This window comes from Deferrisoma palaeochoriense (assembly GCF_054656955.1).
The window spans coordinates 1-54647 of the sequence record NZ_BAAHXI010000019.1; the positions used below are offsets into that span (position 1 = coordinate 1).

Sequence of the window (54647 nt, forward strand, 5' to 3'; positions counted from 1 at the left end):
CCGAGATTTTGGCGGAGGTGGCGGAAGAGTTTGGGGTGGAACAGGCGGCGATCACTGGGCCGAGTCGGGAGCGGAAGGTGACGCGGGCCCGGCGCGAGTTTTACCTGCGGGCCCGTCGGGAGGCAGGGGCGACGTTCGACGAATTGGCCCGGCGGACGGGCCGGACACAGGCGTCGGTGTGGCAGGCCGTAAAGTCGGGGGAGCGAGCCCAGTAGAGGGGGGCGGGGAACTTTATACCCTGTCAACGTCCCCTAGGTTTTGAGGTATGCGTTCACCCGTCGTCTCCCCGCGTGAGGGCGAGGATTTCGTCGGTGGTCATCCTACTGGTGGCCTTGTCCCGCAGGGTCTCCACGATGCGCTGCCCACGGTTCGCCCCCTTCACGCTTTTGACCACCCGCAGGGTGTTCCCCTCCACCACGAACTCGACCTCGGTGCCCGGCAAGAACCCCAGTTTTTCGCGAATCGGTTGGGGGATCGTCACCTGTCCCTTGCTCGTGATCCTCATCGTAGCCCTCCAGTAAGATTCTTACATCTCCCATCTTGCCGGGGCCGACCGAGGAGTCAAGAAGGGCAGGGGGACTCCCTTAACCGGTCGCGGAGCGAGGGGCGTTTACAGGTTGTTTGGTTTCGGTGGGCTGGCCTGCGAGTTTGGGACGCCAAAGGGAGAGGGGCGGCGATGCCGCGGACGGGTGGATAACGCTGGAAAGTGAATAAGCTAAGGGAAACTTGCTCCCCCCAATTTGCGGTTCCGGTTCGGGGAGGCCCCTTTTAACCGTTCGCCCCGGCCGACCCGCCCGCCCCGAGTTCCTCGTCTACCACCCGGGCGATGCCGGCGGCCACCCAGCCCACCGCGGCGCCCGAGGCCACGGCGAGGGTCCCGGCGAGGGGGAGGAGGGCCCAGACGGCCGGCGTTCCTAAAAGCAGGGAGGCGAGGGCGAGTTGGACGGCCATGTGGGCCTCGGCCCCCAGGGCGCTCACCCCCACGAGCCCGAAGCCGGGAACCCGGAGCGCCAAGGCCATGACGGCCACGGCGGCGAGGGTGCCCCCCGCCGACAGGAAAAACCCCGGGGTGAGGAGCCGGCCGGCGAAGAGGGCGCCCACGAGCACCTTGCCCACCCCCACCCACAGGCCTGGGCCCGGGCCCCAGAGGGCCAGCGCCGCGAGCACCGGGGCGTTGGCGAGGCCGAGGCGGGCCCAGGGCACGGGGGAGGGCAGGAGGAACTCCAGGGTCTGGAGCGCCCCGGCCAGGGCCACGAGGAGCCCGAGCAGGGCCGAGCGGGCCTCGGGCTCAACGTCCCACCGCATCCACGTCGCCTCCGGGGCCCACGGCCTCCACGGCCACCCGGTTGGGCAGACACGCGGCCACCCGGCCCGGCCGGTCCACGGCCCCGGCCCGGATGCAGAGTTTGAGCGGGCAGGGGCTCTCCACCACCCGGGCGGCGCGTGCTCCCACGTCGATCACCGTGACCCCCAGGGGCCCCTCCACCTCGATCCGCCCGGCCCCGGGGTCGACCACCCGGGCCCCGGCCGGCGACGTGATCCGGAACCGGGCGGGCCGGCCCCCGGCCCGGGGCAGCCAGGCCACGAGGTTCAGCGACAGGAGCCCCGCGAGCACCAGGGCGTCGAGCGGGGCGAAGGTACGGCGCCTCACGGCTCCACCGCGGGCGCCACGCGGCCGAACCCCGGGGTCTCCCGCACCGACCCGTCGGCCGCCACCACGAGCCCCTCGACCCCGGGTTCCCGCTCCAGGAGGGCGAGCCCCTCCTCGGGCCCCAGCACGAACACCGCGGTGCTCAGGGCGTCGGCGTCGGTGGCCGTGGGCGCCCACACCGTGACGCTCTGGCAGCCCGGGGCCGGGTAGCCCGTGCGGGGGTCGAGGATGTGGTGGATCCGCCGGCCCTCCCACTCGTAGAACCGCTCGTAGTCCCCGGAGGTCACGAGCGCCCCCTCGGCCGGGGCCACCACCCGCAGGAACCGCCCCGGGTCCCGGGGGTGCTGGATGCCCACCCGCCAGGGCCGGTCGCCCCGGGTGCCGGCCACGTAGAGGTCGCCCCCGGCGTTCACGATGAAGCCCTTGGCCCCGGCCGCCCGGAGGGCCTCGGCGGCCCGGTCGATGGCCCAGCCCTTGGCGATGCCCCCGAAGTCCACTTCGGTGCGCCCCAGGTCCACGGTGCGGGCCTCGGAGTCGAGGGCGATCCGCTCCCACCCCACCCGGGACCGGGCGGCCTCGACGGCCAGGGGTTCCGGGGGCGGGTGGGGCCCCTGGAGCACGTCCCAGAGGTCGAGGAGCGGCGCCACCGTGGGGTCGAAGGCGCCGGCCGTGCGCCGGGCCCAGCGGAGGGACTCGGCGAGCACCGCGGCCAGGGCCGGCGACACCTCGCCCCCCCCGGCCCGGTTGAGCTCCCACAGGGGGGTGCCCTCGACCCGGGCCATCTCGTGGTCCACGGCCTCGAGCCGGTCGAATGCCGCCCCCACAGCCTCCCGGGCCTCGGGTTCGGGCAGCCCGGCCACCGTGATGGTGACCAGGGTGTCCATGAGGAACCGGGTCTCGGCCGTGGGTTGGGCGGCGGGCTTGCGGCCGTAGGCGTAGGCCATCACGAGGCCCACGGCCAAGACCGGCAGGCACCAGGCGAGGATCCGCCTCACGCTTCCACCACCCGGGCCGCGAGGTCGTAGTCCCCGGCCGAGGTGATCCGGGCCCGCACGAACCCCCCGATCTCCACGACCTCGTCGGGGTAGCCCTCGAGCACCGTGAACCCGTCCACCTCCGGGGCCTGGCCGTAGGTTCGGCCCACCACCCGGCCCTCCTCGTCGAACCCCTCCACGAGCACCTCGAGCTCCCGGCCCAGGAACTCCCGGTTCCGGGCCCGGCTCACGCCCGCCTGGACCTCGAGGAGCCGCTCCAGCCGGGCCTCCACCACGGCCCGTTTCACCCGGGGCCGGAACCGCTCGGCCGGGGTGCCCTCCTCCGGGGAGTAGGCGAAGGCCCCCAGGTGGTGGAACCCCACGTCCTCGACGAACCGCACCAGGGAATCGAACTCCTCGTCGGTCTCCCCCGGGAACCCCACGATCGCGGTGGTGCGCAGCACGAGCCCCGGCACCCGGGCCCGCAGATCGTCGATCACGGCCCGCACCTCGTCGGCCGTGGCCCGGCGGCCCATGGCCCGGAGGATCCGGGGGTGGATGTGCTGGATCGGCATGTCGAGGTACGGGACCACCTTGCCGCCGGCCCCGAGCCGCTCCACCACCCCGGGGGGGAACGGCCGGGGGTAGGCGTAGAGGAGCCGGATCCACCGCAGGCCCTCGAGGTCGGAGAGCCGGTCCAGGAGCCGGGCCAGGGCCCCCGGGTCGTCCCGGTCGAGACCGTAGGAGGTCACGTCCTGGGCCACCAGGTTGAGCTCCCGCACCCCGGCGGCGACGAGCCGGCGGGCCTCGTCCAGGAGCTCCTCCTCGGGCAGGCTCCGGAACGGGCCCCGGATCGAGGGGATGGTGCAGTAGGTGCACCGGTTCGAGCAGCCCTCGGCGATCTTGAGGTAGGTGGAGTGGGGCAGTTGGGTGAGCATCCGGGGCAGGGGGCCGCCCAGGGGTTCGGCCGGGTCGGCGCCGGCCAGGAGGGCCGGGATCCGGGGGATGTCCTCCGGGGTGAAGAACCGGTCCACCTCGGGGAGCTCCTCGGGCAGCTCTGGGTAGCGCTTCACGAGGCACCCGGCCACCACGAGCTCCCGGCAGTTCCCGGTTTCCTTGAGCCGGGCGGCCTCCAGGATCTCCTCGATGCTCTCCTCCACGGCCTCCCGGATGAACCCGCAGGTGTTCACGATGACGATCTCGGCCTGGGCCGGATCCTCGACGATCGTAAACCCCCGGGCCGCCAGCCCCCCCAGGAGGTGCTCGGCGTCCACCCGGTTCTTGGCGCAGCCCAGGCTCACGAGCCCCACGGTCCTCACCGGCCGGCCCCCCCGGCCCCCACCACCTGGACCCCCTCGGGCACCTGGAACCGGAAGAGGTCCGCCGGCGGGTCGGCCACCTCCCGGAGCCCCGAGAACTCCACCACGGTGCGGTTTCCCAGGGGATCGTAGGTGGTCACCGACGCCGGAAGGCCCCGGTCCGGCAGGAGCCGGATCTCGACCCGGTCGAGGTCGGGCTGGGGCTCCTTGGGCCGCAACACGAGGCACCGGTCGCCGCAGGTCTCGATGTGGAAGTGGTCCCGGGCCCGGCCGAGCCCGTTCAGGAGGTCGAGGGCGAGTCGCCCGGTGGGCGGCAGATCCGCCAGGCGCTGGCGGAGCACGGTGCGGTCGCGGACCTGGTGGATCCACAGGGTCTCGCCGTCGCTCACGAGCACCTGGGGGTCGTCGCCCTCGTACTCCCAGCGCATGCGGCCGCCCTTGGCGAACCACACCCGGCCCTCGGCCACCTGGTCGAACCCGGTGGCCGCCATGCGGGCCGTCTGCACGAACCGGCCCTCCAGGGCCCGGGTGGCCTCGACGGTGCGGAGCACCTCCCCGACGAGGGCGTCCACGTCGGCGGCGCCGGCCGCCGCGGCCCACGGGGCCGAGAGGAGGGCGAGAAACAGGAATCGGATCAAGCGCATATGGGGTCTCCGAAAGGCTGGGCGGCTAGGCAGCTGGGCGGCCAGGCCGCCTCGCCGTCCAGCCGTCTACAGCTTGTTGATCAACACCTCGCGGGGTTTCGCGCCGCGGGACGGACCCACCACCCCCTCCTGCTCCATGCGCTCGATCATCCGGGCGGCCCGGTTGTACCCGATCTGGAGCCGCCGCTGGATCATCGAGATCGAGGCCTGCCGGGTCTCGGCCACCAGGGCCACGGCCTTGTCGTAGAGCTCGTCGAACTCGGGGTCGTCCAGCCCGGGCAGGGGCTCGGGCTCGTGGAGGATCTCCTCCTGGTACTCGGGCTCGCCCTGCTCGCGCAAGAACGCCGTGAGCCGGGCGATCTCGTCCTCCGACACGAACGACCCGTGCACCCGCTCGAGCCGGGCGGTGCCCGGGGGCAGGAACAGCATGTCGCCGCCCCCGAGCAGGGTCTCGGCGCCCTGGGTGTCGAGGATGGTGCGCGAGTCCACCCGGGAGGCCACCTGGAACGCGATCCGGGCCGGGAAGTTCGCCTTGATCATGCCGGTGAGCACGTCCACCGACGGGCGCTGGGTGGCCACGATCAGGTGGATCCCGGCGGCCCGGGCCATCTGGGCGAGCCGGGCGATCGACTCCTCCACGTCCTTCGAGGCCACCATCATGAGGTCCGCGAGCTCGTCGATCACCACCACGATGTAGGGGAGGATCTCGGTGTTGAGATCCTCTTCCGGCCGGCGGGTCCCGAGGTCCTTCAGGCGCTTTTCGATCTTCTTGTTGTAGGTGACGATGTTTCGCACCTGCTCCTCGGCCATGAGCCGGTAGCGCCGCTCCATCTCCTGCACGGCCCACCGCAGGGCCAGGGCCGCCTTCTTGGCCTCGGTGACCACGGGCAACAGGAGATGGGGGATGTCGTTGTAGACCGAGAGCTCCAGCATCTTGGGGTCCACGATGAGGAGCCGCACGTCCTTGGGGGTGGCCCGGAACAGGAGGCTCGCCAGCATGGCGTGCACGGCCACGCTCTTCCCCGACCCGGTGGCCCCGGCCACCAGCAGGTGGGGCATCTTCGCCAGGTCGGCCACGTAGGGGTTCCCGGCCGTGTCCTTGCCGAGCGCCAGGGTGAGCTTCGATTTCGACTCCTGGTAGGCGGACGAGGCCAGGATGTCCCTGAGGTACACGATCTCCCGCTGGTGGTTGGGGATCTCGATCCCCACGGCGGCCTTTCCCGGGATCGGCGCGATGATCCGGACCGAGAGCGCCTGCATGGCCAGGGCCAGGTCGTCCGAGAGGTTCACGATGCGGTTGATCTTGACCCCGGGGGCCGGCTTGAACTCGTAGAGCGTGATGACCGGGCCGGGCCGCACCCGTTCCACCTCGCCCTCGACCCCGAAGTCCTGGAGCTTCTTCTCCAGCACCTTGGAGGCCATGCGGAGGGCCTCCTCGTCCGGGCCCGAGCCGGGCGGGGCGCCGGGGTCGAGGAGGTCGAGGGACGGGAGCCGGTACCCGTCGATCTCCCGGGCGAAGGGGAACGCCTCCTGCACCGGGGTCCGGGCCGGGGCCGGGATCTCGAGCTTGGGGCCCTTCTCCTCGGCGGGGCGTTCGGGTTTGCGGGCCTGGGCCGGCCCGGGCCGCGGGGCCTCCCGGGGCTTGGCCGCCTGCTTGCGCTCCTTGCGGCGGGCCCGCTGCTCCCGCCGCAGGATCCACCCCTCCCTCACCCGCTGGGCCGCCGCCACGAGCCGCAGCCGCAGCCCCTCCCAGAACCCGTAGAGGCTCAGGTTCACGGTGAACATGAGGGACGAGATCCAGCCCACCCCCAGCACGAGCGCCGTTCCCGGGCCGTTCAGGTAGTGGACGAGCCCCCGGGAGAGAAGCTGGCCCAGGGCCCCGCCGGCGGAGAGGTCGAGCTGGTCAAACCGCACCGTGCCGAGCCCCAGGCTCAGGAGCCCGGCGGTCGTCACGGTGAGGGCCGTGTACCCCACGGCCACCCAGCCGGGGTGGGCGAAAGGCCGCAGGAGGATGTACCGGGCGGCGCAGACGCCCAGGGCTAGGGGCACGAGCCAGGCGGCGTAGCCCAAGGTCTGGATGAGGAGGTCGGCCACGTGGGAGCCCACGAGCCCCCCCAGGTTCTGGGGCGGGCCGCCGCCGGCCGTGTTGAACGAGGGGTCGGCCGTGCGGTACGAGCCGAGGGCGAGCGCGAGGAACACGCACACGAGCCCCACACCGAGGCCGACGAGCTCGGCGCGCACCCGGGGCCCCAGGTGGTCGCGCCACCCGTTGAGCGCCTCGCCGAGCCGGGGGGGATCGGGGTCCTTGCGGGAACGCGCCATGGGATCTCGCTCAGGGCCCGAGAAGGAGGTAGCCGGCCCCCACGAGCCAGCAGTACACGGCGAACCACCGGAACCGGCCCCGCCGGATCACCCCGAGGAGCCAGTGGATCGCGGCGAGCCCCGAGGCGAAGGCGGCCACGACCCCGGCGAGATACGGGCCCCACGCGATGTCCGGGTGGGCCAGGTGCCGGACCTCGAGCACCACGGCCCCGACGATGGCCGGGATCGACAGCAGGAAGCTAAACCGCGCCGCATCGGCCGGCCGGATGCCCAGGAGGGAGCCGGCCGCGATGGTGGAGCCCGACCGGCTGATCCCCGGCACGATGGCGAGCCCCTGCACGGTGCCCACCGCCAGGGCCCGACCCACACCGATCCGATCCATGGGGTCGCGGCCCCGGGCCAGGACCTCGGAAACCCAGAGGAGCGCCCCCGTCACCAGGAGCATCGCGGCCGCGGCCCGGGGGGCGTGGAACAGGGCCTCGAGCGGGTCCTTGAACGCGACCCCGATGATCCCCGTGGGCACCGTGCCGGCCACGATCCAGCCTACGAGCCGGCGGTGGACCGGGTCGCCCCCGGGGAGGAGCGAGGCCGCCATGCCGGCCACGTCCCTCCAGAAATAGAGGAGCACCGCGCCCAGGGTCGCGGCGTGCAGGAGCACGTCGAACAGGATGCCCGGCTGGGCGAACCCGGGCACGAGGCTTTGCACGACCACCAGGTGGCCCGAGGAGCTCACGGGCAGAAACTCGGTCAGTCCCTGCACGAGCCCCAGGACCAGGCCGTCCCAAACCGTCATCTGGCCTCCCACCGGGGCCTCCCGCCCCGGAGCGCAAACGGAAACACCTAACTCTAGGGGAGGGCCCTCTGTCGGGTCAATGCGGGGGAGAGGGGAGGGCAGGGCGCCGTCGTTCTTTTGAAACGCAAGCGGGGCGCGGGCTGGTCGAAAGGCCTGGCGCCGAAACCTTCCCTGTGGCATACTCCCGAAGCATGCCCGAGCCCACACCGATCGTCCATCGGGGCGTCACCCTGACCCTACGCCGGTGCCGGCGAATTCAGCGTTGGATCGACGCCCACCCCTCCATCTCCCGCGTGGCCCTGGCTCGCCAGGTCTGCCAGTGGTTCGGCTGGACCCTCCCCAACGGGGAGCTCGCCGAACGCTCCGCCCGCAGGCTCCTCCAGCGCCTCCATGACCAAGAACTCATCCGCCTGCCCCTTTCCCGCAGAGCCTCCCCCACCCGCTCCAAAACCTCCCCCTCCCCCCCTGCCTGCCCGCCAGCTCCTGTGCCCTGGCCCGACGAGGGGCCCCGCCGCCGCAGGGATTCGCCCCTGCTCGTTCGCCCCATCCTCCCCAGCGAACGCCCCGCCTGGCAGGCCCTGTTCGCTCAGCACCACTACCTGGGGTTTTCTCCCCCCGTGGGCGAGTGGCTCGGATACGCCGCCTTCTTTGACGGCGAGCTGGTGGCCGTGGCCGCATGGGGCGCGGCCAGCCTCAAAAACCGCCCCCGCGACGCCTGGATCGGCTGGGACGAGCCCACCAAGACCCGCCGCCTTTCTTTCGTGGTCAACAACACCCGCTTCCTCGTGTTGCCCGCCGGCCAGAACATCCCCCATTTGGCCTCCCGCGTCCTGGGCGCCATGCTGCGCCGCTTGAGCCGGGACTGGCAGGCCACGTACCGCCACCCCCTCTACCTGGCCGAGACGTTCGTCGACGAGCGCCGCTTCCAGGGCACGTGTTACCGGGCCGCCAACTGGCTGCGCCTGGGCACTACCCAGGGCTTTTCCCGCCGCGGCCGCTCGTACCAGCCCCACGGCCACCCCAAGGCCGTCTGGGTCTATCCCTTGCGCCCCAATGCCATCGAGCGCCTCCGGGCCTCTGGACCCCCAACCCCTTCTTCCTCGCCAAAGGAGACGCCCTTGGTTCCCCCTGGGTTCGATCCGGAACGCCTTCCCCTGGTCGGTCAGGACGGCCTGCTCGATCTGCTCCACACCATCCCCGATGTCCGATCCCGCCAGGGCTTGCGCCATCCCCTCGTCACCGTGCTCGCCCTGGCCGTGTTGGCCATGCTGTGCGGCCATTCCTCGTTTGAGGCCATCGCCCAGTTCGCCGCCAGCCTCCCGGTCGAGCTTCGAAAACGCCTCGGCGCCCGTCGCCCCGAACCCCCCAGTGAGCCCACGTTCCGCCGGGTCCTCTCCCGCCTGCCCGCCGATCAGGTCGACGCCGTGATCACCCAGTGGATCGCCCGGAATGCTCTACACTTCGGCTCTGTCATCGCCGTGGACGGCAAAACCCTGCGCGGCTCCCACGACGCCGGCTCGCCCCCCGTCCATCTCCTCAGCGCCCTGCTCAACCCCCAGGGCGTGGTCGTCGCTCAAACCCGTGTGCCCGCCAAGACCAACGAGATCCCCTGCCTCCAGCCCCTGCTCGAACCCCTCCCCCTCGATGGGGCCGTGGTCACCGCCGATGCCCTCCATACCCAGCGCGAGACCGCCCGGTTCCTTGTCCAGAACAAAGACGCCGACTACCTCTTTTTCGCCAAGGACAACCAGCCCCAGCTGCGCCAGGACATCGAGCAGCTCGACCTCTCCAGCGCTTTTCCCCCCTCAGCACGAAACCGTTGATAAAGCCCACGGCCGCCTGGAGATCCGCCGCATCTGGACCAGCACCGAGCTCAACGACTACCTCGACTTCCCCCACGTCGCCCAGGTCTTCCTGATCGAGCGCATCACCCAACGCTGCTCCACCGGAGAGGTCCGCCGGGAAACAGTCTGCGGCCTCACCTCCCGCCCCCCTCATCGAGCTTCCCCCAAACAGCTCCTCGCCCTTGCCCGGGGGCACTGGGCCATCGAAAACGGCCTCCACTGGGTCCGAGACGTCACCTTCGACGAGGACCGCTGTCGGGTGCGCACCGGTCACGCCCCCCAGATGCTCGCCTGCCTGCGAAACCTCGTCATCAGCCTGCTGCGCTTGGCCGGCGCCCGAAACATCGCCGCTGCTCGCCGCACGCTCGCCGCCTACCCCTGCCTGGCGCTTCGCCTGCTCGGGTTGTAGCGCCCCGCAGCCCTCCCGGCCCGCTCTTTCGCTCCCCTCGCTTCGGATCGCTTCTCCCCCCCGATCCGCCGCCCCTAGCTGTGCCTTCGACAGGCCACTACAGGCCAAATCCCCCTGCCTACGGCTCTGCCTCACGGTCTCTGCCGCTTCTCGCCCCCATCCCTCCCATCCCCCCCTCCATCAGTTTCTCTTCACGCCCCCTGACTTTGACGGGGCCCTGGAGGGGAGGGACCCGGGCCCGGGTTTGCGGCGGGCGCCGTTTGCCCCTAGACTCGACGTGTAGAGGAGCACTCCCGGCCCGTCCCCACGAACGGATCGCCCTCAGGCCCGCCCCGGGCGCACCCCAGTCGTCGAATGCTCGCCCGCTCGTCTTCAGCCCGAGTTCGGCGCCGGGGTCCCGGCGCCAGCCTCGGGCCCCTCCGCGATGGGGGGAGGGGACTAGGGGGAGCCTGCCCCCGGCTTCCCCGGGGCGCCGCCGAACCGCCAGGAGATGGAGAACCTGAATGGGACACACGAAGCACAAACTGGAAATCCGAAACCTCCGCCCCGACGACTACGACGACGTGCGGCGGATCATGGACCGCGTGTACGCCGGCATGGGAGGGGCCTGGAGGCCGGAGCAGTTCGAGCGACTCCTCGGGCTCTTTCCCGAGGGGCAGATCTGCGTGGAGGACAAGGGGAGGGTGGTGGCCGCCGCCCTGACCTTGATCGTCGATTTCCGGAGCCTGGGGGAGCAGCATTCGTACGACGACGTGGTGGGCGGCGGGAAGTTCCCCGCCCACGATCCCGAGGGGGACTACCTCTACGGGATCGATCTCTTCGTCGACCCGGACTACCGGGGCCTTCGGCTGGGCCGCCGGCTCTACGACGCCCGAAAGGAGCTGTGCGAGACGCTCAATCTGAAGGGGATTCTCGTCGGCGGTAGGATCCCCGGGTACGCGAAGTACGCCCACGAGCTCACCCCGAAGCAGTACATCGAGAAGGTGAAGGGGAAGGAGATCGCGGACCCGGTGCTCACGTTCCAGCTCGCCAACGACTTCTACCCGAAGCGGGCGATGTCCAACTACATCCCGGAGGACAGCGCGTCCCGCAGCTACGCGGTGCTCCTGGAGTGGAGCAACATCTACTACCAGCCCCGGAGGAAGATCGACTGGGGCCGCAAATCCTATGTGCGGCTCGGGGTGGTGCAGTGGCAGATGCGGGTCTTTGGGTCGTTCGAGGACTTCATGCAGCAGGCCGAGTTTTTCGTGGACACGGTGTCGGGCTACAACGCCGACCTCGTCCTGTTCCCGGAGTTTTTCAACGCGCCCCTCATGGCCCGGTTCAACCAGGAGGACACCGCGGCCGCCATGAGATCGCTCGCGGGCTACACGGAGCGGATCCGAAACGAGCTCCTCTCGATGGCGGTCTCCTACAACATCAACATCGTGACGGGGAGCCTCCCCGAGTACGACGGCAGCAACCTTTACAATGTGTCGTTTCTTTGCCGGCGGGACGGCACCTGGGACGCCCAGTACAAGCTCCATATCACCCCGGACGAATCCCACTACTGGGGCCTCAAGGGGGGGAACCGGCTCAAGGTGTTCGACACGGACGTGGGCAAGGTGGGGATCCTGATCTGCTACGACGTCGAGTTCCCGGAACTCTCCCGGCACCTGGTGGACCAAGGGATGCAGATCCTCCTCGTGCCGTTCTGGACGGACACCAAGAACGCCTACCTCAGGGTGCGCCGGTGCGCCCAGGCCCGGGCGATCGAGAACGAGTGCTACGTGGCCATCTCGGGCAGCGTGGGCAACATCCCGAAGGTGGAGAACATGGACATCCAGTACTCCCAGGCCGCGATCTTCACGCCTTCGGATTTCGCCTTTCCCCACGACGCCGTGGCGGCCGAGGCCACGCCGAACACCGAGATGACCCTGGTGGCCGACCTGGACCTCGACCTCCTCAAGGAACTGCGGCGCATGGGGAGCGTGCGAAACCTCGAGAGCCGGCGAAAAGACCTGTACCGGGTGCTGTGGCAGGGCCGGCAGGACGGGGGGCCCTAACGGAACGGGGGCGGCGAGGCCTCAGACCTCGGCCACGGTGGCCACGACCACGGGGCGGCGGTTGCCCCGGCGGCGGAAGTGGCGCCGGAGGGCCAGGGTGAAGAGGGCCTCCCAGTCGGAGGCCGAGGGGGCGTTGGGGGCTTCCTTGCGCACCAGGGCCTCGAGGGCGGCCTCGGCCTCCCGGGCCTCCTCGCCGGAGCGTTCCTGGGGCACGACGCCCCGGAGTTCCACCCGGGGGCCCCACACGACCGCCCCGGCCGGGTCCACCGCGGCCACCACGAGGGCGAGGCCGGCGCGGCCCAGGCGCCGGCGGTCGGCGAGGGCCGCGTCGCCCTCCCCGGCCTCGGCCCCGGCCTCCACGTAGCACCGGCCCGTGGGCACGGTGCCCTCGGGCCGGATCCCCCCGTCGTCCAGCACGATCACCTGCCCGTTCTCGGCGCGGAAGGCCCGGTCGGGGCCGTAGCCCATCTCGCGCATCACGTCGGTCAGCGCCTGGAGGTGTCGCAGTTCGCCGTGGACCGGCAGCACGCACCGGGGCCGGGTGAGCTCCACCATGCGCCGGGCGTCGGCCGCCGAGGCGTGGCCCGACACGTGGATCTCGGAGACCTCCTCGTAGTGCACCCGGGCCCCGAGCCGGATGCACCGGTCGATCAGGCGGTAGATCTCGCGCTCGTTCCCCGGGATGAGCCGAGACGAGAGGAACACGTGGTCCCCGGGCACGATCCGGTGGTGGGGTTCGAGCCCGCGGGTCACCCGCCACAGGGCGCTTCCGGGCTCGGCCTGGCTTCCGGTGAGGATCACGGTCAGGGCGTCCCGGGGGAACCCCCGGGCCCGGGGTTCGGGCACCAGGTCCCCCGGGGCGGGCTTGAGGTGGCCGAGGCTCCGGGCGATGCGGGCCGTGCGGACCATGGCCCGGCCGAGGAGGGTGACCCGCCGGCCGGCGGCCCGGCTCGCCTCGATCACCTGCTGCACCCGGTGGACGTTGCTGGCGAACGTGGCCACCCAGGCCCTTCCCTCGACCCGCGGAAGGAGGTCCCGGAACGCCTGGCCCACGAGCCGCTCGGAGGGCGTCGGGCCGGGACGGTGGGCGTTGGTGCTGTCGCAGCACAGAAGGTCCACCCCGGCGTCGCCCCAGCGGGCGAGGGCGGCCTCGTCGGTGGGCAGGCCGTCCACCGGGGTGGGGTCGAACTTGAAATCCCCGGTGTGCACGATGCGCCGGCCCGCCACCTCGATGCCCAGGGCGCAGGCCCCGGCCGTGGAGTGGGTGATCCGGATGAACTCCACCCGAAACGGCCCGGCCTCCACCACGGCGCCGGGGGCCACCGACTGTAGAAGGCTCGTGGCGGTGGGGGTGCGCTCGGCCAGGCGCTCCCGCAGGAGCCCCAGGGTCATGGCCGTGCCGTACACCGGCACCCGGTGCCGGGCCAGGAGGTGGGGGATCCCGCCGATGTGGTCCTCGTGACCGTGGGTCACCACCACGGCCCGGAGCCTTCCCGGGGTGTCGAGGTAGGTGAGGTCCGGAACCAGGTAGTCCACCCCGGGATGGTGGTCCTGGGCGAACAGGAGGCCGCAGTCCACGAGGAGCCGTTCCCCCCCCGCCTCCACCACCAGGCAGTTGAGCCCGATCTCCCCGAGCCCCCCGAGGGGCACGAGCCGCACGGCGGTCACGCGGCCTCCAGCCGGGCGGCCATGGCCTCCCGCAGCCGGCCGGCCTCGGCCCGGCGCGCCTCGGGGGTGTCGATCCGCCCGATCCGGTAGGGTTCCAGGACCTCGATCTCCACGGTGCCCGGCCGGACCGTCCACGAACCCTTCGGGCACAGATCGGCCGTGTTCCGAAGCACCAGGGGCACCACCGGGGCTCCGCTCGCGGCCGCCAGGTGCACGAACCCCAGCTTGAAGGGCAGGAGTCGCCCATCGCGGCTCCGGGTGCCCTCGGGGAACAGGATCACGGGCTCCCCTTCCCGGACGCGGCGGGCCGCCTCGTCCACGCTGGCCCGGGCCTTCTCGGAATCGCCCCGGTCCACCGGGATGTACCCCAGGGCCGCCATGGCCCGGCCGAACACCGGGATCCGGAACAGCTCCCGCTTGGCGAGCCAGAGCACGTTGTGGGGAAGCACGTGCCCCAGGGCCAGGATATCGAGGTTCGACTGGTGGTTGGCGACGAACACCGCCCCGGCCGGGGGAAGCCGCTCGGGGTGGATCACCCGGACCTCCACACCGGCGAAGCGCAAGAGGAGCCGGCACCACAGGGGGGCGAGGTGGCGGCACCACCGCCGCCTCCGGTCGGTGTACCCCGCCACCACGGCCGCCGACCCGAGGACCAGGGTCAGCACGGCGATGACAAGGGGGAACAGGATCGGGCGAAGTCGGTCGGTCATGGTGGCTCCGGCCGGGCAACGGGGCGGCCTCGGATCGGGCGCCGCGGGCCCGGGTGGGGGGTCGTGGCCTCCGGCGTTGGGGGGCGAGCGCCGCCCCCTATACGCTTTTCCCTTGCGTCGGGTCAACGCCTCGGGTATAAGTCCGGGCCCCGCTCGCACCGGACCCTAGGCCCCGGGGCGGGGAAGGCTCTTGACACAAGACCCTCGTTCGCATAGTCTTCCGGCTTTCGTCCGGAGCAGGAATCGTTTTCGGGAGGCCATCCCAATGAAGAGCTACATGGCAACCCCCCAGACCGCCGAGCGCGAGTGGTTCGTGGTGGACGCCGAGGGCCAGACCCTGGGGCGGCTCGCGAGCCGCGTCGCCACCGTGCTGCGGGGCAAGCACAAGCCCACCTACACACCCCACGTGGACACGGGGGATTTCGTGATCGTGGTGAACGCCGAGAAGGTGCGCCTTACGGGCAACAAGCTCGACCAGAAGATGTACTGGCGCCACTCGGGGTACCCGGGCGGGATCAAGGGCCGGACGGCCCGCCAGATGTTGGAGCGCAAGCCGGAGGAGGTGCTCCGGCACGCGGTGAAGGGCATGCTTCCCAAGAACATCCTGGGCCGTGATATGCTTCGCAAGCTCAAGATCTACGCCGGCCCGGAGCACCCCCACCAGGCGCAGCAGCCCAGGCCGTTGGAGCTTTAGGAGACAACCCATGGCACAGCAGATGACCCACGCCACCGGAAAGCGGAAAACGGCCATCGCCCGGGTGTACTTGAGGCCCGGGGAGGGACAGGTGATCATCAACCGCAAGCGCACCCTGGAGGACTACTTCCCCCGGGAGGCCCACCGGCGGGCCGTGCTGGCCCCGTTGGCGCTCACCGAGCGCCTGGGCAAGTACAACGTGAAGGTGACCGTGCGGGGCGGAGGGCCCACGGGCCAGGCCGAGGCGGTGCGCCACGGCATCGCGCGGGCCCTGGTGGAGGAGGATCCGGACCTGCGGCCGTTGCTGAAGCGAGCGGGGTTGCTGACCCGGGACGCCCGGATCGTGGAGCGCAAGAAGTACGGGCACCACAAGGCCCGGAAGAGCCCGCAGTACTCCAAGCGGTAAGTCCGCTTCGCAGCCCACCCCCAAAAGGGACCCCACGGCCGGGGTCCCTTTTGTTGTTTCAGGGCCCGCCCTTCCGCACGGCCGGCCGGCCGGGCTATCATGCCGCCCGTGGGCGGGCGGCCGGGGAGGCCCCGGGCCCCCAAGCCGCGATTCGGCCGGGGGCCATGCCGACCCGGAATCCCCAACGGGGGTTGGCCGTCTCGCTTTCCAGTTTTCCAGCACGACTCCGCCAATCAGGAGAGGACCATGGCCGGGTTCCGGAGCGGGTGGGTTGCGGCGCTCGTTTTTCTCACGGCCGGCTGTGCCGTGATCCGGGTGCCGGTGGCGCCCGAACCCCGGGTGGAGGAGGTCACGGTGATGGGGGAGGGGGCCGACAAGGTGCTCCTCCTGGACGTGTCCGGGGTCCTGTCGTTTCGCCGGCCCTGGGCCCCGCCCGGGTTTCCCCGGCCCCCGGCGCTGCCGGCCCGGGTGAGGGCGGATCTCGACCGCGCCCGCAGGGATCCGGCGATCCGGGCCGTGGTGGTGCGGATCGACTCCCCCGGCGGCACGGTGACCGCGAGCGACGTGATCCACCACGAGATCCGGGCGTTCCGGGAGGAGCGCCGGGTTCCGGTGGTGGCCGCGATCGTGGAGAAGGGGCTCTCGGGGGGGTACTACGCAGCGCTCGCCGCCGACGAGATCGTGGCCTTCCCGACGGCGCTGGTGGGGAGCGTGGGCGTGTTCGTGGCCAAGTTCGACGCCTCGGGGCTCCTGGGAAAGCTTGGGGTACGAAGCGAGCTTCGAAAATCTGGGGCCCAGAAGGACATCCTGAGTCCCCTCCGGCCGCTCACGCCCGCGGAGCGGAACACGCTGGACGAGATCGTGGCGGACCTCTCCGGCCGGTTCCACGAGGTGCTCCGCACCGCCCGGCCCCAGGTGGCCGAAGAGGACTGGGACCGGGTGGCCTCGGCGGCGCCGTTTACCGCGTCGAAGGCCCTGGAGCTCCGGCTCGTGGACCGGGTGGGATACCTGGAGGACGCCTTCCAGGCGGCCCTCGCCCGGGCGGGGCTGGAACGGGCCCGGCTTGTCACCTACCGGGCAGACGGCGATGCCGCGCCGCCCACCCCCTACGGGCTCTCCCCGTGGGGCCTGCCGGCCGCCGCCACGCCCCTGGCCCTGGACCCGGCCTGGATCGAGGAGTTCCTGGAAACACAGGTGGGGTATTAGGTCGGCTGGGCGGCTGGGCGGCCAAGAACCTTCGGGGTTCGGGCGTGGGCGCCCGTGCCAGGTGCCAGGGATCAGAGGACAGAGGACAGGGGGGGCTGACCCCTGTCCTCGGAATCCTGATTCCCGATACCGGGGCCGCCTCGCCGCCAAGCCGCCCGGCCGCCCGGCCGTCACTTTACGGAGACGAACATGACCGAGTTTCGCGTTTGCCCGTCCTGCGGCTACGGCCGCGGGTTTCACGTGTACCTGCGACCCGAGGGGGAGGGCTCGATGCGCGTTGGGCTCATCTGCCCGAGCTGCGGGGCCTCCTTCGACCTGGGCTGGGTGGTCCAGGGCCGGTTGCCCGAGGAGGCGACCGCCGGGCCGGTGTTCCCGGACCGGGGGTAGGGCATGGACCTTTCGGGCCTCAACGACCGCCAGCGCGAGGCGGTGCTCCACGGGGAGGGGCCGCTCCTCGTGCTGGCCGGGGCCGGGTCGGGCAAGACCCGGGTCATCACCTACCGGATCGGCCACCTCATCGAGCGCGGGGTGGCTCCCGAGCGGATTCTCGCCCTTTCGTTCACCAATAAGGCCGCGCGGGAGGTGGCCGAGCGGGTGCGGGGGCTCGTGGGCCGGACCCGCGCCGAGGGGCTCACGGTGAGCACCTTCCACGCCCTGGGGCTCCAGATCCTGCGGGCCGAGGTGAAACGGCTCGGGTGGGGCGGGACCCTGAGCCTCCACACCGAGTCGGACCAGCGGGCCCTCGTGCGCCAGGTGGTGCGGGACCAGGGGCTCAAGATCGATCCCGGAGAGGTGCAGGCCTTCATCAGCTACTGGAAGAACCAGGGGATCGGCCCCGACGGGGTGCCGGTGGGCGGGGCCGAGAGCCAGGCCCTGCGGCGGGCCTACCGGACGTACCAGGACCTCCTGCGGGCCCAGCGGGCCGTGGACTTCGACGACCTTCTGCTCCTGCCGCTCGAGATCTTCCGCGACCACGACGACGCGCGGCTCTACTGGCAGGAGCGGTTCCACTACATCCTGGTGGACGAGTACCAGGACACGAACCCGGTGCAGTTCGAGCTCCTGCGGGTGCTGGCGGCCCGCCGGCCGAACCTCACGGTGGTGGGGGACGACGACCAGGCGATCTACGGCTGGCGGGGGGCCAAGGTGGAGCTCATCCTGCGGTTCGAGGAGCATTTCCCGGGGGCCCGGGTGGTGCTCCTGGAGGAGAACTACCGCAGCACCGCCACCGTGCTCGACGCGGCCCACGCCGTGGTGGCCCGGATCCCCGGCCGCCGGCCCAAGAAGCTCTGGACCCGCGCCGGGCCGGGCCGGCCCCTGGGCTGGATCGAGGCGGCCGACGGCGCCGACGAGGCCGAGCAGGTGGCCTCGGTGATCCTGGCCGAGCGGTTCCGCCGGCGCCGGCCGTGGTCGGACTTCGCCGTGCTTTACCGCACCAACGCCCAGTCCCGGCCCTTCGAGGAGGTGTTCCGGTCCCACGGCATCCCCCACCGGGTGGTGGGGGGCACCCGGTTCTACGACCGCAAGGAGGTCCAGGACCTCCTCGCCTACCTCAAGGCCGTGGTGAACCCCCGGGACGAGGCGAGCCTGGTCCGGATCGCCAACGTGCCCAAACGGGGCCTGGGGCCCCGCACCCTCCTCCTTCTTCAGGAGCGGGCGCGCCAGACGGGCCGCACCCTTCGCCAGGTGCTCCGGGAGGGCGAGGGGCTCACCGGGCACGCCCGAGCCGGGGTCCGGGCCCTCACCGAGATCCTCGACCGGTTCGGCCGGCGGTTCCGGGAGGAGGGCCTCACGGCGTCCGGGCTCCGGGACCTGATCGACGAGGCCGGGCTCCGGGCCGAGGTGGAGGCCACGTACCGGTCGCCCAAGGTGGTGGCCCGGCGCATGGAGATCCTGGACGAACTCGCGGCCTCCGTCGAGGACGCCCCCAAGACCGGGGGCCGGGTGGACCCGCTGGCGTTCATCGAGCGGCTCAGCCTCGACCCCCCCTCGGACGAGGACGAGGGGGGCGACGAGGTGACCCTCATGACGCTCCACGGCGCCAAGGGGCTCGAGTTCCCGGTGGTGTTCCTGGCCGGGATGGAGGAGGGGCTCCTGCCCCACCGGCGGGACCCCGAGGCGCCGCTCGCCGAGCTCGACGAGGAGCGGCGGTTGTGCTACGTGGGCATGACCCGGGCCCGGGAGGAGCTCTACCTGTGCCACGCCCGGGCCCGGCGGCGCCAGGGGGTGCTCCGGCCGAGCCGGCCCAGCCGGTTCCTGGCCGAGATCCCGGCGGTGCTCACCGAGGACCGGGGCCCCCCGCCCGACGAGGCCGAAGAAAAGGAGATGGCCCGGAACTTCTTTTCGGGGATCCGGGCGATGCTGGAGTGAAGGAGACCGCCGCGGTGCTTCCAGGTCGCGTGGGATGGCGGGCGGGCCTCGTGCAGATGGCGATCGCCGAGGCCGAGCCGGACCGGAACCTCCAGAGGGCCCTGGACCTGACCGCCGGGGCCGAGGCCGAGCTTTTCGTGCTGCCGGAGCTCTTCTCCACCGGGTACGCCCTGGAGCGGGCCCGGGAGTTGGCCGCCGCCGGGCCCAGGACCCTCGAGGCCCTGGCCCGGGCCGCCCGGGGGCGCGGCGTGGGGTGGGCCGGGAGCCTCCTTCATCCCTGGCAGGGCGGGGTGGCGAACGCCGCCTTCTTCGTGGAGCCCGACGGCCAAATCCACGCCCTCTACCCCAAGGTCCACCGGTTCCGGTTGATGGACGAGCACCGCCACCTTGCGGCCGGGAGCGGGCCCCGGGTGTGGGACACCTCCCTGGGCCGCATCGCGGTGGCCGTGTGCTACGACCTGCGGTTCCCCGTGTTCTGCCGGCGGCTCGCCCTGGCCGGGGCCCAGGCCCTGGTGGTGCCGGCCGAGTGGCCCCACCCCCGCACCCCCCACTGGGAGCTCCTGCTGCGGGCCCGGGCCGTGGAGAACGCCTGGTGGGTGCTGGGCGTGAACCGGGTGGGCCCGGGCCGGGGGGTCATGTTCGAGGGCGCGAGCCAGGCGGTGGATCCCTGGGGCGAGGTGGCAGTCCACCTCGGGGGCGACGAGGGCGTGGCGGTGGTGGAGGTGGACCCCCGCCGGAACGGGGAGGCCCGCTCCCGGATCCCGGTGTTCGAGGACCGGGTGCCGGGGTGGGACGACCCGGCGCCGGTCAGCGGGTCCGGCGAAGCTCCCGCATGAGGGCCTCGCAGAACCGCGGCAGGTCGTCCGGGATCCGGGAGGTCACGAACGGCCGGTCCACCACGCAGGGGGCGTCCTCGTAGAGGGCGCCGGCGGCCTTGAGGTCGTCGCGGATCCCCACGTAGCAGGTCATCCGCCGGCCCTTGACCACCCCGGCCGACACGAGCACCTGGGGCCCGTGGCAGATGGCGGCCACGGGTTTCCCCTCCCGCACGAAGGCCCGCACGAGCTCCAGCGCCTCCTCGGCCAGCCGAACCCGTTCGGGGCTCTTGCCGCCGGGGATCACGAGCCCCCGGAACTCCCCGCTGCGGCAGCCCCCGTAGGCCCGGTCGGCCTCCACCTCGTACCCCACCTTCCCCCGGATCCGGCCGGGCCGGCCCGAGGCCACGACCGGCGCGTAGCCCTCCTCCCGGAGCCGGTACAGGGGAACCAGGAGCTCCAAATCCTCAAACCCGTTTTCCGCCAGGATCAGTACGGCCATTTCGGCTTCCCTCCCGTCGGTGTGGATGTTTCGCGCGAGTGTAGCGCGCCGTGGGGATCCGGCAAGGCCGCGAGGGTCAAGTTCTTCTTGACACGCTGTTTGTGGTCCGATAGCGTTCGGTCGAACGGCCGGTCGGTAGAGAAAGGGGTCACCATGGCGGGACGCAGGCGGCTCAAGCCGGATCTCCGGCGGCAGCAGATCCTCGAGGCGGCGGTCCGGATCTTCTACGAGCAGGGGTACGAGGCGGCGAGCCTGCGGGATCTCGCCGACCGCGTGGGCATCAACAAGGCCACCGTGTACCACTACTTCGAGAGCAAGGAGGACATCCTCTACCACATCGTGGACCGGGTGGGGGGGGAGCTCCTCGAGGGCGTGCGCGAGGCCTTCCAGGAAGGGGGGCCCCCGCTGGAGGTCCTGGAACGGATGATCCGGTTTCAGATCGGGCACATGGAAAACCACGTCGAGGAGATCAAGGTCCTGGTGGAGGAGAAAAAGAGCCTCCGGCCCGACCTGTACAAACACGTGCGCCGCACCGAGGCCGAGATCCTGAGGCTTTACAAGGAGGTCCTGGAGCGGTGTGTGCGAGCCGGAAAGGTGCGGCCGGTCCACATCACCACGGCGGCGTTCGGGATCCTGGGTCAGATCAACTGGCTCTACCACTGGTACAAGCCCGGGGGGCCGCTCACCATCGGCCAGTTGGCGGACGAGGTGGTGGGCCAACTGTTCTTGGGGCTTCTGCCCCGGGAGTAAATGCACGTTCGGTTTCGTTGGAGGGAGGTAGAGGTCGCATGAAGATCGGGATCGTCGGCGCAGGGGTTCTCGGGTCGATTTTCGGGAGCCTCCTGAGCCAGAAGGGGTTCGACGTCACCCTGGTCGAGGTGCTCGAGGAACGGGTGCGCCTCATCCAGAAGGAGGGCCTGTGGATCCAGATGCCCGACGGCAGCCGGGTCCACACCCGGGTGCGGATCACCTCGAACCCGGCCGAGGCCGGGGTGCAGGACGTCGTGATGGTGTGCGTGAAGGGATACCACACCGCCTCGGCCATCCGGGGGGCCATGCCCATGGTGGGCCCCGACACCCTGGTCCTTTCCGTCCAGAACGGCCTGGGGAACCTGGAGGTCCTGGCCGAGGCCGTGGGACCCGAGCGGGTGATCGGGGGCATCACGGCCCATTCGGGCATGCCCGTCGGCATGAACGAGGTGCGCTACGTGGGGGGGCTCGGGCCCCTTCTGGTCATCGGGCCCTTCGACGGGGTGCGGCGGCCCGGGTTCGAGCGCCTCGTGGCCGAGCTCAAGCGGGCCGGCCTCGACGTCCACGACGTGGACGACATCAACCCGGTGATCTGGAAAAAGCTCATCGCCAACGTGGCCACCAACTGCGTGGCCGCCCTCACGGGGCTCCGGGGGGCCGAGGCGGTGAAGCACGAGCCCACGGTGCGGATGATCCGGGCCCTGGCCGACGAGCTCGCCCAGGTCGCCCGGGCCAAGGGCATCGACTTCCCGGAGCTCGAAAACCCCGGGGACTTCGCCCTGAAGGCCTTCGAGAGCACCAAGGACAACAAGGTCTCCATGCTCCAGGACGTGGAGGCCGGCCGGCCCACCGAGATCGGGAACCTGAACGAGGTGATCGTGCGGGAGGGGGAGCGGTTGGGGATCCCCACGCCGTACAACCAGGCCGTGAGCTGGCTGGTGCGGGGCGTGGAGGAGCGAAACCGGCTCCGGATGGAGCGGATGGAGTCCGAGGGGGCGGCGCGCAAGGGGTAGCGGGGTGCGGCTCGAGGTGGAGTGCTACGCGGGAACCCGCGCGGACGAGCGGCCGGTCCGGTTTCGGATCGGCCGCCGTTGTGTGGAGGTAACCGAGATCCTCGACCGCTGGCTCGGGGAGGATCACCGGTACTTCAAGGTGCGCGGCGACGACGGGGCCACCTACATCCTGCGCCTCGACCTCGAGGTCGACCGCTGGGAGCTCACCTGGTTCGACCGGTCCCGTTGACGGACCCCGGTCGCGGGGGTAGGTTGCCCCTCGTCTCCGGGGGGGAGGGGAGGCGGCCATGGGACCCGGACCCGGGGCGGAACAGCGCATCCTCGACAGCCTGGGGTGGGGCGTTCTGGTGGTGGGCCGCTGGAGCCGGGTGATCCACGCCTTCAACCGCCGGATGGAGGAGCTCTCCGGCATCCCCCGGGCCGAGGCCGTGGGGCGGCCCGTGGCCGAGGTGTTCGGGCACCTCAAGGGGCTCGATTTTGAGGCCCTGGACGCCGAGATCCGGGCCACCGGCGGGTTCGAGGCCCGGGCGGTGCGGCTGGAGCGGCCGGGGGGCGAGGTGGTGTACCGCCACCTGCGGGGCGACGTGCTCGAGGGGGGCGCCGGCGGCGAGCCGGCCGTGATCGTGAGCGTCCAGGACGTGACCGAGCGGGAGTTCCTGCGGTGGTCCCTCACCCGGTACCTCTCCCGGGAGGTCGTGGACCTGGTGCTCGGCCGGGGCCGGGAAGGCCCCATCGAGGGCCGGGAGGTGGACGCGGCCGTGCTGGTGGCTGACATGCGGGGGTTCACGGGCGCGGCCGAGGGCCTCACCCCCCAGGAGCTCTTCGACACCCTGAACGCCTACCTGGGGCCCATGGTGGAGGTGGTGGCCGCCCGGCGGGGCATGATCGACAAGTTCGTGGGCGACGGGTTCATGGCCGTGTTCGGCCTGGAGGCGGGCGCCGGGGACGAGGTGGCCGAGGCCCTCCGGGCGGCCCTGGATCTGCGGGAGCGGGTGGCGGCCGTGACCCGGGAGCGGGGCCCCAGGGGGCTCCCCACCCTGGGGCTCGGCTACGCGGTGCACTGGGGCCCGGCCGTGGCCGGCACCGTGGGCGGGGACCTGCGGATGGAGTACACCCTGGTGGGCGACACGGTGAACGTGGCCCACCGGGTGCAGGAGATGGCCGGCCCCGGGGAGATCCTGGTCACCCGGCCCGCGGCCCGGGCCGCCGGCGATGGGTTCCGGTGGGGCGAGCCCCGGTGGGTGCGGGTGCGGGGCCGCAAGGCCCCGGTGAAGATCGCGCCGCTCTTGGGGGAGGCGGGAAGGCGCGAAAGCTAGAAGGCTGGGAAGCTGGGAAGCCTGGAAGCCGGGGACAGGGGTCCCTGGGGGCCCGGCGGGCTCCAATGCCGGGAGGTCCCCGGGATCCATCATCCCTTGTGGGGAGGCTCGCCCGCCCGGGCCCCTAGCTCCCTCTCCCCCCAGCGGGGGGAGAGGGCCGGGGTGAGGGGGTCAGGCCTCGAACAGCGGGGTCGAGAGGTAGCGCTCGCCGCTGTCGGGGAGCACCACGACGATCAGCTTGCCCTCGTTCTCGGGCCGGGCGGCCACCTTGAGCGCCGCGGCCACGGCCGCCCCGCTCGAGATGCCCGAGATGATGCCCTCCTCCCGGGCGAGCCGCCGGGCCGTCTCGAAGGCCTCGTCGTCGGTCACCTGCACCACCTCGTCCACCACCGAAAGGTCCAGCACGTCGGGCTTGAACCCGGCGCCGATGCCCTGGATCTTGTGGGGGCCGGGCACGCCGCCCGAGAGCACGGGCGAGGCGGCCGGCTCCACGGCCACCGAGTGGATCGCCTTGCCCTTCTCCTGCTTGATGTACCGGCTCACGCCCGTGATCGTGCCCCCGGTGCCCACGCCGGAAACCAGGATGTCGATTTTGCCTTCCGTGTCGTTCCAGATCTCCGGGCCGGTGGTGCGGAAATGGATCTCAGGGTTGGCCGGGTTCTTGAACTGGTTGGGCATGAAATATTTCCCCGGCGCCGAGTCCACGATCTCCTGGGCCTTGTTGATTGCGCCCTTCATGCCCTCGGCACCCGGGGTCAGGATGAGTTCGGCCCCGAAGGCGGCGAGCATCTTCCGGCGCTCCAGGCTCATGGTCTCGGGCATGGTCAGGATGAGCCGGTAACCCCGGGCCGCGCACACGTAACCGAGCGCGATGCCGGTGTTCCCGCTGGTGGGCTCCACCACGGTGACGCCGGGCTTCAGGATGCCCTTCTTCTCGGCGTCCCAGATCATGGAGGCCCCGATCCGGCATTTGACCGAGTAGGCCGGGTTCCGGCCCTCCACCTTGCCCACCACCGTGGCCTTGAGCCCCTGGGTCAGGCGGTTCAGGCGGATGAGGGGGGTGTTCCCGATGCTCAGGCTGTTGTCTTCGTAGATGCGGGCCATCGGTTTCCTCCGGTCACGGGGGTCAAAAGGCGCCCGTAGGGTACCACCCGCCGGGCCTCGTGCAAGGCATCCTAGTGGACCACATCTATTTAGTCAAGAACTTTTTCGGTGAATCAGAAGAATATGTCTATTCGAGTCGGGTTTTCCCGGGTGACCCGGATCGCCGAACGGCCGGGCAGGGGGCATTTCGCCTCGCAGATCCCGCACCCGATGCACCGGTCCTCCACCACCCGGGGAAGCTTGACCCCGGGCCGGGCCGGGTCCGCCTCGAAGGCGATGGCCTTGGGCTGGGTGGGGCAGTGTTCCTCGCACACCAGGCAGTTGCGGCCGGCACGCCAGGGAAGGCACCGGTTCCGGTCGAACACGGCAAGCCCGATGACCCAACGCTCCTTCTCACCCTCGGCCAAGAACCCGATGGCCCCGGTGGGGCAGACCTGGCCGCACAGGCGGCAGTGGTATTCGCAGTAGCCCAACCGGGGAACGAGCCGGGGCGTCCAGATCCCACCCAACCCCGCCTCCAGAAACGCCGGGTGGAGCGCGTTGCGGGGGCATACCCGCATGCACGCCCCGCACCGGATGCAGCGCTTGCGGAACTCCTCCTCGGGCCTGGCCCCGGGGGGGCGGAGGAGATGGAGGCCGGGTTCGGCCTCGGCGGCCCGGACCCGGGGGAAGAGGCCCGCCACCACCCCGGCGCCGGCCGCCGCGAGCACCGCCCGGCGCACCGGCCGAACCGGGGCCGGCCGGGTGCCGGCCCCGAGGCCCGCGCCGCGGGCGCCCCGGGGGCAGGCCCGCTCGCAGGCGCCGCACTGGATGCAGGAGAGGGGATCGGCCGGGTCCGTCCGGGCCGCCCCGGTGGGACAGGCCCGCTCGCAGGCCGTGCAGGCGCCGCACTCCCCGGCCTTGCGCCGCCGCACCGGGCCCAGCCGGGCCAGGAGGCCCAGGCCGGCCCCCAGGGGGCAGAGGTGGGCGCACCAAAACCGGGGGGCCAGGAGCTCGAGGGCGAGCACGGCGGCGAAGACCGCCGCCGTGACCCCGGCCAGGAGGAAGGCGGGCCGGCCGAAGGCGAGCACCGGGTCCAGGATCCGGTAGGCCCGGTCGGCGGCGTCGGGGGAGGCGGCCGAGAGGAGCCCCAGGCCGGCCTTGAGGCCCGCGTCGGCCCACGGGTGGAGCGCGAGGGTGAGGGAGCGGAGCAGGAGGCTCAGGGGGTCGAACACCCCGAGGAGGGGCAGGCCGGCCAGCGCCGCGCCGAGGAGCCCGGCCAGGAGGCCGGGCGCGAGCGCCCGGGGCGGCCGGGCCCGGGCCCCGCGGCGGCCGGCCCCCCGCCGGAGCGCCGGCCCGGCGAGGTCGAGGGCGGTGCCCAGGGGGCACATCCATCCGCAGAAGAACCGCCCGAGGAGCACCATGGCCCCGGCGAGCACAAAGGCCCCGAGCCAGAGCCAGGTCCAGGCCGCCGCGCCCACGGCGAACCCCTCGGCCACGAAGGCCAGGGGGTCGAGGCGAAACGCGAGATGGACGGGCCAGTCCAGGAGATCCCGCCCCCGGTAGGCGGTGCGGGCGAACAGGGCCAGGAACCCCAGGAACAGGAGGCCCTGGACCGTCCGGCGCGCCCCGGGCCTCACCGGATCGGCACCTTCCCCAGGTCGGCCGTGCCGAGGCCCCGTTCGTGGGCCCGCCGGATGTAGCCCACGCCCATCGGGTCCACCCCGAACTCCCGGGCGCCCCAGGCGTCGGCCGCCACCACGTCGGCCGTGGCCGCGAGCCGGTTGGCCACCCGCACCCCGGCGGTGCCGCCGCCCTGGGGGCCGTTGCGGGTGAGGATCCGGGTGGCGTCCACCACCACCAGGTGGGACCGGACGGCCAGGTTGAGGTCCACCAGGGCGTCGTCGATGTCCCAGTGGATCCGGCCCCGGTTGCCTCCCATGACCCCCATCAGGTTCTTCATGGCGAGGGTGACCCCGGTGAGGCCGTGGTGTTTCACCACCGGGCAGTTGATGAGCACGTCGGCCGCGAGCGCCGGCCGGTAGAGAGGCCACCGGGTGAGTTTCCGGGCGCCGGGGATCGCCACCACCTGGAACCCGTCGTCGCGCACGTGTTCCAGGCGCACCCCGTCGTCGCCCAGGGCTTCCAGGGCGGCCGCGACCCCGCTTCGCTCGTAACAGCGGCGGGCGTCGTTACAGGTGCGGTCGAACACCCGGACCTCCCGGGCCCCGGCGGCCCGGGCGAGCCGGGCGAGCTCGGCCACCACGGCCGGGTGGGTGTTGGCCGCCTCCTCCGGGGTCCGGTCCCAGCCCAGGTTGGGCTTGACCACGACCCGCTGGCCGGGTTGGACGAACGCCTCCATGCCCCCGAGCTTGGCGAGCGCGGCCCGCACCAGGGCGGCCGGGTCGTCGCCCTCGGCCACGGCCAGGGGCGCGGGGGTGGGCCGGGCCCGGGCGGGGCGGGGCCAGGGGAGGGCGAGCCAGGGGGCAAACGCGGCGGCCCGCAGGCCGAGCCCCAAGAGCCGCCGGCGGGTGAGCGGGCGAAGCGGGGTCAGATCAGCTTCTCCTTCCGGAGGAACTCCCGGGCCGCCCGCCGGGGATCGCCGTCGGCGGCGAGGGCGGCCAGGACGTCATTCGTCACGAGGTTCTGGGTCTTGGCGATGAGCCGCGGGAGGGCCGGGAATTTGCGCAGGATGTCCTTGCGGGCCACGGGCGCCGCGGGCCCGGCTTTCGCCTCTCCGTAGCCGAGGGGCGGGAGCCACACCAGGTTCAGGCGCTCCAGGTACGTCTCCTTGGCCCGGTCGAACCGGGCGGCCGGGTCCTCGGGAACCTCGAGGCCGAGCCGCGCCAGGGCCTCGCCCGCCGCCTCCACCACGATGTCCACCTCGTGGCGGACCACCGCCTCGTGGGCCGCAGCCGCATCGTCGTACTCCTGGATCTTCACCGTGGTGCCGGTGCGCTCGTTGATGAGGAGCGCGAGGATCTGGGCGACCACCCGCCCTTCCGGCCCGGCCACGGCCCCGATCACCAGGGTTTTGCCCACGCAGGCCCAGGCGCCCCCGGCCGTCAGCACGAGCCCCAGCACGGCCGCCAGCATCGCCCTACGGTTCACGATCGTCCCTCCTGCTCGGGTGCCAGGCCTTCGGTACGTTTCGTTTCGAGCCGTTCCAATCTACCACCCCCGCCGCTCCAGACACAAAAGCCCTCGCTCCCGGGTGCCCACGAACACGAACGCCCCGGCCGCGGCGGGGTCGGCCTGGGCCCCCTCCCCCGCGGGCCAGGCGTCGAGTTCGGTACCGGTGAGGCGGTCGAAAAGGTACGCCCAGCCCCCGAGGGACACCACGGCCAGGTCCCGGTTCTCCAGGGGCAGGGGCCGCGTGCGCAGCCCCCCGGCCAGGGCGGCCGTCCAGCGGGGTTCCCCGGTGGCGAGGTCGAGGGCGTGGAGCCGCCCGGCGTCGTCCCCCTGGAACACGAGGCCGTCGGCCGTGGCCGCCCCCGCGTACCAGGCGGGGGCCGCCAGGTCCGCGGTCCACCGGGGCCGGCCCGTGGCGAGGTCCAGGGCGTGGAGCCGGCCGGCGCGGTCGGCGGCCACGGCGAGCCCGTCCGCCACGGCCGCCCCCGAAAGGAGGGGGGCCCCGGCCCCGTAGCTCCACCGAAGCGCTCCCGTGGCGGGGTCGAGGGCGTAGAACACGCCGTCCTGGCACGGGGCCAGGAGGAGCCCCCCGGCCAGGGTCAGGGGCGCCCGGAACGGTCCCCCGGCCTGGAACGCCCAGAGGGGCTCGAGGGCTCCGTCGGCGGTCTCGAAGGCCCGGACCCGGCCGTCCCACCCCGCGGCGAACAGGCGGGTGCCCCCGAACACCGGGGCCGACTGGCGGTGATCGTCGTGGGGGGAGGGGGCCGACGCGGCCCGGTCGAGCACCCGGAGGGCCGGCCGGGAGAGGAGGTAGAGCCCCCGGTCCCAGGCCCAGGCGGCCACCACGCCCGGCCCCAGGGCCGGGGCCGCGTCCACCACGTCGGGCAGCCGGGCCTCGGCCCGTGTCGTGCCGTCGAGGGTGCCCAGCCGGGCCACCCGGCCGGCCCAGGACGCGGCGTACACCCCCTCGTCGGCCGGCCGGGCCGGGGCGTCCACGAACCCGCCCAGGTCGGCGGCCCAGCGCTCGTCCCACCCGACCCAGCCCGCGGGCCCGGCCCAGGGGACGGGCGCGGGGGAGGCCTCCACGGCCACGGCCGGGTTGTCGGCCGGGGGCGCCGGGGGCTCGCCGCCCCAGTCGTTCGCCGGGGCGCGCACCGTGCCGGCGAAAAAGTCCCCGGGCCGCAGGTCCGCCCGGTTCGCCCGGAACCGGTTCCGGGTGAACACGCTTCCCCCGTCGGCCTCGAACAGAAACAGGGCCTTCCCGTTGTGGTGGAACCGGTTGGCCTCGACCCGGTTCCGGCAGCGGTGGGCGTTGTAGGCCTTTCCGGGGTTTGCGTAGAAGAGGTTGCGCTCCACGAGGAGCTCGGAGTTCCCGAGCCGGGTGCCGTCCACATTGCGGCGGAACACCGAGTTGCGCACCTCCCCCCGGGAGAAATGGGCGTGGAGCCCCCGGGTGCTCCCCTCGACGATGCAGCGCTCAAGCCGGATCCGGCCGAAGTCCACCCGGATCTCCCCCCACCGTCCCGGCGTGGCCGGCCCTTCGGCCGCCGTGAACACGATCGGGCGCTCCGCGGTGCCCACCGCCTCCAGGTCCCCCTCGATCCGGATCGAGGCGTCCCCCCACCCGTCGCCGTCGTCGTCGCGGAACGCGAACCGGATCCGGGTGCCCGGCTCCACGACGAGCCGGGTGCCCCGGGGGAGCACCACGTCGTCCGCGACGTGCACCTCCCCGCTCCAGCGCACCACCCGGTCGGGGGCGGGCCGGGGCCCGGCGCAGCCCAGGGCCGCGAGCAGGACGGCCGCGGCGAGCGCGCGCCTCATCGGGGCACCACCACCAGGAGGTCCCGGAGGTGCCCCCCGGGCTCCAGGTCGATCCGGGCGCCCCGGGGGCCCCGGTAGAACCCGATCCGCTCGTCGAGGGCGGGCGGCCCGCCGAGCTGCTGCCGGGCCCCGAGGTAGGCCGGCCCGAACCACCGGGCCTCGATCCGAAACGCCCCGTCGGGGCCGGTGGGTTCCGAGAAGGCGTCGGGCCGGTCGAGCATCTCCGGGCGCCGGTAGAGGCAGGCCCGGAGCCCGGGCACCGGCCGGCCCTGGGGGTCCACGATCCGGCCCTCGACCACGGCGGTCGCCCCGCGAAACCGGGCCATGCGCTCGGCGGAGGGCAGTTCCACGGTCTCGATGTCCACCCCGATCCGTTCGCCGCGGCGAAGCCGGAGGGGCAACTCCGGGACCACCCCGAACCGGTCGCCGGGGTGGAGCCGGCCCCGGGACCCGGGCAGCCGGGCCCGGGCCGCCAGGTAGTAGGTGCCCGGGGGCAGGGGAAGGGCGAAGCGGCCGTCGGGGCCGGTGGGCTCCGACACGGCGTACCCGGGCCCCCGAAGCCCCCCGACGAGGTCGAGGTAGGCGAACACCCGGGCCCCCGCGACCGGGGTTCCCTCGGCCAGCACCCGGCCCTCCACCCCCTCGGACCCCGGCGCGGCGGGGCGGCGCCGCAGGGGATGGGCGGGCACCAGCGGCAGGTTGAGCCCGTCGAGCCGGGTCACGAGCAGCACCGGGTTCCGGCCGAAATAGCCGTGGAGCCCCGGGGCCTCGGCGAGCACGAGGTACGCCCCGGGCGGGAGGGCGGCGCGGAACACCCCGGCCTCGCCCGAGGTCACCTCGGCCGCCGGCTCCGGGAGCCGGGTCGGGTCCTCGGGCACCGGCAGGAACCGCACCGTGGCGCCGGCGAACCCCTTGGCCCGCAGGGACACGCGGCCCTCCACCCGGCCGGCGGGCCCCGGCTCCGGGCGGGTCGGTGGCCCGGCACAGGCGGCGACGAGCGCGAGGAGGGCGAGCAGGAGCGCCGAGGGCAAGGCCCGCATCACGATCCGGCGAGCCCCCACCGCAGGAGCCCCAGCACGGCCGCGCCGGACAGCCCCAGGGCCAGGTACACACCCACGACCCGGGGCCGAAACATGGCCGCCAGCGCCGCCGAGGCCGGGATGCTGGTGACCGGGCCGGCCAGGAGAAACGCGAGATCGGGGCCGGCCCCCAGGCCCTTCGCCTGGAGCCCGGCGAGCACGGGCACCACCGGCACCTGGTGGAGCGGGAGGGGAAGGGCCACGGCCGTGGCCGCGAGAACCCCCAGGGGTCCCCCCTGGCCGCCGAGCCACACGAGCCACCGGGTGGGCACCAGCACCTGGATCACGGCCTCCAGCACGATGGCCACCCCGACCCAGAGGAACACGAAGGAGCCCACGTCCCAGAACCGGTCGAGGAAGAACCGCAGCCGGCTCTCCCGGGGCACCACGGTCATGGTGCGGACCCGGAACCCGTTGGCGCAGGCGATCTCGTAGGCCGGCGCCAGTTCCCCCTCGGCCGTGTACACGGGCTGCATCCGCAGGAGGTTTCCGGCCAGGAACCCGCTGCGCTCCAGGGCCCAGGTGCCGAACCCGGCCGCGAGCCCCAGGAACACCGCCCCGCCGAACTTCCACCAGGCGAGCGCCGGCCCGACCCCGCCCCAGGTCAGGGCGAAGGAGGCCGGGTCCATGACGGGGCTCGTGATGAGGAGGGCCATGAGCGGCGGCAGGGGCACCCCGGACAGGGCCATGGGGATCACCACGGGCAGGATCCCGCAGGAGCACAGGGGGCTCAGGGTGCCCACGGCCGTGGCGATCAGGATGCCCCAGGCCCCGGCCCGGCCCACGTAGGCCCGGACCTTGCGATCCCACTGGTAGGTCTTGATGACCGCGGCCACGACGACCCCGAGCAGGGTGAACCACCCCATGCGCCAGGCCTCCCCCGCGGCCACCTTCCCGATCTCGAGGAGCGCGTTCATCCGATCCGCTCCACCCGGAGGATCTCGTCCGGGGCGCATCGCTCCAGCGCCCGGAGGATCGCCTCGTCCCGGCCGGCCTCGAGCCAGGCCCGGCCCCGGGCCAGGGCCTCCTCGGTGAGCTCGGCCGCCACCCGCAGCGGCTCCCCCTCGAGCCCGAGCTCCAGACGGTGGCGGCCCTGGGGGACCACCTCGAGGTTCCCGTTCCCCAGGGTGCAGCCGGTGGTCACCTGCACCCCGTCCAGGGCGCAGGTGCGGTGGAGGTACCGGCCCCGGCGTTTGCGGTCCGGCGGGGGGGCCAGGGCCTCGACCGCGGCGAGCCCGAGCCGGGCCCCCAGGATGGACATGGGGCAGCGGTGGCCGTGGAGCCGGGCCAAGAGATCGAAAAGGTCCGGGGAGGCGTCAGAACGCATAGTGGTGCGGGCAGTCCTTCCGGAAGATGTCCCAGTAGGTCTCGGTCATGTCCGGGGTGAGCCAGGGGGTGATCTTTGCGAGGGCCGCCTCGAAGTCGGCCCGGGTCACCTCGTCTCGGCCGGCCTTGGCCGCTTCGAGGGCCGCCCGCTTGCACAGGCTCTCGATGTCCCAGCCCACGTACCCCTCGGTCCGCCGGGCCAGATCCTCCGGGTCCACGTCGGCCGCCAGGTGGGGGATCTTCCGCAGGTAGATCTCGAGCATGGCCCGGCGGTCCGCGGCCCGGGGCGGGGGCACGAACACCTTGCGGTTGAACCGGCGCTTCTCCTTGATCAGCGCCTGGTCCACGGTGTCGATCCGGTAGCAGGAGCCCATGAGGGCCACCCCGGGCACGGTGAGGATCCGGTCCACCTCCTCGATGAACCGCCGGGTGAGATCCGGGTCCGCGAAGGTGGGCGGCACACCCCGGAAGTTTCCGGGGCCCCACTCGTAGGAGCACCCCGCCCGGGGCGCGAGCCACTCGCAGTCGCTCACGAACAGCACGCAGGGGGCCTCGTGGGCGGCGTCGTCGAACGCCCGGTGGATCTCGTCGGGCTTCCCCAGCATCTCCTGGCCCGAGACGTACACGAAGCTCGCCCCGGCCGCCCGGGCCGCGGCCTCCGCGAGCATGGTGATCCCCACGCCCAGGGGGCCCCACAGCATCACCCCGGCCGGGGGCTCGAGCCCGAGGCGCCGGAGTCGCTCGGGGTCCCGCAGGGGCAGGCACACCATCTCCTCCAGGGTTTCCTTCACCTCCGGGAACCCGCCGATGTCGTCCCAGGTCAGCCGGGGTTCCCGGACCTCGTAGAACACGCGATCGAGCTTTCGGTGCATCGTTCCTGCCTTGACAGTGGTGGGGGCGTTCCGTACGGTTCCGGGGTGTCGCCCTTCCCCGGAGGTGCCCCATGGGTTTCGGTTCCGACGATACGTTCTCCCGGCTGGCCGGGTTGGCCGACGGGCTGCTGAGTCTGTTCGAGGACGGCCCCTCCGCCGGGGCCGCCGGGCCCGGGCGCACCCACTGGACCCCGCCGGTGGACGTGTACGACACCGGGGAGGCCTTCGTCATGGTGGCCGAGGTGCCGGGGCTTGAGCAAGAGGCCATACGGGCGGAGGTCCAGGGCGGGACCCTCGTGCTCCAGGGGGAACGGCCGCTGGTACGGCCCGCCGAGGGCCGAAGTTACCACCGCATCGAGCGGCCGAGCGGTTCCTTCCGCCGGGTGTTCCGGCTGCCCGACGACGTGGACCCGGACGCCATCCGGGCGGTGTACCGGGACGGGATCCTGGAGGTCACGATTCCCCGGGCGCGCCGGGGGACCCCGGTGCGGGTCGAGGTGGAGGACTGACCGCCGGTTCCGCCACGAAGCGCTGGAGGAACTGGGTGCGGTTCTCCACCCCCAGTTTGCGAAACGCAGACCGCAGTTGGGACTTCACCGTGTGGGGGCTGACGCACAGGTGGTCGGCGAGGTCCCGGTTCCCCAGCCCCGTGCGGTAGAGGGCCTCCACCACCACCCGCTCCCGCTCCGTCAGGCCGTGGCGCCGGGCGATCTCGTGCCAGTTCGGGGGGCCCGGGGGGAGGGGTTTCGCGAGCGCCTCGGCGAGCCGTTCCAGGAACGTCTCCACCTCGAAGGGCTTCTGCAGGAAATCCACCGCACCCTTGCGCAGGCAGTCGATGGCCGCCTGGAGTGTGGCGTAGCCCGTGATCACCACCACCCGGGTGCGCACCCCCCGCTCCACGATCCGGTCCATGAGCTCCGCGCCCCCCATGCCCGGCATGCGAAGGTCCGTGACCACCACGTCGTAGGGGCGCGTGGCCAGCCGGTCCCAGGCGCCGGCGCCCGAGAGCGCCGTGTCCACCTCGTACCCTTCCCGGCGGGCCGCCCGGGCCAGGGTCTCCACCAGGTCGGCCTCGTCGTCCACGATGAGGATCCGCGGCATCGGGGTCGCCATCTCGGTCCGTCCTCGCCGCCCCGGGTCAGTCCCCGCCCGACTCCCAGGGGTGGTGGAACTTGGCCCGAACCTTGTCGTGGGGCGGGCCCGGCGATTTGTGGCACACGAAGCACTGGATCCCGGTTTCGGTGTCGCCCACCAGTTCCGGTGGCGCCTGGGCCGCGAACACCTCGAGCCGCTTGGCCGGGACTTTCGCGTGGTACGGGATCTCCCGCACCTCCCGCAGCACCACGTCCCGGTCCTCCGGGATCCCGCCCTCGCGCCCGAGGTGCACCGGCGCCAGGGTCACCTCCCAGTCCCCGGCGATCTTCGCCCGGTGGCACTGGTCGCACCCGCCCGGGGGGGGAATGTCCTTTTTGAGGTGCCCGATCACGCATCCCGCGAGCACCGCCGCCACCCACCCGATCCACCCGAGTCTCATCCCTGCCGTCTCCCTCGCTGCCGCATGCCGCGTCGGCGCACACCCCGCGGTGGTTCCCGGCGGCCGACGACCGGAGTACAGCCTACTTCCGAGGCGGTGGGGAGTCAAAAGGGGAGGGCTAAAGGAGGCCGCCGCGCCGGCCGATAGGAAGCCCCGGACGCGGCATCCCCCCGGTGGCCCCCGTGGCCACCCCCGGGGGCGGCGTCCGGGGGCCTTCACCCATCGCCCAAGGAGGACGACATGGCGGACGGCGCGGTTTCCCAGGCCCGGCCCCGACGGCGGATCCTTCTCATCGAGCGGACCTTCCAGATCCGGTTCATCGCCAAGATGACGGCGGTGGTGGTGCTCGGCACCGCGCTCACCGGCGGGCTCCTCTACATCCTGGCGAACCAGGAGTTCGGCCGGGCGTTCTACAGCGCCCACTATCAGGCCCGGTCGAGCTGGGAGCTCCTGCTGCCGGCCGTGCTGGTGGCCTCGTTCGTCTCCATGGCGCTCGTGGCGGCCGCCGCCACCTTCCTCACCCTCTACTCGAGCCACAAGATCGGGGGGCCCCTCTACCGGTTCCGGGCGAACCTCCAGGCCATCGGCGACGGGGACCTGACCCTGGTGACCCGGCTCCGGGAGGGGGACGAGCTCCAGGGGTTCACCGAGGCCATGAACGAGATGACCCAACGGCTCCGGGAGAAGGTGGGCGAGGCCCGGGACGCGGCCGAGGACGTGCGGGTGGCCCTGGCCGAGGCGAAGGGGGTGGCCGAAGCAGGAGGAGCCCTGACCCTCGAGAAGATCCGCCCCCTGGAAGAGGCCGTCGAACGGCTCCACCGGGCGCTGGGGCGGTTCCGGGTGTAGCCGTGACGCGACCGCTGGCCTCGAAGATCGTGGCGCTCGGGCTGGCCCTGGCCTGGGCCGGCCCGGCGGGCGCGGGAAAAGGACCCCACGCCCTCCTGGCCGATCGGGACCGGTGCGGGCACTGCCACGAGGGCGTCCCGAGGCCCGGCGACCGCGGACCGCACCGGTTCAAGAAGGACATCGTGAGCCTGTGCCTCGAGTGCCACCGGGACAAGGACCTCTCGTCGCTCCACCCCGTGGACATCCGGCCGGGTTCGCGGATCCCGGCGGACCTGCCCCTGGACGAGCACGGCACCCTCACCTGCGCCACCTGCCACGACCCCCACGCCCCGGCCGAGGCCGACGAGCCCTACGTGGCCGAGCCCATCGCCCGAAGGCTCCTTTCGGTGCTCAAGGGGAGAAAGCGCCACCGCACCTATTTCCTGCGGCGCCGAAACGACGAGGGCCAGCTGTGCCTGGGGTGCCACGACCGCTCCACGATGGCCGCCGAGCCGTTTCACGCCCAGGAGGCGAGCGTGCTCTCCGAGTACGCGGGGTCGGAGGCGTGCCGGGAGTGCCATCGGGACATCTACGACGCGTGGAAACTCACCCCCCACGCCCGCATGGCCCGGGATGCCCGGAAGGACCCCGGGGCGGTGCTCGGGGACTTCTCGGCCGACCCCCCGTTCCCGAAGGACCAGATCGTTTACGCCCTAGGATCCCACTGGACCCAGCGCTACGTCGTGGAGAAAAACGGAAAACTTTACGTGAAGGCGGCCATCTGGGGCATCGTGCAAAAGCAGTGGGACCGGTCGTACTGGATCGACAAGCCCTGGATCCCCTACTGCGCCGGGTGCCACACCACCGGGTTCGAGCCCGGGGAGCCGGCCCGCTGGGCCGAGCTCGGGATCGGGTGCGAGGCCTGCCACGGCCCGGCCCGGGCCCACGCCACCTCGGCCGGAGAGGGCCCGGTGGTGAACCCGGCCGATCTCGAGCCGGTGCGGCGCCAGATGATCTGCGAGGCCTGCCACACCACGGGCCACGACCGCACGGGCCAGTTCCGGTTCCCGGTGGGATACCTGCCCGGCAGGGATCTCACCCGGTACTACAAGGGGCTGCTGCCCAAGCCCGGCCAGGACAATACCACCTTCGCCGGCGACGAATCGTACGAGGACCGCCACCGGCAGTGGGAGTTCTGGGTGGAGCACTTCATGGACGCCCGAGGGCTCAGTTGCGACATCTGCAAGAACTTCCGAAGCCAGCTCGAAAAGGGCGAGAAGCCCCGGATGACCCCGTCGGAGTACTGCCTCACGTGCCATGCCGGAACCTTTCCCCGTACCCCGGAGCACGAACGACATCTGGCGGGGGGCGTCCATTGCCACGAGTGCCATGATCCGCTGCGCACGGCGGAGGGGAACGCGTACAGCATCCACGACCACAAGTTCTTGTTCCTGGAGCCCGGCGGCCCGCCGGTGGGCTCGCCGCAGGAAGCCTGCCGGCGGTGCCACGGCCCGGGACCCGAGGCCCGGAAAAGGGAGTAGCCGGACGAGGTCCGGCTTGCGGCGCCCCAGGGGCCGCCGTAAAGTCACGTGCGCGCAATCAGACGGCAACCCCATCTCACCGAGGGAGGAACCACGATGCGGAAGCTCATGGCGGCGGTCTTGACGGCAGCCCTTCTGGCCGGCGGTGCGCCGGCCTGGTCCCTGTGCCTGGACGAGGGGCAGAAGGCCCCGGATTTCACCATCGAGGACATCAACGGCAACCCGGTGACCCTCTCGTCCTTCCAGGGCAAGGTTGTGCTCATGGCCTTCTGGGCCTCGTGGTGCCCCCGGTGCATGGAGGAGCTCGCGTTCCTCCAGGGCCTCTACACGGGCAACGAGGACAAGATGGTGATCCTGGCCATCAACCAGGAGACCCAGAACCTCTCGGCGAGCCACGTGGCGAAACTGAAGGAGGAGATCGAGACGCTCGGGATCACCTTCCCGGTGCTCCTCGACAAGAACCTGGAGGTCTGGAAGCTGTACTGCATCAACGCCCTTCCCACCAGCGTGATCCTCGACCAGGAGGGGAGCGTGCGGTTCGCCGAGCCCAACTACTACTGGGCGAGCCAGAAGAAGATCCGAAAGGTCCTCGCGGACCTGGGGGTGGCGAAGTGAGACGGGGACTCGCCCTCCTGGTGGTCCTGGCGGCCGCCGTCGCCGGGGCCTCCACCGGCCCCACCTTCCGGCTCCTGGACCCCGGGAAGGCCGTGGCGCCGTTCTCCCTGCGCGATCTCGACGGGCGGGAGCATCGGGTCGCGGCGGCGGACGGGGCCCCCGAGCTCCTGTTCTTCTGGAGCGTGTACTGCCCCAACTGCAAGGAGGCGATGCCGGGGCTCGTGGACCTCGTGAACCGATGGGGCGAAAAAGGACTTCGGGTGTGGGCCGTGAACGTGGACGGCGAGCGGTTCTCCAACGGGGTCCGGGCTTACGTGCGCGACATGGACCTTCCGTTCCCGGTGGTGTACGATCGCCTCGAAGGCGAGACCCTGGTGGCCGCCGACCCCCTGGGGGTGCGGCGGACCCCCACCCTGTACCTCCTGGACGGGGCGGGCAAAGTGGTGGAGCGCCAGGTGATCGAGGTGGACTACGACCTCCTGGAACGGGACCTTGCACGCATTCTTCCTCCCTGAGCCCCTCCGGCGCTCCCGGTTCTGGATGGCCCCCATGGCGGGGGTCACCGACCCGGCCTTCCGCCGCCGTCTGCGACGGGCGGGGTGCCGGTACCTCTTCACCGAGATGGTCTCGGCGGCGGCCCTGGCCCGAGGGAACCGCCGCACGCTGGCCTACCTCCAGCCCTCGGATCGGGGCCCGGACCTGGCGGTGCAGGTGTTCGGCAGTTGCCCCGACGAGCTGGCCGAGGCGGCCCGGGCCGCGGCAGAGGTCGGCTTCTCCCACCTCGATCTCAACATGGGGTGCCCGGTGCGCAAGGTGGTACGTTCCGGGGCCGGGGCCGCCCTGATGCGCGACCCGGGCCTGGCGGCCGCCTGCGTGAGGGCCCTGCGGCGGGCGTTCCCCGGGACCCTTTCGGTCAAGATCCGGTCCGGATGGGACGCCGGAACCCGAAACGCCGCCGAGATCGCGGCCCTGGCCGAGGCCGAGGGGGCCGACCTGGTGATCGTCCACCCCCGCACCCGGGCCCAGGGCTACGCCGGCGAGGCGGACTGGTCGGTGGTGGGGGAGGTGGCGGCCCGGGTGGGGGTGCCGGTGGTGGGGAACGGGGACATCTCGTCGGGGGAGGAGGCGGTGCGGCGGCTTCGGGAGTTCGGCTGCGCCGGGGTCATGATCGGCCGGGCGGCTCTGGGCGCCCCCTGGGTGTTCGCCGAGGCCGAGGCCCTCTATCGAGGCGAACCGGTTCCGGCCGTCCCCGGTCCGGAGGCGCGGGGACGGGATCTCCTCCTCCATTTGCGGGATCTCGTGGTGGAAAAGGGCGAACGGGTGGCCGTGGCGGAGATGCGAAAATTCGCGGCCTGGGCGGCCCGGGGGCTCCCGGGTGCCACGGCGTTTCGCCGGCGGGTTCAGGAGGCCCGGGGCCGAGAGGCCATGGAGGAGGAGATCCGGGCGTTTTTCGGGGTCATTCCCGGTTGGGAAAAGGAGGTGGCGTGATGGCGGAGCCCGGTGCGGTCCTGGTGGTGAGCCCCTCCGACTGGCTGGGCCGGCGGGTGGAGAAGGCGCTGGGCCGCTCCGGGCCCACGGTGGCCTGGGTCCCCGACCCGAAGGCGTTGCGCCGGTACCGCCGCCAGCGGCCGTTTAACCTTTGTTTTGTGGACGCCCGGGCGACCGCCGGGTGCCAGGCCTGGCCCGCGAGGTGCCGGAAGGCGCGTCCCCTAGAGCGGTTCGTGTGGGTCCTGGACCCCTGGCAGGCGGTCAACGGTTCGGGGAACGCGTACGGATATTTGCGGGAACCGTTCGGCTCGGCGGAGGTGCGGGCCTGGCTCGACCGGGCCATGGAGGAGGAGCGGTTGGCCAAGGGGGACCGCTCCCTCGAAGACCACCTCTACGCCCGGTTCCAGGAGTTCCTGCGGGAGCTGGGCACGAGCCCCGGGGTGAGCCTCCACGACCTGGTGTGGGAGCAGATGGAGCGCCCGCTCATCGCCTCGGTCCTGGAATGGACCGACGGCAACCAGACCCGGGCGGCCCGCCTGCTAGGGATCCACCGCAACACGCTCCGGGCGAAGATCCGACGGTTCGGGATCGACCCGGCGGCCTGCAAGAGGGGCTGAGGGCCGCCGGCAAGGGAAGACGCCGGCCCTTTGGTCCCCAGCGCTAGCGGGAAGCGTGATTTGAACCACGGAGGGCCCGGAGTTTACGGAGGGGGGCGAGAAGGGGGCGATCCGGGCCGGTTCGAACGCGACCGGTCCGGCCCCATGAGCCCCGAGCCACCCGGCCTCCCCGCCTCTCAGCTTCCCCGCCTTCCAGCCTCCCAGCTTCCCAGCCTTCTAGCCTTCCAGCCTCCTAGCCTCCTAGCCTCCTAGCCGTGATCCCCTTCCGCAGGAAATGGGGCTCGTCCGAGGCGTGGGGGTCGTGGCAGGCCGAGCAGGGCTTCGCCTCGGGGGCGTGGGGCTCGGGCTCGTGGCACTCCACACAGAGTTCCGCCTGGGGGGCGGCCAGCACCCCCGGGAAGAACCCCACGTGGGGGTCGTGGCAGCCGAAGCACCCCTCCTCCAGGGCCGGATGGATCTCCTCCCCCCGGTCCCGGGGGTCGTCGTGGCATTCCAGGCACAGGTCGGGCGGGGCCGACGCTAGGAGCTTCTCCCGGGCCCCGCCGTGGGGGCCGTGGCAGCCCGTGCAGCCGTCGTCGAGGGCCGGGTGGAGCGCCCGGTCTCCCTCGGCCCGGGGCACCTCGTGACAATCGGCGCAGAGCTCCGGCTGGGCCTTCATGAGCCGTTTCTCCCGGGGCGTGTGGGGGTTGTGGCAGGTGGGGCACCCCTCGTCGAGGGCGTCGTGGCGCACCGGGTCGCCCCCCACCTCGTCGTGGCACTCCCGGCAGCGCTCGGAAAAGTCCCCGTTGGCAAGCACCCGGTCCAGGTCGCCGTGGGGGTCGTGGCACTGGGTGCAGCCCTCCAGGTCCCCGCCGTGCCCCTGGGTCACCTCATCCTCGTGGCACTGCCCGCACAGTTGGCCGAGCGGCTTTCGCAGAAGCGCATTTCCGCCGGCGTGGGGGTCGTGGCAGGTGGCGCAGGCGTGATCCTCGGCCACGGGCGGATGAATGCGGTCCGTCGGCACCGCCGTGCCCTCCTCGTGGCAGCGGCCGCAGACCTCGGGGACCTCTCCCTTGAGCTGGTTCGGGTACCCGGAGAAGTGGGGGTCGTGGCAGGCGGCGCAGCTTCCCTCCTCGAAGGCCGGATGGATCCCATCCATGGTGCCCCGGTCCCCGTGGCACCGGGCGCAGAGCTTCTGGGTGTCGGCCAGCAGCAGATCGGGGTTGCCGGCGCCGTGGGGGTCGTGGCACTTGCCGCACCGGGCCCCGGCCGAGCGGAAATGGCGGTCGGCCAACGGGTCGTCCTTGAAGTTCGGGTTTTGGGCCTCGACCACGTGGCAGGTGATGCACACGTCCGGGAACCCGCCTCCCTTGAGCGCCAGGTCGGAGAGGTGGCAGTCGCTGCACCGCACGATCGTGCCCGCGTGCACCCGAAGGGGCCGGAACCCGCTCGGTGGGGTCAGCCCCTCGGCCGGCCGAAACACCTCCCGCACCTTCCCGTCTACCTCGATGCGGTTCAGGCCGGGCGCCAGGGCGATGGCCGCGAAGAACCGTCCCTGGGGCAGTTTGTCGGCCCCCACGGTCCGGGCCTTGCCGCCCGCCTCCACGGTGACGGACACGGGCTTCCCCTCGTCGGCCCGGCCGAGCACGAGGACGCTGTCGCCCTCCACCACGAGCTTGTCGGGCGGTTGCAGGAGTTCGGCGGCGCCGGCCGTGCCGGCGGCGAGGAGGAGAATGGCAACGAGGAGTGTTCGGATCATGGGGATGCACCTTCCGGTTTTGGATTTCCCCCGGAAAACCCCTCACCGATCGGCACCGGGCCGAGGTGTCTTGAGCCCCGGGGCCCGGGGGAGGCGGAAGGGTACGAAAGAAACCCCTTGCGGCGCAAATGGAAATCCGGCCGGCGGAAGCGGAAAGCCCTCCCGACGCCCCGGAACCCCCTTCACCCCCTTCGGAACAGGGAAACGGTCAGGGCAATCAGCGCGACGACCGACAGCGCCTCTACGCCCCAGAAGGCCCCGAGCTTGAGCCAGGCAAAGCCGGGGTGGAGGTAGCGGATGAGCCACCCGGCCACGAGGTCCGCCGTGAGCGCCGCCCCGAGCCCGGATAGGAGCGCGGTGCGCAGCGCCCGGGGCAGGCCGGCATGGAGGAGGAGGTGGGCCACCACCACGTAGAAGAACCCGAAGGCGAACAGGTGGAAATGGGTCACCTCCAGGAGCCCCTGAAAGCTCCTGGGGTTCAGGAACCGCTCGGGATCCCCCCGGTAGTACCGGGCCACCGAGGCCGGGGTCCACCCCAGTTTGGTAAGAAAGAGCGCCGCCCCCGTCGCCGTGTGGAGAAGGAGGTAGGCGTAGAACCCGGCGAGCACCGCCCGGCCGCTTCGGCCCCCGAGGGGCCCCCGCACCATGGCCCGCACGGCCTACGGCTCCGGGGCCAGCAGCTGGGCCAGGGCGAGCACCCGGCGCACCTGCCGGGTCACGGCCTGGGCCGAGAGGGTGGCGCCGGTGATCCCCTGGATGCCGCCCCCCACCCGCAGATCCGGTCCCAACCCCCGGCCCGGAAACTGGGCGAGCCAGCGCTCGGGCGGCAGGTACTCCTCGGGCTCGAAGAACGCGAGCACCCGCACCCACCGCACCCGAAGATCCGGCCCCAGCACCACGAGCAGGGTCTGGGGCAGGGTGCGCACCGTGGCCGCCTCGATCGCGGCGTAGCCCAGGGGCCGTTCCCCCTTTAGCCCGACGTAGAAGGTGTACACCCGGCCGTCCAGCCGGGCCCCGGACAGGGCCTCCACCTCATGGGCCTGGGCCTCGGTGAGGTAGAGGGTCCGGGTGTCCACCCGGTCCGCCTCGGGGAAGGCTAGCCGCAGGGCCTCGTCTTTCGTGTGGTAGGTGCCGGCCCAGGCCGCCGAGGCCCAGGCGGCCAGCGTTGCGGCAAGGAGCATCCGGATCATGGGGTCCTCCCAAAAAGAAAAAGGGGGCGGGGCCGGTGCCAGCGGCCCCGCCCTGGGGGATGGGGAGGTAGCTCCGACGCCGGGTCGTCGCCGGAGAAGGAATGGGCGGTGGCCTAGAAGATGAACCCGATCCCCAGGTTCACCTCGTCGGCCTTCTGGTTCCTGTCGTCCTCGGGCCGGAAGTTCCGGTAGGCGGCCTTCAGGACCACGTTGGGGATGGGCTTGTAGCTCACCCCGGTGACCCAGAGGTCGTAGTCCTGGTCGGTGCCGGCGGCCACCCCGGCGGCTCGGGCCTGGTCGAACCGGATCGACTCGTAGCGCACGAACGGGGCCAGGTAGTGGGTGGTGCCGGTCCACAGGAGGGGCATGAGGTCGTAGGCGGCCTCGGCGTACCAGCCGGTCACGGCCTCGGCCACCTCGGCCCCTTTGTCGGCGCTCAGGGCCTCGGCGTCGTCCACCGACACCCGGCTCACCAGGGCCTTGAACTCGAGCCCGCGGTACTTCCACTGGCCGTGGGCCTCGTAGATCCGGGTGCGCACGCTTCGCTCCTCGCCCGCGAAGGTCTGGTTCTGACCCGCGTCGCCCAGGTAGGCGCTCGCGCCCAGGATGAGCCCCAACACGGGCTCCCAGTCGAGCCGGGCCACCGCGGCCCAGTCGTCGGCCTTGGCCTTCGAGCCCGCCTGCCGGCCACCCTTGATCCCGACGTTCGAGAACCCCTTCGCGTCGAGGCAGTTGACGAAGTAGAGCTTGTAGTCGAGCCCCTCGGCGAGGGTGCCGAAGAGCCCCGCGCCCACGTCGTACCAGGTGCTCGGGATCACCACCTTCTCCACCTCGGGCCGCTGCACCCCGTGGAACAGGGTGGACTCGTGGAGTTCGTTGGTGATGCCCAGGGGAATCAGCACCTGCCCGAACCGTAGGTTCGCCGCCGGGTGAAGCAGGAAATCCAGGGTGGCGAGCTCCACCGCCACGTACCCGTTCTTGTTGGTTTTGGCGTGCTCGATCTCGATCTCGCTGTTGAACACGATCCGGTCCGTGAACTTGTACCCAGTGTAGAGGATCAGGCGGTATTGGTCGGCCTGATCATGCTTGCCCTCCCGGTCGGACAACAGGGCGCTGTAGAACGCCTCGCCGTAGCCCCCGATGCTCAGGCCCTTCGTGAGCCCGTAGACCTTGGACGCCGCCGGGCCCATGCCGTAGCGGCTCTCATAGGCGGCCTCCTCCGAGACCGCGAGCTCGTTCTTGAGCTTCTGGATCTCCTCCGAGAGAAGGTCGATCCGTCGCTCGAGTTCCTGGTTGGTGGCCCCCGGGGCGGGACCGGCCACCAGCCCCGCCAGGGCCGCGGCCGCAAAAAAGGTGTGTCGGACCATCGAGGTCTTCCTCCTTGTCGTTATTCTCCGTGTTGTGGGGAACCTGCCGCCGCGGGCCCGTGCGGCTCTTGCGCTGTTGCAAATGATTTCTATCAGCGGGCTGCGGTCGGGGTCAAGGGGAAATTGACATGCAAAGTCAAAAAAGTGCGACGGGGGGTGGTGGCCCTGTTTTTGTCTAGGTAAACCTTCCCCACGGGGAGGGTGTTCCGCTTTGGTCTGACCAAAAAAACAGGCCGTCCCGGGGGCGGGGCTTGCCTCAGGTTCACCATATGTGTACGTTCCCGCGCCCGCCGGTTCCGGTAACCCGAGCGCGCCGAAGGAGGTTGGAGCCGTGGAGATCGTGTCGTGGACCGTGGGGGAGGTGCTGAACCGGGCGGCCGCCGCCCTTCCCGAGGCCGACGCCGTCGTGTACCCCGACCGGGGGCTCCGGTGGAGCTACCGGGAGCTGCGCGACCGGGTGGACCGGTTGGCCCGGGGCCTCCTGGCGCTCGGCGTGGCGAAGGGCGAGCACGTGGCCGTGTGGGCCACGAACGTGCCCGAATGGGTGCTCCTGCAGTTCGCCACGGCCAAGGTGGGGGCCGTCCTGGTCACCGTGAACACGAACTACCAGCGCCACGAGGTGGGCTACGTGCTCGGGCAGTCCGACGCCACCACCGTGTTTTTGACCGACGGGTTCCGCGACGTGGACTACGTGGCCGTGATGCGCGACCTCCTGGCCGGCAAGGAACCGGGAGCCGACCTCTCCCGGCTCCGCCGGGTGGTGCACATCGGGCCGAACACGCCGGAGGGGTTCACGGGGTTGGGCGAGGTGGAGGCCCTGGCCGACGGGGTGCCCCCCGAGGCCCTGGCGGCCCGGGAGGCCGAACTCCGGCCGGACGAGCCGATCAACATGCAGTACACGAGCGGCACCACCGGGTTCCCCAAGGGGGTTCTCCTGTCCCACCGGGGCATCGTCAACAACGCCCTGGCCCAGGGCAAGATCCTGGGGTTCGGCCCGGCCGACCGGCTCTGCATCCCGGTGCCGCTCTTCCACTGCTTCGGGTGCGTGATGAGCACCCTGCTTTGCGCCTGCTACGGGGCGGCCATGGTGATCCTGGAGGCCTTCGACCCCAAGGGGGTGCTCGAGGCGGTCCATCGGGAGCGCTGCACGGCGCTCCACGGCGTTCCCACCATGTTCCTCGCGGTGCTCAACCACCCGGAGTTCGGGAGGTACGACGTCTCGAGCCTGCGCACGGGCGTCATGGCCGGGGCCCCGTGCCCGGTGGAGCTCATGAAGCGGGTGCGCCGCGATCTCCACATGTCCGAGGTGTGCATCACCTACGGCCAGACCGAGGCGAGCCCGGGGATCACCATGACCCGGCGCCACGACCCGGTGGAGCGCCGGGTGGCGAGCGTGGGCCGGGCCCTGCCGGGGGTCGAGGTGAAGATCGTGGACCCCGAGACGGGACGGGAGGTTCCCCCCGGAACCCAGGGCGAGCTTTGCTCCCGGGGCTACAACACCATGATCGGGTACTACAAGATGCCCGAGGCCACGGCCCAGGCCGTGGATCCGGAGGGCTGGCTCCACACCGGGGATCTCGCCGTCATGGACGAGGAGGGCTACTGCCGGATCACGGGCCGGCTCAAGAACATGATCATCCGGGGCGGCGAGAACATCTACCCCCGGGAGATCGAGGAGTTCCTCTACACCCACCCCGGCATCCTCCAGGTGGAGGTGGTGGGGGTGCCCGACGAGCGTTACGGCGAGCAGGTGTTGGCGGCCGTGGTGCCGAAACCCGGGTGGGACCTCACCGAGGACGAGGTTCGCGAGTTCTGCCGGGGCCGGATCGCCCGGCACAAGATTCCCCGGTACGTGATGTTCGTGCCCGAGATGCCGCTGACGGCCTCGGGCAAGGTGAAAAAGTACGTGTTGCGGGAGATGGCCATCGCACGCTACGGGCTCGAGGAGGCGGCCCGGGTCGAGACGGCCTGACGCCCGGGGGTGCATTGCGCCGGCGGAAGGCCAGCCGGTATGCTCGGACCGGCAGTTTCCGTTGTCCCCCGACCCGTGGACGCCCATGCCCGACCCGCACACCGACCTCCTGATTCTCGACTGCGACGGGGTCCTGATCCGCTCCGAGCGGGCGAACCTCGCCTATTACAATCACCTGTTCCGGGCGTTCGGGCTGCCCGAGGTCGCCGAGGCGGACCGGCCGGCCCTGGCGCGGCTGCACACGCTCTCCACCCCCCAGGTCATCGAGACCTTTTTCCCGCCCGAGCTCCGGGACGAGGCCAGGGCCTTCGCCGACCGGGTGGACTACCTCCGGTTCCTGCCGCTCCTGGAGCCGGAGCCGGGCTGGCACGAGGTTCTCGCGGCCCGCAAGGGGTTCCGGCGGGCGGCCGTGGCCACGAACCGGGGCCGGAGCGCCCACAAGGTGCTCGAGGCCGTGGGGCTTCTGGATCTCGTGGACCACGTGGTCACCGTGCGCGACGTGGCCCGGCCCAAGCCCCACCCGGACCTCCTCCTCCGGTGCCTCGAAGACCTCGGCTGCCCGGCCGAACGGGCCGTGTACGTGGGCGACTCCGAGCTCGATCGGGCCGCGGCCGCGGCGGCCGGGGTGCGGTTCCTGGGGTTTCGCACCCCGGTGCCCCCTTCGGTGCAAGCCCCGTCCGAGGTGCCCGCCTTCCTTGCCAACGGGAAAAACGTTGCTACCCTGTCGGGGCGGTGATCCCATCCCCGTGTTTCCCAGAAGGAGGCAGCGATGAGCCAGAAAGACCTGTTCCACACCTCCGACAACGTGCTCAAGCGCGGGTGCCAAGTGGCCGAAGAGGATGTTGAGCTTTGTCCCTGCGGATCCAAGAAGGCCTTCAGCAAATGCCACGGGGCACCCTGTGAGTGCGGATCGGGCAAACCCAAGTTCAAGTGCTGCCACACCGACGACTTCTAGCGCGCCAGGGCCGGGGGGCGCCGGTTCCCCGGCCCACGCCGCTTCCGTGTCCAAGCGCGTGCTCGTGGTGGAGGACAGCGAGTTCCTCGGCCGGCTCGTGGTGGAGCGGTTGACCGCCCACGGGTACGAGTGCTCCCTGGCCACCGACGGGCTCGAAGGGCTCAAACGGTTCACCGACACCCTGCCCGACGCCGTCGTCCTCGACCTGAACCTTCCGCGGCTCCACGGCCTCGACGTCCTTCGCCAGATCAAGCGGATCCACCCCGAAACCGTGGTGGTGGTGCTCACCGGCCACGGCTCGGAGCGCACGGCCATGAAGGCCCTGCGGCTCGGGGCCAACGACTACATCACGAAGCCGTTTCGCGAAGACATCCTCCTGAAGTCCCTCCAGATCCACCTCACCCGGGCCGAACTCCAGGCCTACATCCACTCCGAGGCGCCTCTTCCGCCCCAGGTGGAGGCCCACGTGCTGGCGCGGGTGTTCTTCGACGCCCCCACGGCGCTCCTCCACGTCGATCCCCAGAACCGGGTGGTGGCGGCCAACCGGGCGGCCGGGCGGCTCCTGGCCCGGCGGGTCGAGGACCTGGTGGGCGCCCCTGCCGAGGGGTTCGTCTGCCCCGAGCTCCGGTGCCGGTGGATGGACCGGGTGCGGGAGGAGGCGGCCTCCCCGGGGGGGTACGAAGGGGAGGTATTCCTCGAGGGGCCCACCGGCCGGTTCCCGGCGGCTGTCTCCGCGGTGGAGCGGCCCGAGCCGGGCCACCTGATCCTGGCCCTTCGGGACCTCACCCACCAGAAGGCCCTCGAAAAGCGCTACCTCGAGTCGAAGAAGCTCGCGAGCCTGGGCCGGGTGGTCGACGGGGTGGCCCACGAGGTCCGAAACCCGCTCATCACGATCGGGGGATTCGCCCGGAAACTCCGGCGCCGGCTCGACGGCCGGCCCGAGGGCAAATACCTCGACGTGATCGTGAGCGAGGTGGAACGCCTGGAGCGCATGGTCCAGGACATCGAGGACTACGTGGCGTTCAGCCGGGAGCGAACGCCGCGGTTTGCGCCGGTGCGCCTTGGCGAGATCCTGGAGGAGTGTCTGGGCCGCCTGGCCGGGAGGGCCGAGGCCCAGGGGGTGCGGGTCCGGTTCGAGGCGCCGGAGGACCTGCCGGCCGTGTACGGCGACGCGGAGCTCCTGACCGATCTCTTCGGGGGGCTCTTGGAGAACGCGGTGGAGGCCATGCCCGCCGGCGGCGACCTCTTCGTGGACTTCCGTCCGGTGGAGAACTGGGTGCAGGTGCGGATCCGGGACACCGGGGTCGGCATCGACCCGGAGGACCTGGAGGAGATCTTCGACCCGTTTTTCACCTCCAAGACCTCGGGCACGGGGCTGGGGCTCGCCCGGGCCCACCTCATCGTGGAGGAGCACGGGGGCACGATCGAGTTCGAGAGCCAGCCGGGCCGGGGCACCGTGTGCACCGTGGCCCTGCCGATCGACCGGCGGCGGATCCCGCGAGGGGAGCCCCGGTGACCGCCCCGGGCCGGTTCGTGATCCTCGGGCCGTCGGGCGAGGCCAAGGCCCTGGCCCAGGGTCTCCGGGCCAAGGGCCGGGAGGCCGAGGTCCACGAGGGACTCGATGGCTTCACGGCGAGCCTCCTCAAAGAACGACCCGGCGCGGTGGTCTTGTGGTGGGATTTTCCGGCGGAGGTCCGGGACCTCGCGGCCCAGTTCGTCTCGCACCACTACGTGTGCGGGGAGTGCCCGGTGATCGCGGTGATGCCCGACGAGGCCGAGGCTCCCACGCCCGGATGGATCCCGGTTCCCGCGCCCCCCGACCCGGACGCAGTGATCGCGGCGGCCGAGCAGGCCCGGAGCCAGGGCCGCGCCGGCCCCCAGACGATCCCGCGGGTTCTTGTGGTGGACGACGACCAGAGCGTGGTGCTCCTGGGGTCCCACGTGGTCACGAGCCTCGGCATGATCCCGCTGGTGGCCTTTGACGGCCGCGAGGCCGTGGAGAAGGTGGAGCGGTTTCATCCCGACCTCGTTCTCCTCGACATCAACATGCCCGACATGGACGGGTTCCAGGTGATCGAGGCCCTGAAGGCCGACCCCCGCACGGCCCTCATCCCGATCATCGTGTTCTCGGCGCGCACCGAGGACACCGACAAGGTCCGGGCCCTCAAACTCGGGGCCGACGACTACGTCACGAAGCCGTTTAGCATCCCCGAACTCGCGGCCCGGGTGGACCGGCTGCTGCGACGCACGCAGGCGGGCCTGAGCGCCTCGAGCACCACCGGGCTTCCCGGGAGCGTCACGATCGAGCAGGTGATCGGGGAGCGGATCGGCCGGGGGGAACCGCTCGCGGTCCTCTACGCCGACGCCGACCACTTCAAGGCCTTCAACGACCGCTACGGGTTCGCCCGGGGCGACGGGGTGATCCGGCAGATCGCCGACATCCTGCTCGAGGCCGTGCGCGACCTGGGTGGACCCAACGACTTCGTGGGCCACGTGGGCGGCGACGATTTCGTCGTGGTCACCACCCCGGCGTCGGCCGACGCCATCGCCCAGCGGATCGTCGAGCGGTTCGACCGGGTGATCCCCCTTTACTACGACCCCGAAGACCGGCAGAGGGGCTACATCGAAACCAAGGACCGCCGCGGCCGGGTGACCCGGCTCCCCCTCATGAGCGTGTCGGTGGCCGTGGTGTCCACCGATGTCCGGCACTTCTCCCACGTGGGTGAGGTGGCGGACGTGGCGGCCCAGCTCAAGCGCTACGCCAAGTCCAAGGCCGGAAGCGTCTGGGTCAAGGACCAGCGGGCCGATGGGAAAGGCGGTTGAGGATCGGCGGTTCTGGGCGGCCTGCCTCGCGGTTGCCCTCGCGCTCGCGACGGGCGCCCGGGCCGACGTGTACCGGGCCCCGGTCGATGGGGGTGCCCCCTTCTTCACCGACGCCCCCACTGAGCCCGGCTGCCAGGTGGTGATCCGCACCGACCCTCCCCGGGTCCCGTGGCGGGAGGCGGTCCGTCGCACGGCGCCCCGGTACGGGCTCGACCCGCTCCTGGTGCGGGCCGTGATCCAGGTGGAGTCGGGGGAGAACCCCCGGGCGGTCTCCCCCAAGGGGGCCATCGGCCTCATGCAGCTCATGCCGGACACGGCACGGGAGCTCGGGGTGCTCGACCCCTACCACCCCCGCGACAACGTCCAGGGGGGCACCGCCTACCTGGCGCGCCTGGTGGAGCGCTACGGGGGACGGCTCGATCTCGCGCTCGCCGCCTACAACGCGGGGCCCGGGGCCGTCGACCGCTACGGCGGGGTGCCCCCGTACCCGGAAACCCGCCGGTTCGTGGACCGGGTGCTCGCCCTCTACCGGGCGGCCAAAGGGGTTGACTCGGCCGGGCCGGATGTGGATACTACGCAGCCTAACGGAGGGCGGGAATAACTCAGTGGTAGAGTGCGACCTTGCCAAGGTCGAAGTCGCGGGTTCGAATCCCGTTTCCCGCTCCAGCGAACAGGCAAAGGGCCAGGCCTTGGGGTCTGGCCCTTTTTGCGTTGGGCGCGGGCGCCCCCCCTTCCCGATCCCGTTCCGGCCGCGCCGGATGTTGCCCCGCACAGGGTATCTTTCCGGTCTCGTTTTCCCTGGCACCGGAATCGGCAATTCGGTACTCTTTGCAAACTTTCGCAAGGAGGTGAAACATGCTGAAACGCACGGTGGCCGGGTTGGTGGTGTTGGGGATGTTGGCGGCGCCCGCGTGGGCGTTCCGGCGGCTGGAGCTCGGGCAGGCGGTGGAGGGCCTCCGGTTCGAGACCCTCGACCGGCGGGAGTTTGGCCTGGAGGAGGTGGCGGGGGCGAAGGCCACCGTGATCGCGTTCTGGGCCTCGTGGAGTCCCCGCAGCGCCAGGGTGCTGGCCGACCTCGGCGATTGGTATGGGCGGTGGGGAGACAGGGGCCTTGGCGCGTTGGCCGTGAACGTGGACCACGAGACCTGGGGGAAGGACGAGGTCAACGCCCTGGCGAGGTACATGGCGGAGCACGACGTCCGGGTGCCGGCCGCGGTGGACTGGAATCTCGATCTCTACGACCGGTTCGGGGTGACGGTGGTGCCCTCGCTGGTGCTCCTGGACGCGAATGGCGTCGTCTCCCACGCCCTCGGGGGCTACTCGGACATGGGCCGCGAGGAGTTCTGGGCGGCCGTGGCCCGCGCCCTGGGGCTCGATCCGGACTGCCCGGGAAGGGGCGATTGCCTGTAAGGGGGGCCCAGGGCGGGACACCGGGGGGCGATCCGGCCGGATTGACGCCGGCGGATTCGGGGGTAAGCTCGGCCGGCACTGATTTTCGGCAACGAACCGAAAGGAGACCCCATGCCCCGACCAAGGATCGTTTGTGTCGCGTTGACTATCGCCGTGCTGTTGGGCCTCGGGTTGGGGCCCGCCTTGGGCGCCGGGCCGGTGCCCCGCATGGAGCCCGAGGAACTCAAGGGCCGCTTGGGGAGCCGGGATCTCGTCATCATCGACACCCGGCTCGAGGGGGACTGGGGCGCGAGCCAGGGCAAGATCGCCAAGGCCGTGCGGGAGGACCCGCGGAACGTGGCCGCCTGGGCCGGGAAGTACCCCAAGGGGGCGACGATCGTCGTCTACTGCGCCTGACCCAACGAGGCCACAAGCGCCCGGGTGGCGCGACAGTTGATGGACCTCGGCTACGAGAAGGTGTACGCCCTGAAGGGCGGCTGGCACGCCTGGCGCCGGGCCGGGTACCCGATGGACAAGAAGTAAGGGACGCCCCGGCCGGGGAACGCCAGGGCCCGGCGGCGATTTCCCGGGCCCAGGGCGTCGGCTCCGGAACGAACGCCGCAAGTTCGGCTCGCCCGACCTGCTGGGTGGAGCGTCCGCGCGTCCCAACGTCTGTTACGCTTTTCGATTGGCGAGTCTTTACGACGTTTCGCCACGCCTGGTCAGCCCACCTCCCCACCCAACACCCGATTCTCGACCTCCCGGCTCCGGCGGCGGGGGAAGCCCGGGGGGGTTGCGCGCTGAGGCGAGTGTGTCATACTTCGGCGCTTTCGAGGTTGGGGGACGACCGAAGACTGCCCACCGAAGGGAACGGGAGGACCCACGTGAGAAAGCTGGAAGGCATCCTGCCGCCGGTGATCACGCCGTTTCGCGGCGACGAGGTGGACCTGGAGGCGTTCCGGGCGAACCTGGCCCGGTGGAACGAGACGGGGCTTGCGGGCTACCTGGTGCTCGGCTCCAACGGCGAGAGCGTGTACCTGGACGAGCCGGAGCGCGACGCGGTGCTCGCGGCCGCGAGGGAGGCGATCCCGTCCGACCGGATCTTCATGGCCGGCACGGGCCGGGAGTCCACCCGGGACACCGTGCGGGCCACGCGCCGGGCCGCGGAGCTCGGGGCCGACTGCGCCCTGGTCGTCACGCCCCACTACTTCAAGGGCCAGATGACCCAGGAGCGCCTGGAGGCCCATTTCCGCCGGGTGGCCGATGAGTCACCGATCCCGGTCCTTCTTTACAGCGTGCCCCAGTTCACCGGGGTGGCCCTGGAGCCCGGCACGGTGGCCCGGCTGGCCGAACACCCGAACATCGTGGGCATGAAGGACAGTTCGGGGAACATCGGGCCGTTTACCGAGATCTGCGGGCTCGTGCCCGAGGGGTTCGCCGTGTTCGTGGGGAACGCCGGGGTGACCTACCCGGCGCTCTGCGTGGGCGCGGCCGGGGCGATCCTGGCCGTGGCCAACTGCGCCCCCGAGGCGTGCGTGGCCCTGTACGAGGCGTTTCGCGCCGGCGACCACGCCCGGGCCCTGGACCTCCAGCGCCGCCTCCAGCGGCTCGCCCGGCTGGTGACCGTGGCCCACGGGATCGGCGGGCTCAAGCTCGCCTGTTCGATGCGCGGGTACAAGGGCGGGGGGGTGCGGCCCCCGCTCACCATGCCCACGGTGGATGCGGCCCACGAGATCGCCCGGGAGCTCGAGGCGGTGCTGGCGTGCACCGGCGACCAGGGCGGTCCATCGGACGGGGCGTGACGACGGCGCGGCGCGTCCGCGCCCGGCCGGAAACGCCGGCGACGAGAACGCGCGCGGCTTTCGGCCGCCGAGCCGCCCGGCCGAACGCCGCCGACCCAATGGACCCTATGAAGGAGGAGTGACCGAATGACCTCGTTCCATCCCCCCCAGCGGATCCTGATGGGCCCCGGTCCGTCCGACATCCATCCCCGGGTGCTCCAGGCCCTTTCGCGCCCCACGGTGGGGCACCTGGACCCGACCTTCGTCCACATGATGGAGGAGCTCAAGGACCTCCTGCGCTACGCCTTCCAGACCCGAAACGAGGTGACCTTCGCCGTGTCGGGGCCGGGTTCGGCCGGCATGGAGGCGTGCTTCGTGAACCTGGTGGAGCCGGGCGACACGGTCGTGGTGTGCCGCAACGGCGTGTTCGGCGAGCGCATGCGCCAGAACGTGGAGCGGTGCGGCGGCACGGCCGTGGTGGTGGACGACGAGTGGGGCCGGCCGGTGGACCCGGCCAAGGTGGAGGCCGCCCTGCGGGAGCACCCCGAGGCCAAGATCGTGGCGTTCGTCCACGCCGAGACCTCGACGGGCGCGGCCTCGGACGCCGAGGCCCTGGCCCGGATCGCCCGGGAGCACGGCTGCCTCACCATCGTGGACACCGTGACCTCGCTGGGGGGGATCCCGGTCCAGGTGGACGCCTGGGGCCTCGACGCCGTGTACAGCGGGAGCCAGAAGTGCCTGTCGTGCGTGCCGGGGCTTTCGCCGGTGACCTTCGGGGAGCGGGCCCTGGCCAAGGTGCGGGGGCGCAAGACCCCGGTGCAGAGCTGGTTCCTGGATCTGACCCTGGTGCTCGGATACTGGGGGGGCGACGGGAAGCGCACCTACCACCACACCGCGCCGGTGAACGCCCTCTACGCCCTGCACGAGGCGTTGGTGCTCCTCAAGGAGGAGGGGATCGAGAGCGCCTGGGCGCGCCACCGGCTCCACCACCGGGCCCTCAGGGCGGGGCTGGAGTCCATGGGGCTTTCGTTCGTGGTGGAGGAGCCCCACCGCCTGCCCCAGCTCAACGCGGTGTACGCCCCCGAGGGGGTGGACGAGGCCGCGGTGCGCCGGCGGCTCCTGGAGGACTACAGCCTGGAGATCGGGGCGGGTCTGGGGGCGTTTGCGGGCCGGGTGTGGCGGATCGGGCTCATGGGCTACGCGGCCAAGCGCCAGAACGTGCTCACCTGCCTCGGGGCCCTGGAGGCGGTGCTCGCCGAGCTGGGGGCCTCGATCCCGAAGGGCGAGGCCGTGGCCGCGGCCCTGGGGGTGTACGGGGCGGGGTAGGGAGCCCCCCCCCTCATACCAAGTTGCGTTCGAACAGACACCCAGCCCGGAGCCCGGCAAGGGGCCCGGTTCCGGCCGTGCGTGAGTGCGGCATCCGGCTTACGCTGCATCCGGCACTCAGCCCGGCGGCTCCATGAACGGCGAGAACGCGGACGTTGGCTAGCCATTGGTAGGTTCTTGGCGAGGGAGACATCGGCTGAGTGCCGGATGCAGCGACTGTAGGAGCCTCGCCCGGCGCTCCACCGGGCCCCTTGCCGGGCCGAATCAGGAAACGGTAGCTTTGAACGTAACTTGGTATCACTCGAAAAACCGGCGCTTCCAGCGCTCGAAGTAGGCGACGTGGGACTCGGGTTCGCCCGGCGCGTCGCCCAGGGGGAACCCCCGGGGGTCGGGGCGGGTGAGTACGAGGTAGGCGTTTACGATGCGGGTGAACCGGGCCGGGTCGCCTCCCAGGTCGGGGTGGTGCCGCCGCGAGAGGCGGCGAAACGCGGCCCGGATCTCCGGAAGCCCCGCCTCGGGCCCCACCCCCAGGATCTTCCGGGCCGCGGCGCGAAGCGCCCGGATGTCGGCGTAGGGGCCGAGGAAGGGGTCGCCCGGCACGGCCCGCGCCTCAGCAGCACCCGGCGTCGTCGCAGCCGCAGGTGGGGGGGCCGCCCGTGATCCAGCCCTTGATGATGGCGGCGGCGCAGCCCACCCCGGCGCTCACCGAGAGGGCCTGGGTG

At 71.9% G+C, this 54647-nt stretch carries 59 protein-coding genes and 1 tRNA gene (1 of these 60 running past the window's edge); 32 read left to right on the plus strand and 28 right to left on the minus strand.

The window, feature by feature from the left end:
* Positions 1-215, plus strand: a 215-nt coding sequence (locus tag ACYQ8L_RS07085) for a helix-turn-helix domain-containing protein (RefSeq protein ID WP_459941085.1), incomplete at its 5' end; no start/stop codon positions are given.
* A gap of 56 nt (positions 216-271) precedes the next feature.
* On the opposite strand, the gene ACYQ8L_RS07090 is transcribed toward ACYQ8L_RS07085, so the two are convergent.
* The 8 genes from ACYQ8L_RS07090 to ACYQ8L_RS07125 form a co-directional block, all read right to left on the minus strand.
* Positions 272-505 carry an AbrB/MazE/SpoVT family DNA-binding domain-containing protein gene (locus tag ACYQ8L_RS07090; protein ID WP_459941086.1) on the minus strand — a complete coding sequence of 78 codons (234 nt, stop codon included), beginning with the start codon at positions 503-505 and terminating at the stop codon, positions 272-274.
* 263 nt (positions 506-768) lie between these two features.
* Positions 769-1305 carry a Gx transporter family protein gene (locus ACYQ8L_RS07095; protein ID WP_459941087.1) on the minus strand — a complete coding sequence of 179 codons (537 nt, stop codon included), beginning with the start codon at positions 1303-1305 and terminating at the stop codon, positions 769-771.
* Positions 1289-1651 (minus strand): NusG domain II-containing protein, encoded by a 363-nt coding sequence (locus ACYQ8L_RS07100; protein ID WP_459941088.1) that lies wholly within the window; start codon positions 1649-1651, stop codon positions 1289-1291. The genes ACYQ8L_RS07095 and ACYQ8L_RS07100 overlap by 17 nt, the downstream gene beginning before the upstream one ends.
* Entirely contained in the window at positions 1648-2646 is a 999-nt protein-coding gene (locus tag ACYQ8L_RS07105) for an FAD:protein FMN transferase (RefSeq protein WP_459941089.1), read from the minus strand. The genes ACYQ8L_RS07100 and ACYQ8L_RS07105 overlap by 4 nt, the downstream gene beginning before the upstream one ends.
* Positions 2643-3944 (minus strand): 30S ribosomal protein S12 methylthiotransferase RimO, encoded by a 1302-nt coding sequence (gene rimO / locus ACYQ8L_RS07110; protein ID WP_459941090.1) that lies wholly within the window; start codon positions 3942-3944, stop codon positions 2643-2645. The genes ACYQ8L_RS07105 and rimO overlap by 4 nt, the downstream gene beginning before the upstream one ends.
* The gene (locus tag ACYQ8L_RS07115) at positions 3941-4588 is read right to left on the minus strand and encodes a LolA family protein (RefSeq protein ID WP_459941091.1); all 648 of its coding nucleotides are present in this window, start codon (positions 4586-4588) and stop codon (positions 3941-3943) included. Before ACYQ8L_RS07115 ends, rimO begins: the two co-directional genes overlap by 4 nt.
* Before the next feature lie 66 nt (positions 4589-4654).
* Complete coding sequence (locus ACYQ8L_RS07120) at positions 4655-6910, minus strand: DNA translocase FtsK (RefSeq protein ID WP_459941092.1); 2256 nt, start codon at positions 6908-6910, stop codon at positions 4655-4657.
* 10 nt (positions 6911-6920) lie between these two features.
* A complete protein-coding gene (locus ACYQ8L_RS07125; RefSeq protein WP_459941093.1) occupies positions 6921-7703 on the minus strand; it encodes an undecaprenyl-diphosphate phosphatase in 783 nt (260 codons plus the stop codon).
* Between the two features lie 191 nt (positions 7704-7894).
* Here ACYQ8L_RS07125 and ACYQ8L_RS07130 point away from each other — a divergent pair, with 191 nt between their 5' ends.
* The 3 genes from ACYQ8L_RS07130 to ACYQ8L_RS07140 all read left to right on the plus strand — a co-directional run bounded on the left by ACYQ8L_RS07130 (position 7895) and on the right by ACYQ8L_RS07140 (position 12001).
* A complete protein-coding gene (locus tag ACYQ8L_RS07130) occupies positions 7895-9526 on the plus strand; it encodes an ISAs1 family transposase (RefSeq protein WP_459941094.1) in 1632 nt (543 codons plus the stop codon).
* A 31-nt stretch (positions 9527-9557) separates the two neighbouring features.
* Complete coding sequence (locus tag ACYQ8L_RS07135) at positions 9558-9956, plus strand: ISAs1 family transposase (protein WP_459941145.1); 399 nt, start codon at positions 9558-9560, stop codon at positions 9954-9956.
* A gap of 503 nt (positions 9957-10459) precedes the next feature.
* Positions 10460-12001 (plus strand): GNAT family N-acetyltransferase, encoded by a 1542-nt coding sequence (locus ACYQ8L_RS07140; RefSeq protein ID WP_459941095.1) that lies wholly within the window; start codon positions 10460-10462, stop codon positions 11999-12001.
* A 21-nt stretch (positions 12002-12022) separates the two neighbouring features.
* On the opposite strand, the gene ACYQ8L_RS07145 is transcribed toward ACYQ8L_RS07140, so the two are convergent.
* Both ACYQ8L_RS07145 and ACYQ8L_RS07150 read right to left on the minus strand, forming a co-directional pair.
* Entirely contained in the window at positions 12023-13669 is a 1647-nt protein-coding gene (locus ACYQ8L_RS07145) for a ribonuclease J (protein WP_459941096.1), read from the minus strand.
* Positions 13666-14379 (minus strand): lysophospholipid acyltransferase family protein, encoded by a 714-nt coding sequence (locus ACYQ8L_RS07150; protein ID WP_459941097.1) that lies wholly within the window; start codon positions 14377-14379, stop codon positions 13666-13668. Before ACYQ8L_RS07150 ends, ACYQ8L_RS07145 begins: the two co-directional genes overlap by 4 nt.
* A 265-nt stretch (positions 14380-14644) precedes the next feature.
* Between ACYQ8L_RS07150 and rplM the strand changes: the two genes are divergently transcribed.
* The 6 genes from rplM (at position 14645) to ACYQ8L_RS07180 (ending at position 19891) form a co-directional block, all read left to right on the plus strand.
* Complete coding sequence (gene rplM, locus ACYQ8L_RS07155) at positions 14645-15073, plus strand: 50S ribosomal protein L13 (protein WP_459941098.1); 429 nt, start codon at positions 14645-14647, stop codon at positions 15071-15073.
* A 10-nt stretch (positions 15074-15083) separates the two neighbouring features.
* Positions 15084-15479 carry a 30S ribosomal protein S9 gene (rpsI, locus tag ACYQ8L_RS07160; protein ID WP_459941099.1) on the plus strand — a complete coding sequence of 132 codons (396 nt, stop codon included), beginning with the start codon at positions 15084-15086 and terminating at the stop codon, positions 15477-15479.
* Between the two features lie 246 nt (positions 15480-15725).
* On the plus strand, positions 15726-16685 hold the full coding sequence (sppA, locus tag ACYQ8L_RS07165) for a signal peptide peptidase SppA (RefSeq protein WP_459941100.1): 960 nt from the start codon (positions 15726-15728) through the stop codon (positions 16683-16685).
* Between the two features lie 189 nt (positions 16686-16874).
* A complete protein-coding gene (locus ACYQ8L_RS07170; protein ID WP_459941101.1) occupies positions 16875-17072 on the plus strand; it encodes a hypothetical protein in 198 nt (65 codons plus the stop codon).
* A gap of 3 nt (positions 17073-17075) precedes the next feature.
* Positions 17076-19055 (plus strand): ATP-dependent helicase, encoded by a 1980-nt coding sequence (locus tag ACYQ8L_RS07175; RefSeq protein WP_459941102.1) that lies wholly within the window; start codon positions 17076-17078, stop codon positions 19053-19055.
* A gap of 14 nt (positions 19056-19069) precedes the next feature.
* Entirely contained in the window at positions 19070-19891 is an 822-nt protein-coding gene (locus ACYQ8L_RS07180) for a nitrilase-related carbon-nitrogen hydrolase (RefSeq protein WP_459941103.1), read from the plus strand.
* Here ACYQ8L_RS07180 and ACYQ8L_RS07185 read toward each other — a convergent pair.
* Entirely contained in the window at positions 19863-20372 is a 510-nt protein-coding gene (locus ACYQ8L_RS07185) for a type 1 glutamine amidotransferase domain-containing protein (RefSeq protein ID WP_459941104.1), read from the minus strand. The two genes, ACYQ8L_RS07180 and ACYQ8L_RS07185, sit on opposite strands and share 29 nt — an antisense overlap.
* 153 nt (positions 20373-20525) lie before the next feature.
* Between ACYQ8L_RS07185 and ACYQ8L_RS07190 the strand changes: the two genes are divergently transcribed.
* The 4 genes from ACYQ8L_RS07190 to ACYQ8L_RS07205 are packed head-to-tail and all read left to right on the plus strand — an operon-like array spanning position 20526 to position 23451.
* Complete coding sequence (locus tag ACYQ8L_RS07190; protein ID WP_459941105.1) at positions 20526-21122, plus strand: TetR/AcrR family transcriptional regulator; 597 nt, start codon at positions 20526-20528, stop codon at positions 21120-21122.
* 38 nt (positions 21123-21160) lie between these two features.
* A complete protein-coding gene (locus ACYQ8L_RS07195; RefSeq protein WP_459941106.1) occupies positions 21161-22135 on the plus strand; it encodes a ketopantoate reductase family protein in 975 nt (324 codons plus the stop codon).
* A gap of 4 nt (positions 22136-22139) precedes the next feature.
* Positions 22140-22364 carry a hypothetical protein gene (locus tag ACYQ8L_RS07200; RefSeq protein WP_459941107.1) on the plus strand — a complete coding sequence of 75 codons (225 nt, stop codon included), beginning with the start codon at positions 22140-22142 and terminating at the stop codon, positions 22362-22364.
* A 58-nt stretch (positions 22365-22422) separates the two neighbouring features.
* A complete protein-coding gene (locus ACYQ8L_RS07205; RefSeq protein WP_459941108.1) occupies positions 22423-23451 on the plus strand; it encodes an adenylate/guanylate cyclase domain-containing protein in 1029 nt (342 codons plus the stop codon).
* A 171-nt stretch (positions 23452-23622) separates the two neighbouring features.
* Here ACYQ8L_RS07205 and cysK read toward each other — a convergent pair whose 3' ends face one another.
* The 9 genes from cysK to ACYQ8L_RS07250 all read right to left on the minus strand — a co-directional run bounded on the left by cysK (position 23623) and on the right by ACYQ8L_RS07250 (position 32764).
* Complete coding sequence (gene cysK, locus ACYQ8L_RS07210; protein WP_459941109.1) at positions 23623-24555, minus strand: cysteine synthase A; 933 nt, start codon at positions 24553-24555, stop codon at positions 23623-23625.
* A 113-nt stretch (positions 24556-24668) separates the two neighbouring features.
* Positions 24669-26174, minus strand: a complete 1506-nt coding sequence (locus ACYQ8L_RS07215; protein WP_459941110.1) for a 4Fe-4S binding protein — start codon at positions 26172-26174, stop codon at positions 24669-24671.
* Positions 26171-27052 (minus strand): DUF362 domain-containing protein, encoded by an 882-nt coding sequence (locus ACYQ8L_RS07220; protein ID WP_459941111.1) that lies wholly within the window; start codon positions 27050-27052, stop codon positions 26171-26173. The genes ACYQ8L_RS07215 and ACYQ8L_RS07220 overlap by 4 nt, the downstream gene beginning before the upstream one ends.
* A 32-nt stretch (positions 27053-27084) precedes the next feature.
* Entirely contained in the window at positions 27085-27645 is a 561-nt protein-coding gene (locus tag ACYQ8L_RS07225; RefSeq protein ID WP_459941112.1) for a glycine betaine ABC transporter substrate-binding protein, read from the minus strand.
* Between the two features lie 60 nt (positions 27646-27705).
* Complete coding sequence (locus tag ACYQ8L_RS07230; protein ID WP_459941113.1) at positions 27706-29487, minus strand: outer membrane protein assembly factor BamB family protein; 1782 nt, start codon at positions 29485-29487, stop codon at positions 27706-27708.
* The gene (locus tag ACYQ8L_RS07235; RefSeq protein WP_459941114.1) at positions 29484-30527 is read right to left on the minus strand and encodes a carboxypeptidase-like regulatory domain-containing protein; all 1044 of its coding nucleotides are present in this window, start codon (positions 30525-30527) and stop codon (positions 29484-29486) included. Before ACYQ8L_RS07235 ends, ACYQ8L_RS07230 begins: the two co-directional genes overlap by 4 nt.
* A complete protein-coding gene (locus ACYQ8L_RS07240; protein ID WP_459941115.1) occupies positions 30527-31483 on the minus strand; it encodes a permease in 957 nt (318 codons plus the stop codon). The genes ACYQ8L_RS07235 and ACYQ8L_RS07240 overlap by 1 nt, the downstream gene beginning before the upstream one ends.
* Entirely contained in the window at positions 31480-31893 is a 414-nt protein-coding gene (locus ACYQ8L_RS07245) for a formylmethanofuran dehydrogenase subunit E family protein (RefSeq protein WP_459941116.1), read from the minus strand. The genes ACYQ8L_RS07240 and ACYQ8L_RS07245 overlap by 4 nt, the downstream gene beginning before the upstream one ends.
* Positions 31883-32764 carry an AAA family ATPase gene (locus tag ACYQ8L_RS07250; protein ID WP_459941117.1) on the minus strand — a complete coding sequence of 294 codons (882 nt, stop codon included), beginning with the start codon at positions 32762-32764 and terminating at the stop codon, positions 31883-31885. The genes ACYQ8L_RS07245 and ACYQ8L_RS07250 overlap by 11 nt, the downstream gene beginning before the upstream one ends.
* Before the next feature lie 71 nt (positions 32765-32835).
* Here ACYQ8L_RS07250 and ACYQ8L_RS07255 point away from each other — a divergent pair, with 71 nt between their 5' ends.
* Positions 32836-33273 carry an Hsp20/alpha crystallin family protein gene (locus ACYQ8L_RS07255; protein WP_459941118.1) on the plus strand — a complete coding sequence of 146 codons (438 nt, stop codon included), beginning with the start codon at positions 32836-32838 and terminating at the stop codon, positions 33271-33273.
* On the opposite strand, the gene ACYQ8L_RS07260 is transcribed toward ACYQ8L_RS07255, so the two are convergent.
* Both ACYQ8L_RS07260 and ACYQ8L_RS07265 read right to left on the minus strand, forming a co-directional pair.
* Complete coding sequence (locus ACYQ8L_RS07260; RefSeq protein ID WP_459941119.1) at positions 33218-33877, minus strand: helix-turn-helix domain-containing protein; 660 nt, start codon at positions 33875-33877, stop codon at positions 33218-33220. The genes ACYQ8L_RS07255 and ACYQ8L_RS07260 overlap by 56 nt on opposite strands.
* A 25-nt stretch (positions 33878-33902) precedes the next feature.
* Entirely contained in the window at positions 33903-34298 is a 396-nt protein-coding gene (locus ACYQ8L_RS07265) for a hypothetical protein (protein WP_459941120.1), read from the minus strand.
* Positions 34299-34538: 240 nt separating this feature from the next.
* Here ACYQ8L_RS07265 and ACYQ8L_RS07270 point away from each other — a divergent pair, with 240 nt between their 5' ends.
* From ACYQ8L_RS07270 to ACYQ8L_RS07295, 6 genes are all read left to right on the plus strand, one after another.
* Positions 34539-35144 carry a methyl-accepting chemotaxis protein gene (locus ACYQ8L_RS07270; protein ID WP_459941121.1) on the plus strand — a complete coding sequence of 202 codons (606 nt, stop codon included), beginning with the start codon at positions 34539-34541 and terminating at the stop codon, positions 35142-35144.
* Positions 35145-35146: 2 nt separating this feature from the next.
* The gene (locus tag ACYQ8L_RS07275) at positions 35147-36664 is read left to right on the plus strand and encodes a multiheme c-type cytochrome (protein ID WP_459941122.1); all 1518 of its coding nucleotides are present in this window, start codon (positions 35147-35149) and stop codon (positions 36662-36664) included.
* 96 nt (positions 36665-36760) lie between these two features.
* Positions 36761-37279: a peroxiredoxin family protein gene (locus tag ACYQ8L_RS07280; protein WP_459941123.1), complete on the plus strand. Its 519-nt coding sequence runs from the start codon at positions 36761-36763 to the stop codon at positions 37277-37279.
* Positions 37276-37794 (plus strand): TlpA family protein disulfide reductase, encoded by a 519-nt coding sequence (locus tag ACYQ8L_RS07285; RefSeq protein WP_459941124.1) that lies wholly within the window; start codon positions 37276-37278, stop codon positions 37792-37794. The genes ACYQ8L_RS07280 and ACYQ8L_RS07285 overlap by 4 nt, the downstream gene beginning before the upstream one ends.
* Before the next feature lie 34 nt (positions 37795-37828).
* Positions 37829-38767: a tRNA dihydrouridine synthase gene (locus ACYQ8L_RS07290; protein WP_459941125.1), complete on the plus strand. Its 939-nt coding sequence runs from the start codon at positions 37829-37831 to the stop codon at positions 38765-38767.
* Positions 38767-39384, plus strand: coding sequence for a helix-turn-helix domain-containing protein (locus tag ACYQ8L_RS07295; RefSeq protein ID WP_459941126.1), 618 nt, complete (start codon positions 38767-38769; stop codon positions 39382-39384). Before ACYQ8L_RS07290 ends, ACYQ8L_RS07295 begins: the two co-directional genes overlap by 1 nt.
* A gap of 232 nt (positions 39385-39616) precedes the next feature.
* Here ACYQ8L_RS07295 and ACYQ8L_RS07300 read toward each other — a convergent pair whose 3' ends face one another.
* The 4 genes from ACYQ8L_RS07300 to ACYQ8L_RS07315 all read right to left on the minus strand — a co-directional run bounded on the left by ACYQ8L_RS07300 (position 39617) and on the right by ACYQ8L_RS07315 (position 43679).
* Positions 39617-41122 (minus strand): cytochrome c3 family protein, encoded by a 1506-nt coding sequence (locus tag ACYQ8L_RS07300; protein WP_459941127.1) that lies wholly within the window; start codon positions 41120-41122, stop codon positions 39617-39619.
* Between the two features lie 182 nt (positions 41123-41304).
* Entirely contained in the window at positions 41305-41769 is a 465-nt protein-coding gene (locus ACYQ8L_RS07305; RefSeq protein WP_488193252.1) for a hypothetical protein, read from the minus strand.
* 12 nt (positions 41770-41781) lie between these two features.
* Positions 41782-42312, minus strand: a complete 531-nt coding sequence (locus ACYQ8L_RS07310) for an FMN-binding protein (protein WP_459941129.1) — start codon at positions 42310-42312, stop codon at positions 41782-41784.
* A gap of 113 nt (positions 42313-42425) precedes the next feature.
* Positions 42426-43679, minus strand: coding sequence for a hypothetical protein (locus ACYQ8L_RS07315; protein WP_459941130.1), 1254 nt, complete (start codon positions 43677-43679; stop codon positions 42426-42428).
* A gap of 331 nt (positions 43680-44010) precedes the next feature.
* On the opposite strand from ACYQ8L_RS07315, the gene ACYQ8L_RS07320 reads away from it, so the two are divergent.
* The 11 genes from ACYQ8L_RS07320 (at position 44011) to ACYQ8L_RS07370 (ending at position 53925) form a co-directional block, all read left to right on the plus strand.
* Complete coding sequence (locus ACYQ8L_RS07320) at positions 44011-45651, plus strand: AMP-binding protein (RefSeq protein ID WP_459941131.1); 1641 nt, start codon at positions 44011-44013, stop codon at positions 45649-45651.
* A gap of 85 nt (positions 45652-45736) precedes the next feature.
* Positions 45737-46387, plus strand: a complete 651-nt coding sequence (locus ACYQ8L_RS07325) for an HAD family hydrolase (RefSeq protein WP_459941132.1) — start codon at positions 45737-45739, stop codon at positions 46385-46387.
* 33 nt (positions 46388-46420) lie between these two features.
* Positions 46421-46606, plus strand: a complete 186-nt coding sequence (locus ACYQ8L_RS07330; protein WP_459941133.1) for an SEC-C metal-binding domain-containing protein — start codon at positions 46421-46423, stop codon at positions 46604-46606.
* A gap of 46 nt (positions 46607-46652) precedes the next feature.
* Complete coding sequence (locus ACYQ8L_RS07335; RefSeq protein WP_459941134.1) at positions 46653-48122, plus strand: two-component system sensor histidine kinase NtrB; 1470 nt, start codon at positions 46653-46655, stop codon at positions 48120-48122.
* Positions 48119-49429: a GGDEF domain-containing response regulator gene (locus ACYQ8L_RS07340; RefSeq protein ID WP_459941135.1), complete on the plus strand. Its 1311-nt coding sequence runs from the start codon at positions 48119-48121 to the stop codon at positions 49427-49429. The genes ACYQ8L_RS07335 and ACYQ8L_RS07340 overlap by 4 nt, the downstream gene beginning before the upstream one ends.
* Entirely contained in the window at positions 49413-50030 is a 618-nt protein-coding gene (locus ACYQ8L_RS07345; protein ID WP_459941136.1) for a lytic transglycosylase domain-containing protein, read from the plus strand. Before ACYQ8L_RS07340 ends, ACYQ8L_RS07345 begins: the two co-directional genes overlap by 17 nt.
* Positions 50021-50095 (plus strand) — tRNA-Gly (locus ACYQ8L_RS07350). Before ACYQ8L_RS07345 ends, ACYQ8L_RS07350 begins: the two co-directional genes overlap by 10 nt.
* Positions 50096-50284: 189 nt before the next feature.
* Positions 50285-50839, plus strand: a complete 555-nt coding sequence (locus ACYQ8L_RS07355) for a TlpA family protein disulfide reductase (protein WP_459941137.1) — start codon at positions 50285-50287, stop codon at positions 50837-50839.
* Positions 50840-50950: 111 nt separating this feature from the next.
* Positions 50951-51361: a rhodanese-related (seleno)protein gene (locus ACYQ8L_RS07360; protein ID WP_459941138.1), complete on the plus strand. Its 411-nt coding sequence runs from the start codon at positions 50951-50953 to the stop codon at positions 51359-51361.
* Positions 51362-51702: 341 nt separating this feature from the next.
* Entirely contained in the window at positions 51703-52620 is a 918-nt protein-coding gene (locus ACYQ8L_RS07365; protein ID WP_459941139.1) for a dihydrodipicolinate synthase family protein, read from the plus strand.
* Positions 52621-52746: 126 nt separating this feature from the next.
* Complete coding sequence (locus tag ACYQ8L_RS07370; protein WP_459941140.1) at positions 52747-53925, plus strand: pyridoxal-phosphate-dependent aminotransferase family protein; 1179 nt, start codon at positions 52747-52749, stop codon at positions 53923-53925.
* Between the two features lie 297 nt (positions 53926-54222).
* Here the strand turns inward: ACYQ8L_RS07370 and ACYQ8L_RS07375 are convergent, their stop codons facing one another.
* Together ACYQ8L_RS07375 and hgcB are read right to left on the minus strand one after the other, a co-directional pair.
* The gene (locus ACYQ8L_RS07375) at positions 54223-54525 is read right to left on the minus strand and encodes a J domain-containing protein (protein ID WP_459941141.1); all 303 of its coding nucleotides are present in this window, start codon (positions 54523-54525) and stop codon (positions 54223-54225) included.
* A gap of 10 nt (positions 54526-54535) precedes the next feature.
* Positions 54536-54647 carry the 3' portion of a mercury methylation ferredoxin HgcB gene (gene hgcB, locus ACYQ8L_RS07380; RefSeq protein WP_459941142.1) on the minus strand. Its footprint extends 182 nt past the window's final position, so the window shows 112 of its 294 coding nt (coding positions 183-294); its start codon lies beyond the right edge, outside the window; the stop codon is at positions 54536-54538.

Coding starts and splice junctions, on each gene's coding strand:
- ACYQ8L_RS07090 (WP_459941086.1), bottom strand. CDS start 505: ATGAGGATCACGAGCAAGGGACAGGTGACGATCCCCCAACCGATTCGC.
- ACYQ8L_RS07095 (WP_459941087.1), bottom strand. CDS start 1,305: ATGCGGTGGGACGTTGAGCCCGAGGCCCGCTCGGCCCTGCTCGGGCTC.
- ACYQ8L_RS07115 (WP_459941091.1), bottom strand. CDS start 4,588: ATGCGCTTGATCCGATTCCTGTTTCTCGCCCTCCTCTCGGCCCCGTGG.
- ACYQ8L_RS07120 (WP_459941092.1), bottom strand. CDS start 6,910: ATGGCGCGTTCCCGCAAGGACCCCGATCCCCCCCGGCTCGGCGAGGCG.
- ACYQ8L_RS07125 (WP_459941093.1), bottom strand. CDS start 7,703: ATGACGGTTTGGGACGGCCTGGTCCTGGGGCTCGTGCAGGGACTGACC.
- ACYQ8L_RS07130 (WP_459941094.1), top strand. CDS start 7,895: ATGCCCGAGCCCACACCGATCGTCCATCGGGGCGTCACCCTGACCCTA.
- ACYQ8L_RS07140 (WP_459941095.1), top strand. CDS start 10,460: ATGGGACACACGAAGCACAAACTGGAAATCCGAAACCTCCGCCCCGAC.
- ACYQ8L_RS07150 (WP_459941097.1), bottom strand. CDS start 14,379: ATGACCGACCGACTTCGCCCGATCCTGTTCCCCCTTGTCATCGCCGTG.
- rplM (WP_459941098.1), top strand. CDS start 14,645: ATGAAGAGCTACATGGCAACCCCCCAGACCGCCGAGCGCGAGTGGTTC.
- rpsI (WP_459941099.1), top strand. CDS start 15,084: ATGGCACAGCAGATGACCCACGCCACCGGAAAGCGGAAAACGGCCATC.
- sppA (WP_459941100.1), top strand. CDS start 15,726: ATGGCCGGGTTCCGGAGCGGGTGGGTTGCGGCGCTCGTTTTTCTCACG.
- ACYQ8L_RS07170 (WP_459941101.1), top strand. CDS start 16,875: ATGACCGAGTTTCGCGTTTGCCCGTCCTGCGGCTACGGCCGCGGGTTT.
- ACYQ8L_RS07175 (WP_459941102.1), top strand. CDS start 17,076: ATGGACCTTTCGGGCCTCAACGACCGCCAGCGCGAGGCGGTGCTCCAC.
- ACYQ8L_RS07185 (WP_459941104.1), bottom strand. CDS start 20,372: ATGGCCGTACTGATCCTGGCGGAAAACGGGTTTGAGGATTTGGAGCTC.
- ACYQ8L_RS07190 (WP_459941105.1), top strand. CDS start 20,526: ATGGCGGGACGCAGGCGGCTCAAGCCGGATCTCCGGCGGCAGCAGATC.
- ACYQ8L_RS07195 (WP_459941106.1), top strand. CDS start 21,161: ATGAAGATCGGGATCGTCGGCGCAGGGGTTCTCGGGTCGATTTTCGGG.
- ACYQ8L_RS07205 (WP_459941108.1), top strand. CDS start 22,423: ATGGGACCCGGACCCGGGGCGGAACAGCGCATCCTCGACAGCCTGGGG.
- cysK (WP_459941109.1), bottom strand. CDS start 24,555: ATGGCCCGCATCTACGAAGACAACAGCCTGAGCATCGGGAACACCCCC.
- ACYQ8L_RS07230 (WP_459941113.1), bottom strand. CDS start 29,487: ATGAGGCGCGCGCTCGCCGCGGCCGTCCTGCTCGCGGCCCTGGGCTGC.
- ACYQ8L_RS07235 (WP_459941114.1), bottom strand. CDS start 30,527: ATGCGGGCCTTGCCCTCGGCGCTCCTGCTCGCCCTCCTCGCGCTCGTC.
- ACYQ8L_RS07240 (WP_459941115.1), bottom strand. CDS start 31,483: ATGAACGCGCTCCTCGAGATCGGGAAGGTGGCCGCGGGGGAGGCCTGG.
- ACYQ8L_RS07245 (WP_459941116.1), bottom strand. CDS start 31,893: ATGCGTTCTGACGCCTCCCCGGACCTTTTCGATCTCTTGGCCCGGCTC.
- ACYQ8L_RS07250 (WP_459941117.1), bottom strand. CDS start 32,764: ATGCACCGAAAGCTCGATCGCGTGTTCTACGAGGTCCGGGAACCCCGG.
- ACYQ8L_RS07255 (WP_459941118.1), top strand. CDS start 32,836: ATGGGTTTCGGTTCCGACGATACGTTCTCCCGGCTGGCCGGGTTGGCC.
- ACYQ8L_RS07260 (WP_459941119.1), bottom strand. CDS start 33,877: ATGGCGACCCCGATGCCGCGGATCCTCATCGTGGACGACGAGGCCGAC.
- ACYQ8L_RS07265 (WP_459941120.1), bottom strand. CDS start 34,298: ATGAGACTCGGGTGGATCGGGTGGGTGGCGGCGGTGCTCGCGGGATGC.
- ACYQ8L_RS07270 (WP_459941121.1), top strand. CDS start 34,539: ATGGCGGACGGCGCGGTTTCCCAGGCCCGGCCCCGACGGCGGATCCTT.
- ACYQ8L_RS07280 (WP_459941123.1), top strand. CDS start 36,761: ATGCGGAAGCTCATGGCGGCGGTCTTGACGGCAGCCCTTCTGGCCGGC.
- ACYQ8L_RS07290 (WP_459941125.1), top strand. CDS start 37,829: ATGGCGGGGGTCACCGACCCGGCCTTCCGCCGCCGTCTGCGACGGGCG.
- ACYQ8L_RS07295 (WP_459941126.1), top strand. CDS start 38,767: ATGGCGGAGCCCGGTGCGGTCCTGGTGGTGAGCCCCTCCGACTGGCTG.
- ACYQ8L_RS07300 (WP_459941127.1), bottom strand. CDS start 41,122: ATGATCCGAACACTCCTCGTTGCCATTCTCCTCCTCGCCGCCGGCACG.
- ACYQ8L_RS07305 (WP_488193252.1), bottom strand. CDS start 41,769: ATGGTGCGGGGGCCCCTCGGGGGCCGAAGCGGCCGGGCGGTGCTCGCC.
- ACYQ8L_RS07310 (WP_459941129.1), bottom strand. CDS start 42,312: ATGATCCGGATGCTCCTTGCCGCAACGCTGGCCGCCTGGGCCTCGGCG.
- ACYQ8L_RS07315 (WP_459941130.1), bottom strand. CDS start 43,679: ATGGTCCGACACACCTTTTTTGCGGCCGCGGCCCTGGCGGGGCTGGTG.
- ACYQ8L_RS07325 (WP_459941132.1), top strand. CDS start 45,737: ATGCCCGACCCGCACACCGACCTCCTGATTCTCGACTGCGACGGGGTC.
- ACYQ8L_RS07330 (WP_459941133.1), top strand. CDS start 46,421: ATGAGCCAGAAAGACCTGTTCCACACCTCCGACAACGTGCTCAAGCGC.
- ACYQ8L_RS07345 (WP_459941136.1), top strand. CDS start 49,413: ATGGGAAAGGCGGTTGAGGATCGGCGGTTCTGGGCGGCCTGCCTCGCG.
- ACYQ8L_RS07355 (WP_459941137.1), top strand. CDS start 50,285: ATGCTGAAACGCACGGTGGCCGGGTTGGTGGTGTTGGGGATGTTGGCG.
- ACYQ8L_RS07370 (WP_459941140.1), top strand. CDS start 52,747: ATGACCTCGTTCCATCCCCCCCAGCGGATCCTGATGGGCCCCGGTCCG.